The sequence below is a fragment of the Trinickia sp. genome, assembly GCF_051961175.1.
In the GTDB taxonomy this organism is placed as follows: Bacteria; Pseudomonadota; Gammaproteobacteria; order Burkholderiales; family Burkholderiaceae; genus Trinickia.
This window is the reverse complement of sequence record NZ_JBQCDN010000224.1, coordinates 1-53,380: the sequence shown is the minus strand read 5'-3', so window position 1 is coordinate 53,380 and position 53,380 is coordinate 1. Positions and strand designations below refer to the sequence as shown.

The 53,380-nt window shown below is 63.5% G+C and carries 49 protein-coding genes; 28 read left to right on the top strand and 21 right to left on the bottom strand.

What is annotated here, in order from left to right; genetic code table 11:
* The 3 genes from kdpB to ACTHL0_RS13610 form a co-directional block, all read left to right on the top strand.
* Nucleotides 1-1,977, top strand: a 1,977-nt coding sequence (kdpB, locus tag ACTHL0_RS13620; RefSeq protein WP_440567276.1) for a potassium-transporting ATPase subunit KdpB, incomplete at its 5' end; no start/stop codon positions are given.
* Between the two features lie 104 nt (nucleotides 1,978-2,081).
* Nucleotides 2,082-2,663, top strand: a complete 582-nt coding sequence (gene kdpC, locus ACTHL0_RS13615) for a potassium-transporting ATPase subunit KdpC (RefSeq protein ID WP_440567275.1) — start codon at nucleotides 2,082-2,084, stop codon at nucleotides 2,661-2,663.
* A 90-nt stretch (nucleotides 2,664-2,753) separates the two neighbouring features.
* Nucleotides 2,754-5,552 carry a DUF4118 domain-containing protein gene (locus ACTHL0_RS13610; protein WP_440567274.1) on the top strand — a complete coding sequence of 933 codons (2,799 nt, stop codon included), beginning with the start codon at nucleotides 2,754-2,756 and terminating at the stop codon, nucleotides 5,550-5,552.
* Between the two features lie 116 nt (nucleotides 5,553-5,668).
* On the opposite strand, the gene ACTHL0_RS13605 is transcribed toward ACTHL0_RS13610, so the two are convergent.
* The 4 genes from ACTHL0_RS13605 to ACTHL0_RS13590 all read right to left on the bottom strand — a co-directional run bounded on the left by ACTHL0_RS13605 (nucleotide 5,669) and on the right by ACTHL0_RS13590 (nucleotide 9,035).
* Complete coding sequence (locus tag ACTHL0_RS13605) at nucleotides 5,669-5,953, bottom strand: hypothetical protein (protein ID WP_440567273.1); 285 nt, start codon at nucleotides 5,951-5,953, stop codon at nucleotides 5,669-5,671.
* 101 nt (nucleotides 5,954-6,054) lie between these two features.
* Entirely contained in the window at nucleotides 6,055-6,564 is a 510-nt protein-coding gene (locus ACTHL0_RS13600) for an ureidoglycolate lyase (protein WP_440567272.1), read from the bottom strand.
* 23 nt (nucleotides 6,565-6,587) lie between these two features.
* Nucleotides 6,588-7,604: an allantoicase gene (gene alc, locus ACTHL0_RS13595; protein ID WP_440567271.1), complete on the bottom strand. Its 1,017-nt coding sequence runs from the start codon at nucleotides 7,602-7,604 to the stop codon at nucleotides 6,588-6,590.
* A gap of 105 nt (nucleotides 7,605-7,709) precedes the next feature.
* Nucleotides 7,710-9,035, bottom strand: coding sequence for a C4-dicarboxylate transporter DctA (locus ACTHL0_RS13590; protein ID WP_440567270.1), 1,326 nt, complete (start codon nucleotides 9,033-9,035; stop codon nucleotides 7,710-7,712).
* A 213-nt stretch (nucleotides 9,036-9,248) separates the two neighbouring features.
* Between ACTHL0_RS13590 and ACTHL0_RS13585 the strand changes: the two genes are divergently transcribed.
* Nucleotides 9,249-9,941: a FadR/GntR family transcriptional regulator gene (locus ACTHL0_RS13585; protein ID WP_440567269.1), complete on the top strand. Its 693-nt coding sequence runs from the start codon at nucleotides 9,249-9,251 to the stop codon at nucleotides 9,939-9,941.
* Nucleotides 9,942-10,123: 182 nt separating this feature from the next.
* Nucleotides 10,124-10,378, top strand: a complete 255-nt coding sequence (locus ACTHL0_RS13580) for a type II toxin-antitoxin system Phd/YefM family antitoxin (protein WP_440567268.1) — start codon at nucleotides 10,124-10,126, stop codon at nucleotides 10,376-10,378.
* A 173-nt stretch (nucleotides 10,379-10,551) separates the two neighbouring features.
* On the opposite strand, the gene ACTHL0_RS13575 is transcribed toward ACTHL0_RS13580, so the two are convergent.
* Complete coding sequence (locus ACTHL0_RS13575; protein WP_440567267.1) at nucleotides 10,552-11,451, bottom strand: LuxR family transcriptional regulator; 900 nt, start codon at nucleotides 11,449-11,451, stop codon at nucleotides 10,552-10,554.
* Nucleotides 11,452-11,584: 133 nt separating this feature from the next.
* Between ACTHL0_RS13575 and ACTHL0_RS13570 the strand changes: the two genes are divergently transcribed.
* Nucleotides 11,585-12,376 (top strand): autoinducer binding domain-containing protein, encoded by a 792-nt coding sequence (locus ACTHL0_RS13570; RefSeq protein ID WP_440567266.1) that lies wholly within the window; start codon nucleotides 11,585-11,587, stop codon nucleotides 12,374-12,376.
* Between the two features lie 27 nt (nucleotides 12,377-12,403).
* On the opposite strand, the gene ACTHL0_RS13565 is transcribed toward ACTHL0_RS13570, so the two are convergent.
* Nucleotides 12,404-13,345 carry an autoinducer binding domain-containing protein gene (locus ACTHL0_RS13565; protein WP_440567265.1) on the bottom strand — a complete coding sequence of 314 codons (942 nt, stop codon included), beginning with the start codon at nucleotides 13,343-13,345 and terminating at the stop codon, nucleotides 12,404-12,406.
* Between the two features lie 350 nt (nucleotides 13,346-13,695).
* The gene (locus ACTHL0_RS13560) at nucleotides 13,696-14,574 is read right to left on the bottom strand and encodes a helix-turn-helix transcriptional regulator (RefSeq protein ID WP_440567264.1); all 879 of its coding nucleotides are present in this window, start codon (nucleotides 14,572-14,574) and stop codon (nucleotides 13,696-13,698) included.
* A 275-nt stretch (nucleotides 14,575-14,849) separates the two neighbouring features.
* On the opposite strand from ACTHL0_RS13560, the gene ACTHL0_RS13555 reads away from it, so the two are divergent.
* The 4 genes from ACTHL0_RS13555 to ACTHL0_RS13540 all read left to right on the top strand — a co-directional run bounded on the left by ACTHL0_RS13555 (nucleotide 14,850) and on the right by ACTHL0_RS13540 (nucleotide 21,772).
* Nucleotides 14,850-18,365, top strand: coding sequence for an autotransporter (locus tag ACTHL0_RS13555; RefSeq protein WP_440567263.1), 3,516 nt, complete (start codon nucleotides 14,850-14,852; stop codon nucleotides 18,363-18,365).
* Between the two features lie 429 nt (nucleotides 18,366-18,794).
* Nucleotides 18,795-19,259 (top strand): lytic transglycosylase domain-containing protein, encoded by a 465-nt coding sequence (locus ACTHL0_RS13550; RefSeq protein ID WP_440567277.1) that lies wholly within the window; start codon nucleotides 18,795-18,797, stop codon nucleotides 19,257-19,259.
* A gap of 268 nt (nucleotides 19,260-19,527) precedes the next feature.
* Complete coding sequence (locus tag ACTHL0_RS13545; protein WP_440567262.1) at nucleotides 19,528-21,522, top strand: winged helix-turn-helix domain-containing protein; 1,995 nt, start codon at nucleotides 19,528-19,530, stop codon at nucleotides 21,520-21,522.
* Between the two features lie 85 nt (nucleotides 21,523-21,607).
* Nucleotides 21,608-21,772, top strand: a complete 165-nt coding sequence (locus tag ACTHL0_RS13540; protein ID WP_440567261.1) for a hypothetical protein — start codon at nucleotides 21,608-21,610, stop codon at nucleotides 21,770-21,772.
* A gap of 612 nt (nucleotides 21,773-22,384) precedes the next feature.
* On the opposite strand, the gene ACTHL0_RS13535 is transcribed toward ACTHL0_RS13540, so the two are convergent.
* Nucleotides 22,385-23,011 carry a GNAT family N-acetyltransferase gene (locus tag ACTHL0_RS13535; protein WP_440567260.1) on the bottom strand — a complete coding sequence of 209 codons (627 nt, stop codon included), beginning with the start codon at nucleotides 23,009-23,011 and terminating at the stop codon, nucleotides 22,385-22,387.
* A 207-nt stretch (nucleotides 23,012-23,218) separates the two neighbouring features.
* Between ACTHL0_RS13535 and ACTHL0_RS13530 the strand changes: the two genes are divergently transcribed.
* The gene (locus ACTHL0_RS13530; RefSeq protein ID WP_440567259.1) at nucleotides 23,219-23,842 is read left to right on the top strand and encodes a hypothetical protein; all 624 of its coding nucleotides are present in this window, start codon (nucleotides 23,219-23,221) and stop codon (nucleotides 23,840-23,842) included.
* Between the two features lie 82 nt (nucleotides 23,843-23,924).
* Here the strand turns inward: ACTHL0_RS13530 and ACTHL0_RS13525 are convergent, their stop codons facing one another.
* The 11 genes from ACTHL0_RS13525 to sctU all read right to left on the bottom strand — a co-directional run bounded on the left by ACTHL0_RS13525 (nucleotide 23,925) and on the right by sctU (nucleotide 33,334).
* Nucleotides 23,925-24,398 (bottom strand): CesT family type III secretion system chaperone, encoded by a 474-nt coding sequence (locus ACTHL0_RS13525; RefSeq protein WP_440567258.1) that lies wholly within the window; start codon nucleotides 24,396-24,398, stop codon nucleotides 23,925-23,927.
* Nucleotides 24,399-24,534: 136 nt separating this feature from the next.
* Entirely contained in the window at nucleotides 24,535-24,726 is a 192-nt protein-coding gene (locus tag ACTHL0_RS13520) for a hypothetical protein (RefSeq protein ID WP_440567257.1), read from the bottom strand.
* Between the two features lie 108 nt (nucleotides 24,727-24,834).
* Nucleotides 24,835-25,077, bottom strand: a complete 243-nt coding sequence (locus tag ACTHL0_RS13515) for a type III secretion protein (RefSeq protein WP_440567256.1) — start codon at nucleotides 25,075-25,077, stop codon at nucleotides 24,835-24,837.
* Between the two features lie 18 nt (nucleotides 25,078-25,095).
* The gene (locus tag ACTHL0_RS13510) at nucleotides 25,096-26,226 is read right to left on the bottom strand and encodes a secretion protein (protein WP_440567255.1); all 1,131 of its coding nucleotides are present in this window, start codon (nucleotides 26,224-26,226) and stop codon (nucleotides 25,096-25,098) included.
* A gap of 135 nt (nucleotides 26,227-26,361) precedes the next feature.
* A complete protein-coding gene (locus ACTHL0_RS13505) occupies nucleotides 26,362-27,177 on the bottom strand; it encodes a hypothetical protein (RefSeq protein WP_440567254.1) in 816 nt (271 codons plus the stop codon).
* Nucleotides 27,174-27,437, bottom strand: coding sequence for a type III secretion system export apparatus subunit SctS (gene sctS / locus ACTHL0_RS13500; RefSeq protein ID WP_440567253.1), 264 nt, complete (start codon nucleotides 27,435-27,437; stop codon nucleotides 27,174-27,176). The genes ACTHL0_RS13505 and sctS overlap by 4 nt, the downstream gene beginning before the upstream one ends.
* A gap of 55 nt (nucleotides 27,438-27,492) precedes the next feature.
* Entirely contained in the window at nucleotides 27,493-28,143 is a 651-nt protein-coding gene (gene sctR, locus ACTHL0_RS13495) for a type III secretion system export apparatus subunit SctR (protein ID WP_440567252.1), read from the bottom strand.
* Nucleotides 28,127-29,401, bottom strand: a complete 1,275-nt coding sequence (gene sctQ / locus ACTHL0_RS13490; RefSeq protein ID WP_440567251.1) for a type III secretion system cytoplasmic ring protein SctQ — start codon at nucleotides 29,399-29,401, stop codon at nucleotides 28,127-28,129. The genes sctR and sctQ overlap by 17 nt, the downstream gene beginning before the upstream one ends.
* 59 nt (nucleotides 29,402-29,460) lie before the next feature.
* Nucleotides 29,461-30,102 (bottom strand): type III secretion system protein SctP, encoded by a 642-nt coding sequence (gene sctP, locus ACTHL0_RS13485; protein ID WP_440567250.1) that lies wholly within the window; start codon nucleotides 30,100-30,102, stop codon nucleotides 29,461-29,463.
* A gap of 31 nt (nucleotides 30,103-30,133) precedes the next feature.
* Nucleotides 30,134-32,218, bottom strand: a complete 2,085-nt coding sequence (gene sctV / locus ACTHL0_RS13480) for a type III secretion system export apparatus subunit SctV (RefSeq protein ID WP_440567249.1) — start codon at nucleotides 32,216-32,218, stop codon at nucleotides 30,134-30,136.
* A 30-nt stretch (nucleotides 32,219-32,248) separates the two neighbouring features.
* Complete coding sequence (sctU, locus tag ACTHL0_RS13475; protein ID WP_440567248.1) at nucleotides 32,249-33,334, bottom strand: type III secretion system export apparatus subunit SctU; 1,086 nt, start codon at nucleotides 33,332-33,334, stop codon at nucleotides 32,249-32,251.
* Between the two features lie 461 nt (nucleotides 33,335-33,795).
* On the opposite strand from sctU, the gene ACTHL0_RS13470 reads away from it, so the two are divergent.
* From ACTHL0_RS13470 to sctC, 12 genes are all read left to right on the top strand, one after another.
* Nucleotides 33,796-34,380, top strand: a complete 585-nt coding sequence (locus ACTHL0_RS13470) for an HrpB1 family type III secretion system apparatus protein (protein ID WP_440567247.1) — start codon at nucleotides 33,796-33,798, stop codon at nucleotides 34,378-34,380.
* 38 nt (nucleotides 34,381-34,418) lie between these two features.
* On the top strand, nucleotides 34,419-34,802 hold the full coding sequence (locus tag ACTHL0_RS13465; protein ID WP_440567246.1) for a type III secretion protein HrpB2: 384 nt from the start codon (nucleotides 34,419-34,421) through the stop codon (nucleotides 34,800-34,802).
* Between the two features lie 3 nt (nucleotides 34,803-34,805).
* Nucleotides 34,806-35,621 carry a type III secretion system inner membrane ring lipoprotein SctJ gene (gene sctJ / locus ACTHL0_RS13460; RefSeq protein WP_440567245.1) on the top strand — a complete coding sequence of 272 codons (816 nt, stop codon included), beginning with the start codon at nucleotides 34,806-34,808 and terminating at the stop codon, nucleotides 35,619-35,621.
* A complete protein-coding gene (locus ACTHL0_RS13455; RefSeq protein WP_440567244.1) occupies nucleotides 35,621-36,334 on the top strand; it encodes a type III secretion protein HrpB4 in 714 nt (237 codons plus the stop codon). The genes sctJ and ACTHL0_RS13455 overlap by 1 nt, the downstream gene beginning before the upstream one ends.
* Nucleotides 36,319-37,092, top strand: a complete 774-nt coding sequence (sctL, locus tag ACTHL0_RS13450; protein WP_440567243.1) for a type III secretion system stator protein SctL — start codon at nucleotides 36,319-36,321, stop codon at nucleotides 37,090-37,092. The genes ACTHL0_RS13455 and sctL overlap by 16 nt, the downstream gene beginning before the upstream one ends.
* Nucleotides 37,093-37,110: 18 nt before the next feature.
* A complete protein-coding gene (gene sctN / locus ACTHL0_RS13445) occupies nucleotides 37,111-38,499 on the top strand; it encodes a type III secretion system ATPase SctN (protein WP_440567242.1) in 1,389 nt (462 codons plus the stop codon).
* A gap of 8 nt (nucleotides 38,500-38,507) precedes the next feature.
* Entirely contained in the window at nucleotides 38,508-39,026 is a 519-nt protein-coding gene (locus ACTHL0_RS13440; RefSeq protein WP_440567241.1) for a type III secretion protein SctO, read from the top strand.
* Between the two features lie 7 nt (nucleotides 39,027-39,033).
* The gene (gene sctT, locus ACTHL0_RS13435; RefSeq protein ID WP_440567240.1) at nucleotides 39,034-39,849 is read left to right on the top strand and encodes a type III secretion system export apparatus subunit SctT; all 816 of its coding nucleotides are present in this window, start codon (nucleotides 39,034-39,036) and stop codon (nucleotides 39,847-39,849) included.
* Nucleotides 39,850-40,035: 186 nt separating this feature from the next.
* Nucleotides 40,036-42,024 (top strand): hypothetical protein, encoded by a 1,989-nt coding sequence (locus tag ACTHL0_RS13430; protein ID WP_440567239.1) that lies wholly within the window; start codon nucleotides 40,036-40,038, stop codon nucleotides 42,022-42,024.
* A 13-nt stretch (nucleotides 42,025-42,037) separates the two neighbouring features.
* Nucleotides 42,038-42,337, top strand: a complete 300-nt coding sequence (locus tag ACTHL0_RS13425; protein WP_440567238.1) for a hypothetical protein — start codon at nucleotides 42,038-42,040, stop codon at nucleotides 42,335-42,337.
* Between the two features lie 164 nt (nucleotides 42,338-42,501).
* Entirely contained in the window at nucleotides 42,502-43,956 is a 1,455-nt protein-coding gene (locus ACTHL0_RS13420; protein WP_440567237.1) for a helix-turn-helix transcriptional regulator, read from the top strand.
* An 86-nt stretch (nucleotides 43,957-44,042) separates the two neighbouring features.
* Entirely contained in the window at nucleotides 44,043-45,887 is a 1,845-nt protein-coding gene (gene sctC / locus ACTHL0_RS13415) for a type III secretion system outer membrane ring subunit SctC (protein ID WP_440567236.1), read from the top strand.
* Nucleotides 45,888-45,918: 31 nt separating this feature from the next.
* On the opposite strand, the gene ACTHL0_RS13410 is transcribed toward sctC, so the two are convergent.
* The gene (locus tag ACTHL0_RS13410) at nucleotides 45,919-46,908 is read right to left on the bottom strand and encodes a winged helix-turn-helix domain-containing protein (RefSeq protein ID WP_440567235.1); all 990 of its coding nucleotides are present in this window, start codon (nucleotides 46,906-46,908) and stop codon (nucleotides 45,919-45,921) included.
* Nucleotides 46,909-47,301: 393 nt separating this feature from the next.
* Between ACTHL0_RS13410 and ACTHL0_RS13405 the strand changes: the two genes are divergently transcribed.
* Together ACTHL0_RS13405 and menD are read left to right on the top strand one after the other, a co-directional pair.
* Complete coding sequence (locus ACTHL0_RS13405) at nucleotides 47,302-48,402, top strand: aromatic ring-hydroxylating dioxygenase subunit alpha (RefSeq protein ID WP_440567234.1); 1,101 nt, start codon at nucleotides 47,302-47,304, stop codon at nucleotides 48,400-48,402.
* A complete protein-coding gene (menD, locus tag ACTHL0_RS13400; protein ID WP_440567233.1) occupies nucleotides 48,399-50,261 on the top strand; it encodes a 2-succinyl-5-enolpyruvyl-6-hydroxy-3-cyclohexene-1-carboxylic-acid synthase in 1,863 nt (620 codons plus the stop codon). Before ACTHL0_RS13405 ends, menD begins: the two co-directional genes overlap by 4 nt.
* Here the strand turns inward: menD and ACTHL0_RS13395 are convergent.
* Nucleotides 50,230-50,871, bottom strand: a complete 642-nt coding sequence (locus tag ACTHL0_RS13395; RefSeq protein WP_440567232.1) for a DUF3455 domain-containing protein — start codon at nucleotides 50,869-50,871, stop codon at nucleotides 50,230-50,232. The two genes, menD and ACTHL0_RS13395, sit on opposite strands and share 32 nt — an antisense overlap.
* Before the next feature lie 414 nt (nucleotides 50,872-51,285).
* On the opposite strand from ACTHL0_RS13395, the gene ACTHL0_RS13390 reads away from it, so the two are divergent.
* The 3 genes from ACTHL0_RS13390 to ACTHL0_RS13380 all read left to right on the top strand — a co-directional run.
* A complete protein-coding gene (locus ACTHL0_RS13390) occupies nucleotides 51,286-51,564 on the top strand; it encodes a hypothetical protein (protein WP_440567231.1) in 279 nt (92 codons plus the stop codon).
* 43 nt (nucleotides 51,565-51,607) lie between these two features.
* Nucleotides 51,608-52,555 carry a CHAP domain-containing protein gene (locus ACTHL0_RS13385; protein ID WP_440567230.1) on the top strand — a complete coding sequence of 316 codons (948 nt, stop codon included), beginning with the start codon at nucleotides 51,608-51,610 and terminating at the stop codon, nucleotides 52,553-52,555.
* 35 nt (nucleotides 52,556-52,590) lie between these two features.
* The coding region (locus tag ACTHL0_RS13380) for a hypothetical protein (protein WP_440567229.1) at nucleotides 52,591-53,380 on the top strand (790 nt) is incomplete at its 3' end.

Below are 53,380 nucleotides of genomic sequence, written 5' to 3'. Positions count from 1 at the left end.
GTGATGTTCTGCGTCTATGTCGGCAGCATCTTGACGACGATCCTCTGGATCGCCGCGCTCTCGGGCCAGGCCGAGGCGCCGGCGGGATTCATTCTCGCCATCGCGCTGTGGCTCTGGTTCACGGTGCTGTTCGCCAACTTCGCCGAAGCGCTCGCGGAAGGGCGTTCGAAGGCGCAGGCCGCGTCGCTGCGCAGCGCGAAGCACAACGTCATGGCCAAGAAGCTGAACGAGCCGCATCCGAAGGCGCCGGTTTTGATCGTCACGTCCACCGATCTGCGTAAAGGCGATGTCGTGATCGTGGAAACGGGCGATACGATTCCGGCCGATGGCGAGGTCATCGAAGGCGTCGCGTCGGTCGACGAATCGGCGATCACGGGCGAATCGGCGCCGGTCATTCGCGAGTCGGGCGGCGATTTTTCGTCGGTCACCGGCGGCACGCGCGTGCTCTCGGATTGGATCGTGGTGCGCGTGAGCGTGAATCCCGGCGAGGCGTTTCTCGATCGCATGATTGCGATGGTGGAAGGCGCCAAACGGCAAAAGACGCCGAACGAAATCGCGCTCACGATCCTGCTCGTTGCACTGACGCTCGTACTGCTGTTCGCGACCGCCACGCTGCTGCCGTTCTCGATCTTCTCGGTGGCGGCCGCTCATGCTGGCCACGTCGTGACGATCACGGCGCTGGTCGCGCTGCTCGTCTGCCTGATCCCGACGACGATCGGCGGCCTGCTCTCGGCCATCGGCGTGGCCGGCATGAGCCGGATGATGCAGGCGAACGTCATTGCGACGTCGGGCCGCGCGGTGGAAGCGGCCGGCGACGTCGACGTCCTGTTGCTCGACAAAACCGGGACGATTACGCTCGGCAATCGGCAGGCGTCGTCGTTCGCACCGGCGCCCGGCGTGTCGGAGGAGGCATTGGCCGACGCCGCGCAACTGTCCTCGCTGGCCGACGAAACGCCGGAGGGCCGCAGCATCGTCGTGCTCGCGAAGCAGCGCTTCAACATTCGCGAACGCGATATGCATGCGCTCAACGCCGTCTTCCTGAGCTTTACCGCGCAAACGCGTATGAGCGGGGTCGATCTGCCCAACCGCGAGATCCGCAAGGGCGCATCGAGTGCGGTGAAGCAATATGTCGAAGAGAACGGCGGCCGTTACCCGCAAGAAGTCATCAATGCGGTGGACGATGTCGCGCGCCGCGGCAGCACGCCGCTCGTCGTGGCGGAAAAGGCGAACGGCGTAGCCCGCATTCTGGGCGTAATCGAGTTGAAAGACATCGTCAAGGGCGGCATCAAGGAGCGCTTCGCCGAATTGCGCAAGATGGGCATCAAGACGGTCATGATCACCGGCGATAACCGATTGACCGCCGCCGCGATTGCAGCCGAAGCGGGAGTGGACGATTTCCTGGCCGAAGCGACGCCCGAGGCGAAGCTGAAGATGATCCGTTCGCACCAGGCCGAAGGGCGCCTCGTGGCCATGACAGGCGACGGCACCAACGACGCCCCGGCGCTCGCGCAGGCCGACGTGGCGGTGGCGATGAACACGGGCACGCAGGCGGCGAAAGAGGCCGGCAACATGGTCGATCTCGACTCGAACCCGACGAAGCTGATCGAAATCGTCGAAATCGGCAAACAAATGCTGATGACGCGCGGCTCGCTGACGACCTTCTCGATCGCCAACGATGTGGCCAAGTACTTCGCCATCATTCCAGCGGCGTTCGCGACGACGTATCCGCAACTGCGCGTGCTCGACATCATGCATTTGAGTTCGCCCGCATCGGCCATCATGTCGGCGGTGGTCTTCAACGCACTGATTATCGTGTTCTTGATCCCGCTTGCGTTGAAGGGCGTGAAGTATCGCGCACTCGGGGCCGCTTCGCTATTGCGCCGCAATCTGCTCGTCTACGGCCTCGGCGGCCTCTTGCTGCCGTTTCCGTTCATCAAGTTGATCGACATGCTGCTCGCGGCGACGGGCTGGGCATAACGCGCGCCACGCGATCGATATGACGAACCCGGTCGGCGAATCGAAAGAGGGATGTCGCTTGACGCGGGCCGTTTCGGAACCTGTTTTGTTTGCATCGATTGATCATGAAAAATCTGTTGAGACCCATGGTGGTGCTGTTTGCCGCATTGACGGTGGTCACGGGCATTGTTTATCCGGTCGTTGTGACGGCGATCGGGCAGGCCGTTTTTCCACACCGGGCGAACGGCAGCCTGATCGAAAAAGACGGTAAGACGATCGGCTCCGAGCTGATCGGGCAGCAATTCGACGCGCCCGGTTATTTCTGGGGCCGTTTATCGGCCACATTGCCGAATCCATATAACGCGCAGAGTTCGGGCGGCTCGAACTTCGGTCCGACGAATCCCGCGCTCGCCGACGAAGTGAAAGGCCGATTGAGCGCGCTGCGCCATGTTGATCCTGGCAATACGCTGCCAGTGCCGGTCGATCTCGTGACTTCGTCGGGCAGCGGCCTGGATCCCGAGATTTCGCCGGCGGCGGCCGCCTACCAGGCCGCACGTGTGGCGAAGGCGCGCGGCTTGAGTGTTGACCAGGTTCGCGCGCTGATCGCGCGCAACACCTTGGGGCGGCAATGGGGGGTACTGGGCGAGCCGCGTGTGAACGTGCTCAAGCTTAATCTCGCGTTGGATCAACTGAAGCAGCTAGACTGAATACAGTGAAGCGTGTTGTAGTGCGGCACGCAGCGAGCGTCAGGCTCGCCAATGATCACGCAACACCTTTGACCACGATGAAGACGCTCTATGGAACGACCGGATCCCGACGCGCTACTCGATAAGATTCAGCGCGAGGAGGAAAAGCGCCACCGCGGCCGGTTGAAGGTTTTCTTTGGGTCATCGGCCGGTGTCGGCAAGACGTTCGCGATGCTGCAGGCCGCCCGGCGCCGGCTGGAGGAAGGTGCCGATGTCGTCGTCGGCGTGATCGAAACGCATGGCCGCAAGGAAACCCTCGCGTTGCTCGACGGGCTCGAGGTACTGGCGCCTGCTCGCATCGAATACCGCGGGCGTCAACTGGCCGAGTTCGATCTCGATGCGGCGCTGGCGCGCAAGCCCGGTCTGATGCTCGTCGACGAATTGGCGCATTCGAACGTCCAAGGCTCGCGTCATCTGAAACGCTGGCAGGACGTTCACGAGTTGCTGGATGCAGGGATCGACATCTATACCACCGTCAACGTCCAGCATCTGGAAAGCTTGAACGATGTCGTCGGGCACATAACCGGTATTCGGGTGTGGGAGACGGTGCCCGATCGCGTGTTCGATCGGGCCGACGAGGTGACACTCGTCGATTTGCCTGCCGAGGAATTGCTCGATCGCCTGCGCGAGGGAAAAGTCTATCTGCCGCATCAAGCGGAAAACGCCGTTCGCAATTTCTTCCGCAAGGGCAACCTCATTGCATTGCGCGAACTCGCGTTGCGGCGCACGGCCGATCGTGTCGATGCGCAGATGCGTGAGTATCGCGCCGATCAATCGATCGAGCGCATTTGGCAGGCGCGCGAACGGATCATCGTCTGCGTGGGCGCCGGCCCGGAAAGCACGACGCTCGTGCGCGCGGCGGCCCGCCTCGCATCGAGCCTGAAGGCCGATTGGCTCGCCGTCTATGTCGAGACGCCGGCGTTGCAGCGGTTGCCCGATGCGATTCGCAAACGCACGCTCGATGCCCTGAAGCTGGCGTCCGAACTCGGCGCTGAAACGGTCACGCTACAAGGGCAGGATGCCGCACAAACACTGATCGCCTATGCGCGCATGCGCAATGTGTCCAAACTCGTCGTAGGGGCGACACCGACGTCGGGCTGGCTGGGATGGCTGCGGCGCTCGACGGGCGAGCGCCTGATTCGCGCCGCGCGCGATATCGATGTGACGCTCGTCAATTCCGGCACGGTGCGCGAGACGGCCGAACGCGGCGAAGCCGTCACGCGCTTCGCCGGTATCGGTGCCGGCAGCGGCCGCTCCCCATTCGTTTCGTACACCTACGCATTCGGCATGTGTGCGGCGATTACGATCGTCGAAAGCTATTTCGTCGATCATATCTCGCTCGCGAATCTGGTCATGCTGTATCTGCTCGGCACGATCTTCACGGCTGCGAAGCTGGGACGTGGCCCGGGCGTGATGTTCTCGTTTCTCGGCGTGGCGGCCTTCGATTTCTTTTTTGTGCCGCCGCGAATGTCGTTCACGGTATCCGACACGCAGTATCTGCTGACGTTCGGCGTCATGCTGATGACGTCGCTGACGATCAGCCATCTGACGGCGAGCCTGCGTCGCCAGGCGCGCGTCGCCACCCTGCGCGAACGCCGGACCGGTGCGATGTTCGCCATGGCACGCGAGCTCGGCGCCGCGTTGACGACGGCGCAAATCATCGAGATCGGCACGCGCCATGTGGCCGAAGTGTTTCAGGCGCGTGTCGCGATTTTGCTTCCCGATAGCGCGGAGAAGGTCCGGCAGAAGATCGAGAATCCCGACGAGGCGTTGACGCTCGATGCGTCGGCCGTCGACACGGACATCGCGCAATGGGTGTACGACCAGCAGAAGCACGCAGGCCATGGCACCGATACGCTGCCGGCGGCCCCCGCGCTGTATTTGCCGCTGAAAGCCCCCATGCGGACGCGCGGGGTGATCGCGATCTTCTCGTCGCGCATGGAGGAGTTCGAGATTCCGGAGCAGCGGCGCATGATCGATACGTTGGCGTCGCAGATCGCGCTGGCGCTGGAGCGTGTCCACTACGTCGAGATTGCGCAGGATGCGCTCGTCAGCATGGAATCGGAGCGGCTGCGCAATTCGCTGCTGTCGGCGATTTCGCACGATCTGCGCACGCCGCTGACGTCGATCGTGGGCTTCGCCTCGATGCTGGCGGAGGCGCCTGGCAGCGGGCCGATGGGCGAACGCGAGCAGGCGCTGGCGGATGCCATCCACGATGAGGCGTTGCGCATGACCGGGCTCGTGACGAACCTGCTCGATATGGCACGGCTTCAGGAGGGCAGCATGCGGCTCAATCGGCAATGGTCGTCGATCGAGGAGGTGGTGGGGGCGGCGTTGTCCTCTTGCCGCCGGATGCTCGCCGGCCGGACCATCGAAGCGCACGTGCCGGCCGATTTGCCGCTCGTGCAGCTCGATGCGGTGCTGGTGGAGCGGCTCTTCGCGAACCTGTTCGAGAATGCGTCGAAGTACACGCCGGCGCGCTCGCCGATCACGATTGCGGCGTCCACGCTCGAAACGGGCTCGGAGCGCTTCGTCAAAGTCGAAGTGCGGGACAGCGGGCCGGGCTTGCCGGCCGGGATGGAGTCGCGCTTGTTCGAGAAGTTCACGCGTGGCGAGAGGGAATCGGCGAAGCCCGGCATCGGATTGGGGCTCGCGATTTGCCGCGCGATCGTCGAGGCGCACGGTGGCCAGATCGGGGCAGACAACCGCCGCGATGCCGGTGGCGCAGTGATTGGCGCGACGTTCTGGTTCACGATTCCGGCGAACGAAACGCCGGCGATCGAGGCCGAGCCGATCGAGGGTATTGACGCTCCAGACGAACCGATTCGGCCCAGCCCCAGCGCATCGTGACGGGCGGAAGCGGAAACGGAAGCGGAAGCGGAAACGGAAGCGGAAGCGGAAGCGGAAGCGGAAGCGGAAGCGGAAGCGGAAGCGGAAGCGGAAGCGGAAGCGGAAACCGGTATCGGTTATCGGCTCGTCGGTGTGCTTTGCGGGGCCTGCTCGTAGCCTTCGGCTTCGCGCTGCTCGCGTCGCTCCTCGTTGGCGCGCCGCGCTCTCAGGCGCTGCCGCGAGAGGACGGCGATCACCTCGCCCGTGCTGGCGCCTGCGGGCACTTCGTTGCGGATGACGTTCGCCACCATCGGCAGGCCGGAGCGATGCCGGCGCAGCGCCTTGGCGATCGCGGTCCGGCACGCTTGCCCATGGCATTCCCATTCGTCACGGATTTTTCCGCAATAACGGCACTTGTCCATGCCGCTCATTCTACCGGCAATCGCGGCGACGCTCACGGGGCGCAATGGGCGGCGGGGAAGGGGGCAGGCGCGGGGCCAAGGCAATGGCGCCCGCCTCGGGCCTACGTCACGGCCAATTCGTCGAAGCTCAGGCGGTACGGTTGCGACAGTTCGATTTCGTCGCAGTTCGGCAGATTGCCGCCGCGATCGATCACGAGAAAATCGGCGACAGCATCGAGTGCGATCAGCGGATGATGCCAGACGCCGCGTGCATAGTTCACCCCGACGCGGCCGTCGACGGCGAACGCGCGCATGCGTCGCTCGTCGAACGGGCCCGCCGGTGCGACGACGACGAGATAGCGGCCATCCGACAACGGAATGAAAGCCTGGCTGCCGTGCGGGTGGCGCTCCATCATCGCGACTTCGAACGGCAGCGCTCGCGGTTGCCCGCGAAACACGTTGACCAGCGTGCGCCCGTCCGCTTCGCCGAGGTCGATCTTCGCCAGATCGTGAAAGCGCTCGGTCGTACCGCCATTGATGGAAAAGTGACGGGCGCCGTCGAGCGAAATGACATCGCCGAACGGTGCGAACGCAGCACGGGTGAGCGGCTCGAGGGCAAGCGTGAGGCTCATGTGTTCTCCTTACGCCTTAGGCCTTAAGCCGGCTCGCCCCAGAGGCGAAGCCGCGAGACGCCGCCGTCGGGGAAGATGTTGAAGCGCACATGCGTGACCGCGCCGAGCGCCGCAATCTCGCGCTCGTAGAAGTGCTGGTTGTCCATCTGCAGCGATTGCTCGGGAAGCAGGACGGGCCAGAACATCGCTTGCGTGACGAGCGATTCATCCGTCCCGCCCGTGACGTAGGCCGCCTGCACCGAGCAGCGATCGGGGTAGTTCCCTTTGAAGAACGCGGTGTCGACTTCGATCTTGCGGATCACGCCCGGCCGCGCGAGCGCGATGATTGCCCAATCGTTGCCCGGCTCGCGGCGTCGGCGCGTTTCCCATCCGTCGCCCATGTTCACGCCGCGGCCCGGCAGCAGCATGTTGGCCGCCAATCCGAAATGCTGATTGTTCGCACAGACGACATAGGCACCGTTGACGGCGGCCGCGAGATCGAGACCTTGGCCGTCTGCTGCCGAGGCGAGCGAGTCTTCCAGCGCGGGCCGCCCATAGATGCGCAGCCTGGCCACGCCGCCGTCGGGGAACAGCGTAATGCGGATATGCGTGAACGTATCGGCGTGATTCACACCGATGTAGTGATGCTGATTTCCCTGTAGCGCCGTGGGCGGCACGAGGGTGTGCCAGCGGGCGTCGTCGGGCGGCAGATCGCTTGTACTCGCGCAGCCTTCGATCGAAGCGGCGGGCGGGTAGTTACCGGTGAAATGGCTGGTGTCGATGTCGACGCCTTCGATCGTGCCGCGCCGAGCCAGCTTGACGATGCAATGGTCCTGGCCCGTCGTACGTTTGCGGCGCGTCTCCCAACCGTCCATCCATTTGCCGTGATCGTCGTACTTGCCGGGGATGAACACCGCCGGTTGCGGATCGAGCATGCGTTCTTTGGGTGCGAAGAATTCGTCGCTGGCGGCGACCGCCTTGGCGCCGAGCCGCGGATCCGCCAGGTTCAGGCAGCGGCGCGTGAAATCGGGAGCGTTGGGGTCTAGCGTCGGAATGGCCATGGTGATTTGCGAGTCATCGGAGGGTGAGGTCGAAAGAGGCGGGGCAGCCTCTTTCGACGATCGGTAGGGCGGTGGGGCCGTGCCGGGACGTGTAGCGCGCTTCGGTCAAACGGCGGGCGCGCCGTGAGCGGGCGTGTCGAGTGCGGGGATCGCGGCTTCCTGCACGAAGCGCAGATCGGGGTCTTGATCGAGTACGCGGTGTGCGCGGGCACGATCGATGTCGCGCTCCCATGAGGCGACGACTACCGTCGCCACGCAGTTGCCGATCAGGTTGGTCACGGCGCGCGCGATGCCGACGAACCAATCGACGGGAAGAATCAGCACGAGGCCGAGCACGGGGATAGCGGGGATCGCCGAAAGCGTGGCCGCGAGAATCACGATCGCAGAGCCGGGGATGCCGTGCGCACCCTTGGACGTCACGAGCGAGACCAACACGACGACGATCAAGTCGTGCATCGACAGCGGCGTGTTCGTGGCCTGTGCGATGAACAGCACGGCGAGCGTCAGATAGATCGAGAAGCCGTCGAGGTTGAACGAATAGCCCGTGGGAATGACGAGGCCGACCGTCGAATCCTTGACCCCCATCCATTCGAGCTTGCGCATGACTTGGGGCAGAACCGCATCCGACGAAGCCGTGCCGAGCACGATCAAGAGTTCTTCGCGCAGGTAGCGTACGAGCTTGAAGACGTTGAAGCCGGCGAGCTTCATCACCACGCCGAGCACGATGACAACGAACGCCGCGCAGCTCGCGTAGAAGACGAGCACGAGCAAGCCCAGTTGCTCGAGCGAGGCGACGCCATAGGTGCCCGTGGTGAACGCGATTGCACCGAGCACGCCCAGCGGCGCGAGTTTGATGATGAAGCCCATGATGCGGAAGAACACCTGGGCCAGTTCGTCGATCAGCGAGCTCACGCGTTTGGCCTTCTCGCCGAGCAGCGACAACGCGGAGCCGAACAGCACGGCAAACACGAGCACTTGCAGGATGTCGCCTCTCGCGAACGCGTCGAAGGCCGTGCTGGGGATGATTTTCAAGAGGAAGGCCGCGACGTCCTTGAGGCTCTTGGCGTGCTCGGTATACGTGGTCAGGGCTTGCGCGTCGAGCGAGTGAACGTCGACGTTCATACCGGTACCGGGCTTGAATACCAGCGCGAGTACGGCGCCGATCATGAGCGCGATCGACGTCATGACTTCGAAGTAGACGATGGCTTTGCCGCCCACGCGGCCCACCTTCTTCAAGTTGCCGGCGCTGGCGATGCCGCTTACCACCACGCAGAACACGATCGGCCCGATCACCATCGTGATCAACTTGAGGAAGCCGTCTCCGAACGGCCGCAGCGACTGCGCGAAATGAGGGAACACGGCGCCGATCGCGATGCCGGCCACGAGCGCGATCATGACGCGGCCGAACAGCGAATTGATGAATCTGAGCACGGCTTTCTCCAAGGATGGTAGCGGGCGGTAATCATCTGGTCTAACTGGTAAGACCGGACGACTTATGGCGAAGATTAGGAAGCCGATATAGTTGCGTCAAGCATAACGGCGGTAGTGGTATACCCGTCGTTTGTGACAGGACGACGTTCGGCTGCGGGCGGCACGGCGGTCGCGCGCTAGAATACTGGTCCGACCAGCGATTTTCCAGGCACGATGAAAGGCACGACCCAGACGGTGACGGAAGCGGCGACCGAGACGATTCGTGAACGAATCGAGCGCGGAGAATATCCGGTGGGCAGCGCGCTGCCCGCGCAGCGTCAGCTCTCGGAGGAGTTGGATATCAGCCGCGCGGCACTGCGCGAAGCGCTCTCCACGCTCGAAGCGCTCGGGTTATTGACGATCCGGGCGGGCAAGGGCGTGTACGTGCAAAGCGCGCGGGCCGAGGCGGGACCGGCCTGGAGGTTCGCGGAGCAGTCGTCGCTGCCCGATACCTATCAAGTGCGCTATGCGCTGGAAGGGTTCGCGGCTCGCATGGCGGCGCTGGCGATGACCGACGAGGTGATTGGCTCGCTCGAGGAAAACATGGCGCAGCTGCACGCGGCGTTGACGGAAGGCGATCTCGACACCGCTGCCCGTCTCGATTTCGCGTTTCATATGCAGATCGTCGCCGTGGCGGGCAATGGCGCGATCGAAGCGATCTTGCGCAGCAGCAGTGAAATCATGAAAGAGAGCCAGCGCTTGCCGTTTTACCGGCGGGAATTGCTGCAGTCGACCTATCGCGAGCACCGGGCGATTCTCGATGCGCTGAAGGCGCGCGACTGTGAAGCAGCGGGGCGCAGCATCGAGGCGCATATCACGGCTGCGGCGCAGCGGGCGGGTGTCCATTTCCCGGCGCCGACACGCTAACGTCCGCGGCTCGCCCGCAGTGCGGGCCGTGACTTCGTCTGAAAATTGCCGATCATCGCCCGTTGCCCGCGCCGATGGAGCGATCCTTGCGCGGAGAAGTCCTTCACCGGCGGAGCACTGAATTCGGACTACGATCGGTCTTGTCAGTGTGAAGCGAGGCCATCACGAAATTTTCGACGCAAGTGAAACCCATCAGCTACCTCAAGAGCCATGCTGCCGAGATTGTGAAAGCGATCACGGAAAGCCGCGAGCCGATGCTCATCACTCAAAATGGAGAGGCCAAGCCAGTCGTTATGGATGTGCGCTCATACGAAGACTACGAGCAGACGCTCGCGTTGTTAAAGCTTCTGACGCTGGGTAACCGTGAGATCGAACAGGGCCAATTCCGCGCTGCCGCCGATGTATTTGCAGACTTGGATAAGGAAGACGATCGGTGACCGTCAACTACCAGCAAATGCGGGAGTGCGAGGCGGCAGACCAATAAATCGGGCGCGGTTGGACATTGCATCCACCGCCGATTTTTTTGCCGATGGGCCGGGGCCTTCGCTCCTCGCGGGCAAGGCGCGACGCTAGACCCCCGCCTCGGCTCAGCCTGAGCCTCAAAGCACCCTCAAATCAACTCGAGCTTCGACGTCAGGTAGGTCAGCTCGGTGCGATTCGCCACGCCGAAGCGTTTGCGCAGCTTGCGCAGGTGATAGTCGACGTTATGCGCGCTGGTGTCGAGGCGGCGCCCGATTTCCTTGTCGGAGGCGCCTTCGGCGATGCCGAGCAGCAATTCGCGTTCGAACGTGGTGAGGCCGTCCGTCGTGCGTTCGCGGGCCGCGGCCGTCAATTGCTGCGAAGCGATCGTATGGACCGACATGCCGATCGTGAGTGCTTGTTCGAGCGTCGTCGAGGTGATCCAATCGCGCGTGCGGCGCTGAGCCGTAAAGCTCATGAACGCGTGCATGCGCGTGCCCGGTATCGACATCGCGAACATGAGCCCGCTGCGCATGCCGTCGTCGCGCATCATCTTGATGAAACCGTCGAGCCCTTCTTGCGCGGCATCGGTGCGGACCACACTGGGCGGCTGGGCATGCAGCTGCTGCAGATCCCATACGAGCGGCAAACTGCCCTGACGGGCCGCGGCCGTGCGCGGGTCGACATCGTGATAACGCTCGCGGACGTAATCGCCGCGATAGGTGCCGGGAATGAACGCCTCGTGCAAAAACAGCCGATCGACACGGTCGCGGGTGAATTCGAGCGCAAAGTACGCAAAGGTCGAAAATCCGATCAGATGCAACAAGCCATTGACCATGCGGCTGCGCTCGCGCGCGCTCTGCGCGGCCGCGAGCGTCGTGGCGATGCCGAGACGCGGCGCGTGACGCTGCGTCAGGCTCAACTGCCGCGGATCGTTGCACCAGACGACCTCGATCGTCCGGCCGCGGCCCGCGGTTGCCGGGTCGGTACCGCACGAATGCGAAAGCGGAGCAAGTGCTGAATCGTCCTTGCGCAATGCAGGGTAGTGCATCGGTATGCCTCCGATCGAGGATTTTGACGTTACGTCGTATGACCCGTAGTTTGATTCGTCTATGTTCGGGCGCGTAACATCGCGTAATAATAAACGCAAAAAAACGATACCGGTGGGTGGGGTCTTTTCGCTGATGACATCAGATGACGAATTTCCGGCGCTCGTATGGTTTTCGCAAGGTGATGCGCTTGCTTATCTCGGCCGGGTCGATGCGACGCGGCAGGCCGAGCGGCACGCGTGCGAGCTGCGCGGATGCCGCGAGCGCCTGCAGCAGGCAGGCTTTTCCACGTTCTCATACATGGCATTGGAAACCATTGGGCGGCGCATTTTGCGTGCCTATGCCATGCGCGAGATGGGAAGCGTCGCGTTTACAACCACGTATCTTAAGAGCCGGCTGTATGAAACGGATCCGCGGCTTGCAGTATTGCGCGAAAGCGGGCTTCCCGTCACTTGGAATCTCGATGAATTGGAAGCGCGATCGAATTTGGCCGAACCGCGTGTACGCAGCCTTTTGTCGACATTACGTGCACACGCCATGCACAGCGGGCTCATTCTCGGTCTGTCGGCACCGCGCGCCGATTTACGCGTCGCCGTCACGCTGACGTCCGAGGCGGGCGATACGGGCTGGATCGACGATCGTGTCATGGGAACGGTGTTGGCGGCGAGCCTCACGATTGGCCGGATCGTGCAGCCCTATGTCGAAGAGTGTGCGCGCAAGGCGCGTGTCGTTACGCTGACCGATGAACAGGCGGCCGTGCTCGAGCGGCTCGTGAAAGGGCTGTCCGATCACGAGATCGCCGCTGAGATCGTCTCGTCGGCGCACCGCATCACGCAGCACGTCAAGACGCTGCAGAGAATGTTCAACGTCGAAAACCGCGCCCAACTCGCGTATCTCGCCGCACGTTGGGGGTGGAGCCGGTCGTAGGCTTCCCGTCGCCGATCTTGGGCGAGCCTATGAACCGGCGCCGTGGTGTGCACCGGGCGCATCCAGCATACGTCCCGCGATGTAGGCGAGTTGGACGCGATTGGTGGCGTGATAGAGCTTTTTAAGTTGGCGCAGAGAGTAGTCGACGTTGTGATGCGAGGTGCCGAGCCGCTCGGCGATGTCCTTGTCGTTTAGCCCGAGCGTGATGAACTCGAGAATCGAGCGTTGAATCTGGCTGAGTTCGGCCGTACGAGCAGGCCGGTTGATCTGCGGCGCGCGCAGGCGGATGAACTCGTGCAAGCCCACGGCAAGCGCATAGGCATGGCCGATCGACATGTCGGGCACTCGGGCCTTGGACGGCTGCGAATTGGAGAAAATCGCGACGCAGGTATCGAGCGCATCGGATGTGCCGAGACCGAAGGAGACGCCCGACTGCATGCCGGCATCGCGCGAGGCCGCGACGAAGCGTTCGACGCGGGCCGCGGCGGCCGTGCGCTGTGCGGCGGGCGTGCCCATTGCGCCGCCGGCGAGGACGTTCGAGCCGACGCCGGCGATCGACGGACTCGATGCGATCGACGACAAATCCCACAACATGGGCCATTCGTGCCTGCACGAGTAGGCGAGGCGCGCGTCGATCTCGTAAAAGCGTTCGCGCACATAGCGCGGTGCCCATCCGATGGGAGAAAACGCGTTGAAATAAGCGATTCGATTGATCGTGTCGCCGATGCGCGAAATGCGCATGTAGCACAGCGAATCGAAGCCGGCCGCGCGCAGTGCTGGGCGCAGGAGCGCCTGCCTTTCCTGCGCGCCGTTCGCTCTCGCCAGTTCCTGTGCGATCCCGGCGAGCCGCTGCCCGTTCGGTGCGTCGTCATCGTCGGGCACCGCTGGCGCGCTATCCAGATCGGCGTCGCCCAGGACTTCGAAGCTTAAGGCGTCGGTATCCGTATCGCTGCTGCCATACTGACTCATGTTGCTCGCTCCGGGAAAGAGGCGCCCCGCACGCCGAAGTATGAGGGCACAGTATCCCAGCGGCGGCCGCTTTCGTGCGAAAAGCGAATCAGTAGTCGCCCTACGGATTTGCGCGCACGCAAGAGGGGGGACTACGAAACCACGTCATGCCCGCCCGCGGCCGCCACCGAGAGCAAGCGCTCTCGGTAAGACCTGCGTCCATGCGATGCGACGAACCGGTAAGAATGCACCTTACAGTCGGTTGACTAGGGCGTGCGCGGCGGGCCTATTTTCGCGTGCGATGCATCAATGGGCGGGGGCACGCCGAAGCCGAGGTACGGCGTTGCTGCGCCTTGAGCCGGTGCAGCGCGTCAGACAACGAACAGACGCCCCGCGAGGTACGCGAGCTGAACACGATTGAGGACGCCATATTTTTTGCGGATCTGCCGCATGTGGTAGTCGACATTACTGCGCGACATGTTCAACTGCTGCGCGATTGCCCGATCGCTGAGGCCGCTCGCCGTGAAGTTAAGGATCCGCCGTTGCAGATCGGAGAGCGTCGGCGTTGATGCCGTCGAAGCCATTTGGCCGGCCAGGAAGGCGTGAACGCCCAAGCCCAGCGCATACGCTTGTCCAATCACGCGGTCATCGATCCATTCGCTCGTTGCATTGACGGAGCTGAAGATCATCACGCTGTGCTCGAGACTGTTCGGATCGACGAGCCCGAATGCGATGCCGCTGCGAATGCCGCTGCCGTCCGCGTCCTCCAGAAAGCGATGCATACGTTCGCTCGTTTCGCCCGTCTCGATGGCGCTTTCGGTGCGGAGCGTCTCGTGGTCCCATACGAGCGGCCAATCGTGGCGGCATGCAAAAGCCATGCGAGGGTCGAGGTCGAAGTAACGCTGATCGACGTAACGCTGCGCCCAGCCGGGCGGTGAGCATAAATCGAAGTAGCGTGCGCGGTTGACCATCTGGCCGAGGCGGGTGAGCCGGCAGTAGCAGAACCAATCGAAGCCGATCGTGCGCAGCGCGCCTTGGAGCAATTGTTTGCGCTCGTGCGGCGAAGGAGCGTTTGCGAGATCGGTCGCGATTTCGGAGGTCCGGTCGCTACCGTGCGTGTCACCGGCGCGGCCGGCGTTCTGACCGACGACGAATTGACAGTCAGCGGCTTCGATAAATTCGATTGCGTGTCGTGCTTCCCGCTCGCTCTTTGCTTTCGGCACGCCGTTGCGTGCCTCGACGTTCAACATGCACCCCTCCATCGTGTCTCCGCCGCTACGGATGTTCGAGCGACGTTTCATGGATTTCGACTATAGCCGCGCAGCGATAGGAAACGGCCTGTGCTTTTCAGTAGTGGGGTGGGCTGATGGCGCAAAGGATTCGCGACTGACTACGAATCCCGCGATCGACGAGACAGCGCGACTTCGTGCCGTTAACCATCGCTTCGCGCGGTGGGAGAGGCATTGAAGCGGCGTGTCACATTCGGCCGGCATAGTGCAGCCCGGTGCCACAACGTCGTGCTCCCATGTCTGAGTTCAACCGGCTCAAAGTCCTTTCGTTGCGACACGCTCGAAAAGAACAGCCTGATGCGCAAGCGGCGGGTGCACCCAACGGCGCAACACCCGGTGCGGCGGGCGCGGGCTCGCCTGCTCCCGAACCGGGCGCGCCGCGGCCCCTGGTTCCACTCGGCGCGCTCGGCAAACTGAGGGCGACGCTATCGCACGCGGGCCACGCGCTCGGCGCACGCAGAGTCGATTTCGCGACGGCGCTTTATCAGCACACCAAACACGGTCGCAAAACGGGATCGACCCGCTTCGTTCAAGGGAGCCGCCAACATCGGCCGGATGCTTCCGGCGCGCAGGCGGGTGGGGAGCAGACGCCGGTCCATGCGGCCCAACTGGTGTCGGAAATCATCGGCCTCGGCGTCGCCAGCGCGCCTGCTGCGCCTGCCGCGCCTGCCGCGCCTGCCGCGCCTACCGCTCCTACCGCTCCTACCGCTCCTACCGCTCCTACCGCTCCTACCGCTCCTACCGCTTCCACCGCTTCCACCGCTTCCACCGCACCACAGGGGGAGTATCGGGCATTGATCGCCGCCACACCGATCGATACGATCACGAGCCCGCCTGCGCTGCGCGTCTATGTGCGGCAACTCTTCGAACATCCGTCGCCATACGGCGCCCATGCCAGCGTGCTGGCTCGCAGCCTGTACGATCTGGCGGCGCAGAGCCCGTTGCCACCGAAGACAGAAGCGGCTGCGGCGATGCGCGGCGCGCTTCTCGCGCTCGCCCTGCGGCAAGCCGGCGCCACGGACGTTGCGGGCGCGCAGTTGGCGCTGGAGCGAATCGTATCGCTCGACTTCGATGCACCGCATACGCGCGTATCCACGAGCGATGCCGACCGCGAAGCGTGGCACGCCGTGCGCCTGCTCGCGCGTTCGACGGAAGGCTTCGGGATCCTCGACGGCTTGCGCACGGCAACGGGCGAGCCATTCAAAGACGATGTGCACCGTTCGACGTTCAAGACGTTGCTGGCCACGGCCGATGTCCTTGCGCCGCTGCCAAGATCGTTGGACGAAGTGGTGTCGCACGACGGTGCGCCGGGTGCGGTGGCATCGCGTATCAAGCTCGGGCCTGTCCCGCTGACGTCTGGCGAACGGGGGCCGCAGGCGTTGGCCCGGCGCGCGTTCGACGCCGCTTCCGCCAGGCTGGAGCATGGCCGCGATGCATTGACGGCGGATCAGAAGGGCGCGCTGTTCGCGTGGCAGCAGTCGTTCACCGAAGACGGACGCAACACGGATCTATCGAAGGTTCGCGAGCGTCTGAACAAGTTCGCGCTAAAGACGATTCCGCGTGTCGGCGAAAGCCGATGGAAGACGCTGCTGCCGCGCCTCACCCGAGGCCAGCAGAGCTCGCCGCTCTCGGCGTTGCGGCTCGGCACGCAGGGCGCGACGCGCAAGACGGCGAAGCAGGAGCAGGAGGTTTATCGGCAGGGGCTGCGCGATAGCCTCTCGACGCTCGAGCAGAGCCCGGCGATGCAACCCATAGCGGTGCTCGGGCATGCACGGCCCAAGCACTCGCTCATTGAATTGGCGGCGCTGCACGTCTGGCTGGAAAGCGGGGGGTTTCCGCACGACCGCATGGACGAGCAAGCCATTGTTGCCGTCGCACGGCGCGCGCAACAGATGTGCGCGGATTTGACCGCAGCGAATGGGGCTCAGGAAGCGACGCTTGCGGATTTAAGAAAAGCGACGGCGCGCTGGGCCGCGATGACGCCGCGGCAGCTCGCCAGGACGAAGCCATTCAGGTCGGCTGCCAAGCGCGCGTATACGCCCGAGCGTCTCGCACTCTGGGGCAAGGTCGCGCGCGTGCCCGACGATTCGCCGTTCTGGGTGACGCTGGACGCGTTGCGATCGTTGGCTCGGCCAACGGGCCCGACGCTCCCGCCCAAGTCCTCTATCCCGGCGGCGATCGAGGAACTGACCGGTCCGCTGGGTTCCACACTGGAAACCGAACGCATCGACGATGTGCGCGCACTGCTCAAGGAACTCGTGGAAACCTTGCCGTCCAGCGCCCGTTTGCGATTGGCCGATGGCGGCCGCCAAGGTTTCAGCACGAGCGGGCTCAACGCGATGACCCACGTCCACGGCATGCCGATTTCTCCTCGGCTCAATGTGCGCGCCGCGCGCACCCGCGAAACCGTGGTGGAGTTCAGCCACGGCACGCACGGCTTCGAGATGTTCGTCGGCCGGGCAAAGACCTCCCAACGGCAAGCGGGCGCGGGCGTGCTGGTGGGCTATGACGTCGAAACGGCGTTGACCAATTTGCGTGTGGGGCTGGCGACCAACGTCACGCTTCACGCGAAGGAGTGGGTCGAGGCATCGGGTGTCACAGTGCGTGTGCCTCACCGTGTCAAAGCCGATGGCAGCGGATTCGATGACAAGGCGACGCGGGCGCATTTCTGGGCCGTCGTGGACCATTTCCTGGCCGAAGCCGCGACACCGCACGGCGACGGCGCGAATGGCACGTTCAATCGCCTCGCGGAGCTTTGTCTCGATCATCCCGATGTGTCGATCAGTTGGACCGACACGCGCGCGGCCACCTCGAAGCGAGGCGTCACCGTCGATACAACCGCGAGCGCAAAACTGCTCGGCTTCGGCCCGCAATCGGCGCGCAACCCGACAACCGGCAAGACGGCGAAGCTGTTTGGTATCAGCTCCGGGCCGTCGGTTGGTATGGGGTGGGAGAAGTCGAAGCAAGACGGCGCATCCTCCGAGCGAACCGGCCGTCATCGGATCGAGCAACGTTATATCGGAGGCGGGCACCTCACGCAGTTGCGCGGCGGCGTCGCGCCGGGCTTCTCGCATTCGCTCGATGCGAACGGACGCAGCAGCGTGGGGCTCCTGTCGCTCGATGCGCTGGTCGCGACGCTTGGCCTCGGCGAGAGCGGCAGCACCGCCAAACTCACGTTGTCGATCGAAAACGACAAGCTGAACTATCGAGCATGCACGCTCGAGCGCGAGGAGCTCAATTCCAGGCGGTATGCGGAAACGATCGACGGCGCGCGTGCCGCCCTGGTTCAGACGCTCGTGGCCAATAGGGAAAGTGAAGCGCAAACGCGGGGCGCGCCTGGCATGTCGGCCGCACTGGTCGATCCGGCGGCGGCAGCCGGTGCGCGCATCGACGAATACGTGGAGACGGTACGCCGCAATCGTCAATTCAATCATGCGTATAAATATAGCTTTCGATTGCTTCGCGATCCGGCTGCGTCGATCGATCTGCTGACGGCGCTCGCGCGGCAAACCGGCAACGATCCGGATGTGGAAGCCTTCGTCGAGGCGCGGCGCGGCAAAATTCTCGCGGACCCCAGGGCATGGGTGCCGCGCAAGCTGTCGATCAGAGAGCGCAACGGCGCGACGCGCAGCCCGGGTCTGAGTGTCGGGCTCTCGCTCAACGTTCGAACGAGTGCGACGGGAGATCACGATTTCGCCAACTTGAGCGTGCCGTTCCCCGTGCTGGAATCGATCGACGAGGAGGGATATTAGCTTTGCCGGCGCACGGCGCACGGCGCACGGCGCACGGCGCACGGCGCACGGCGCACGGCACACGGCACACGGCACACGGCACACGGCACACGGCACACGGCACACGGCACACGGCACACGGCACACGGCAGGCGGCGCACAGGGTGCCGGAACGGCGAAGGGCGGCGAAGGATGTCGGGGGGCACGTCGATTTCGTTTCTGTCACTCGGTCTTCGCTCTCGGCGGCGCCCTCGCCGTGTGACAGCCGCACAATGCGTCATCCCAACACTGTCAGTGATGACGCCCGCGGCGTCCACGCAGATTTCAATGAGCTTGTCATCTTCTCTATCGGGCGAGGACGCCTCTCGCAGCCCAGGATCGGTTGCGCCCGCGCGGTGTGCGAGATCGATTTCGCGCGGCGGACTCGTCGGTCTGATCGGTCTCTGTGCGATGGGCGCTGCGCCATCCGCGTATGCCAATTGCTTCGACGATGCCGCGGCGTACCAGCATGTCAATCCGCTGATCCTGCGTGCGATCGCATGGCAGGAGTCGCGCAATCGCCCCGATGCGAAGCATGTCAATGCGAACGGTTCAGTCGATTACGGCGTCATGCAGATCAACACGGTTCATTTACCGACGCTGGCGCAATACGGCATCGGCAGGGAGGCGCTGATGTCGCCCTGCAAAAATATCTATATTGCGGCCTGGCAACTGCGCCGGCAAATTAACCGATACGGCAATACCTGGGCGGCCGTCGGCGCCTACCATTCAGCGACTCCAGCGCTACGCGACGAATATGCGCGCCAGATTGCCGCGATTTTGCGGCGTTGGGGGATGCTCGCGCCAGACCGATCAGGGACGGCGACCAGCGCACGCGCCTCCTCCCGGGCCGTCAGCTCGATCGCAACGGAGTAAACGGCGCGGGATCGTAAGCGCATTCGACGGCCCCCTTCAATCGAGCTGAACCCCCGCCGGCCGGCGCATCGGCTCGCTTCCCTTGATCCATGGCGGGGTTCCGACCCGGTGCCCGCGCGTTAACTGTCGCGCGCCCACGTCGCGGGGCGTAAATCACGCCGTCCGAAACCGGTCGAAGCTTCGCAAAACTACGAATAGTTGCGCATTCGGCCGCGCCGTTCGCGGGGACAATGTATACCCGTCCCCTCGGAGATCTATGGTGGCGTCGGTGGAACCTATAGGACCCGTCATTGTTTTCGGCCGCTATCGGCTGACGCAAGACCCGCTCAGGCTGACCGGGGATGGCGTCGCGGTGGCCGTCGGCGCACGCGCGCTCGCGCTCTTGTTTGCGCTTGTCGAAGCCGGCGGACGCCCGGTACCGTTCGCCGAACTCGCGAACCGGATCTGGGGGCGACCGGACATCGAGGTCAACTCCGTGCAGGCGCAAGTATCGGCGCTGCGTCGCGCGCTGGGTACGGACCGGGACTTGATTGCGACGATGGCGGGATACGGCTATCGCTTCACCGGTACGGTCGAAATGCGGGAAGCGCGAGGAGCGGCGACGGGCGCGAGCGAGCCGGCACCCGCATACTCACTCAGTGCCGCGCTCCATGTCCCTCACCCTTGCGCGGCCCACATGCCGCTCCATTGCACGCCGTTCGTCGGCCGCTACGCGGAGCTTTCCGAACTGCTCGGGCTGATGTCGATGTCGCGCGTCATTACGTTGGTCGGCGCGCCGGGTTTAGGAAAGACGCGTCTCGCACATGAAGTCGCGCGGCGCGTGGCGACGCATTTTCCGGACGGCATCGGCTCGGTCACGCTCTCGCCGCACATACCGCCCGACGACCTCATTCGCACGCTGGCATTGGCGCTCGGGATCGAGCCGGCACACGGCTGGGGCACGGCTGAACAATTCGGGGTGGCGATCGGTGCGCGCCGCTTGCTGTTGATCGTCGACTGCTGCCAGCCGTTGAGAGGGGCGCTCGGCGATTTGATCAACACATTGACGATGACCGCGCCCGGGTTGCGAGTGATGGTCACCGGGACGGAACCGCTGCTGATCCAGCATGAGGAGGTCGTCGAAGTCGGTCCGCTCGGCATGCCAGATCGCATCGACATAAAAGTTGAAGAGGCTCTGACGTTCGACGCATTTCGCTTGCTGTTTACGCGCCTTGCTATCCTTCAGAACCGGGATCAACGTCAAGTGCGCCAGCACGCGCCGGCGGACATCAACTTGTTCGCGATGTTCGACCTCGGCCGGCTGCTACCGGACGCCGTCGCGACGGCCGCATCGGTGACGCGTCGCCTTGGCGGCACGCCGCTCGCCATCGAGCTGGCGGCATCGGCGATCATGCGGCGCATGCGAGAGGGTGTGCCGTTCGAAGCGGCGTTGCGGGCGTTCGCAACAAGGCTCGAAAGTATGTCGCGCCGCGCGGGCAGGGTGGGCATTTCGCTGGCGCCCGGGGCCGCAATCGCATTGATGCTCGAATTGCACCATGACGCGTTCGATAGTGCGACGCGGGCGCAACTGCGCCGGCTCGGGATCTTCGGCGGCGAGTTCTCGCGCAGTGCGGCGATCGAGATGTTGACGCAGTTTGCGCCGTCGCGGGATGAAGGCGGATTGGACACGCAGCAGATCGATGCGCGATGCGAGGCGCGTCTCGATGATCTGCTCGGCGCGGGCCTGATCGAGCAGTTCGAGTGCGAGCAGGCTGCCGTGCTTCGGCTCCCCGGCGCGGTCAAGCTGTTTGCGATCGACGCGCTCGCGCAGACGAACGAGATGGGACGGGCCGCGGCGGCGCAAGCCCGGTCGCTCGCCGCGCGGCTGCAAACGAACGTTGCGCACGGTGCCGGGCTGACTAACGATAGGCGCGAAGACAGACGCGAGCCCAAGGCGCTCGAACTCGAGCTCGACGCGCTTCGAGCGGCGCTCAAATGGGCCGTATTCAATGACCGGTTCGAAATCGCGGTTACGTTGGTCGAGGCTTCGGCTCCGCTGTGGCGCCGACTGTCGCTGGTGCATGAGCATGTACGCGAGGTTCGTCTCGTGCTGACGCGCCTGACCGCGAGTGCCCGGCCCTGCGCGCGCGAGGAAATGCGGTTGTGGAAATCGCTCGAGTGCTTGCCCGAGACGTGGGCCGTGAGTCGCGCATGGGGGGCGCGGCCCCCCAAAGAGGGGATCGCGCAATCCCGTCTGAAAGCGAGCGACCACGCGGAAGCGTAGGAGATTCGATCGCCGCCTGCGGTTTTCGTCCGCGCGGCTGGACTGACGGGGGAAACCGGAGAGCGCCGATCACGACTTCACCAAGATGGCTGCTGCCACCCTTGGTATGGATTGGGCTGCTGCCACCCTTGATATGGATTGGGCTGCCGCCATCCTTGATATGGGTTGGGCTGCTGCCATCCTTGATATGGATTGGGTTGCCGCCATCCTTGATATGGATTGGGCTGCTGCCACCCTTGATACGGATTGATCCCACCGTACGCAAGGTTGTAATGGTGCGCGCGCCGCATGTACGAGTAAGCCGCGACACCGATCAGCAGCGGGAAGAACCCGACCGTGGTCATCGCCGCCGTGCCGAGTACACCGATGGCGAGGGCCGCGGCGCCGTGCCCCAGCGCCGTTAGCGCACCGCCGGGCCCTTGCATGCCTGGTGCGCCATACCGTATCGCGCCGGAGTTCGGTCGAGCGAACGCGGAATAGGGAGGACCGTAGTTCGCGTCGCGACGTGGCGAGCCTGAATCACGCGGCGAAGATGCCATGTTCGGCTCGGCAGCCTCTGTCCCGCGCGACTTGAACTGGGCCCGGGGTGGGTCGTCCGCCGTTCTCGATCGACGGGAACCCAGGAGGTTGCCGAGCTTATGAAGCGGGCCGTCGCCTGTGGGACCGAGCGGATGGGGGCGGGCCGCGCTCTGACGCGCGGGGCCGCCCGGAGACGCTACGGCTGCCCCGGTGGAAGCGGGCGCCGGTCCGGAAACCGGTCTGGACGTCGAAGTGGGCATCGATGTGGTCCTCTAGAGAGTGGGCCGGCCGGACCATTCGCCAACCCTCGAAGGCTCGGCGCCGCCCGCGGTTCATGTCCGGCTTATGTCCGGCTTTCGTCGGGCTCGACGCTGAAATGCCGGTCCATCCAATCTAACGTGTCCGCCACGTGAGGCGGCTTCAAAGGGCGAGTCATGGCGTACAGGTAGCTGTCGCCGGCGGCAAGCCCGAGGTTCGGTCGAGCCTCGTAGTTCGTCAGCTTCGCTTCGAGCGTGAACCCGAGACGTTCCATGACGCTATGCGCGTTGCCGTCTACCGCACAGCAGGCAAACACACGATAGATCTGCGGCTGGGCGATGAGCCATCGCAGGAATTTGCGCAGCGCATCCAGACTGGCCCGTCGCCGCCGTGCGCCGCCGCGACGGCTGATGACGAAGCAGAACTCGGCACGAGGCGGCCAAGGCTGCAACTCGATCAGTCCCACGAGCCGGCCCGATGCTTTGTCTTCGAGCACCCAGCGGGGCAGGGCACCGCTCTCCCAGTCCTTTTGTGCGATATCGATGAATGCAAGCGTGTCGTCAAGACTCGTGTGCCGAAGATAAGTGAGATGGCGCACCGTGTCCGGATCGCTGAACATTTCGTCGTAGAGCGCTTGAGCGTCGCGAGGTTCGGGGGGCCGCAGCAGCAGTTCGTTGGATTCGATCAGCTCGGGCGCGCGAAACACGGACATCGAGCACTCCATACACGGTTGGTCGGGCGAACTTGCATTTTGTCGTGTGCTCGACATCATCGAGCGCCGTGGTGCGAACTTGCGCGTGTCGACGCGAACGCGACGCCGCGATTGCGCTTCGCAAACACGCCTCGCAAAGCTATCTGCCGGACGATGCGATCGACGCGGCAACCGAGGCCGTGTCCGGGGGACGAACGCGAAGTTCGTATGGTCGACATCAACTTCGCATGTCGCTCGTGCGAGGGAGACGTTTCGTCGTACCGTGCCATCACGTCCAGTGTTATTGACGCCCGTTCGCCGATCCTCACCGACACGTTCAACGCGATGAGCACTCAACCTACCAGACTCACCGCCCCGCGCGGGCCCGTCTCACCCACGCCCGTGGGGCAGACCGGTACGCCGGCTCCGCTTGTTCCGGGCGGTGCGACGCAACGTGCATTGACCGGTCCGATGATCGGACTGCGCGCGATGGGGGCGCCGTCGAAAAAGTGGGGGAGCGGCTCGTTCGGCATACGTAAAACCGCTGCCGATGTCACGCAGAAGGCGAATAGATCCGTTGAGCCGTTGAACGATCTGCAGGCGATTCCGACAGGCTATGCTTTGCCGCCTGGCGTAGGTCGTCCTTCGGCGCCGAATGAGGCGCAGGTGCCGCAACCGCAAAATCGGCCGCCACAGATGCCGGTTCCGCCCGATCGGCCGATGCAGCATCCGATGCTGGCCTATGGCCAGTCGACGTTGCAGCACCTATGGCACTCGTTGACGAAAATCGGCGAAAACATGGCGTCGCTCATCCAGGCTATCGCAAGGGCGATGGGGAACTTGCATCACTGATGCCCGGTTCGGTACGCGGGCCGCGCAACCCGTTTATCCCCGCGTACCGGACGCTATCGCGCCCGAATCGACCCCTGCCGAATCACGCTCGAATCCAGATAAACTCCCCCGAAACGAGACCTTCGAACATTTCGTCGGTCGATTCGATGATGTTTTGCCGCCAATAGCGGCCGTGCTCGGCATAATGCGCAAGCAGATCGGCTAACACGCCGCCGTCGACATCGTGTGTCATCGGCACACGCAGCACGAGTACGATGCCGCCCGTATCCGTGTCGAGCCCGAGTTGTGCCTGATCCTGCGCATAAATCACCAGATTCGCCTCGAGCATCAATCGAAATACGGTCAGCGTGCGTCCCGCCGTCACCGCGCCGTAATGAAAATTCGCGTACATCGCGTTCAGATCGTTATCGAAGTAATCGAGCCGGACGTCGAAGCCTTCCACTTCGATCTGACGAGTTTGCAGCACGTGGTCGACGTCGGGCAGACCTACCGTGTCGCACAGATCGCGGATGAGTTGCGTATAACGTTCCGAACCGTCTGAGTCTGAGGGGGTCACGGCACTCCGAACAAGAAAGAGGAACCGGCGGCGTGTGGGAAAAAATCGGCCGGCACGCGCGAAGCGGATGCCGGCCGACATCGAGACACGAGCGCGCACGCGTAGCGCACACGCATCGCACGACTGATCGATTCGGTCAGTGCGCCGCGCCCGAAACTTGGGACACTTTATTGCCGATGGACGTGGCCAACTTAGCCACGGCATCGGCCGCGCTCACCTTCAAACTGTTGTTGGCTGAATCCGTCTGAAACTTCATGCTGGCCGCCGTCATGATCCCTTGTTCGGCATCCGCCGTGGCCATTGCACCGAGTGAAGTGAGACTACCCATATGCCCTCCTTGGTCAGAAGTTAAAAAGTTGCCTGATGAAACATCGACACGGACGACTCCGTGCTGGACCCGCTCGATACCCGTGTCCCGCGCTGCAGGTGGCCCGCGTTACGGTGCTGCCCGCTTTTCCTGCAAATGCGAAACGATCCGCCCGGCGGCCAGCAGGCCGCGATACAGCTTCGCGAGATTGTCGCGATCGACCTCGGTTTCGCCCGCCACCGCACTGATATTGCGTGCGCTTGCTTCGAGCGCCTCCCGAATCGCAGCGAGGCGTACGCTCCCAGCGGGGTCCGCCAGCGTGCCCTTCAAATTCTTGAAGTCGGTGGCGCAAGCTTCAAATGGTTCATACATGTCCATCATCTCCGGTATTCACTTCGGCAAGGGCAGGAAAGTCGACGCAACGGCAGGCGGCGCAGGCGGGGCGCCGGCGGGTTGTGCCGCGGCGCTCGCGGCCGCCGCGGTCGCCGCCACGCCGGATGCAGGCGCGTCGGCTGGCTCTGGTTCGACATAGATATGCTTGACCCCGTCCGGCGTTTCCGCGTAGTTGACATCGTCGGACGATATCAATTCGGAGAACGACGGCGGCGGTGGCGCGGCGTCGTTCGATTGCGTGAGCTGCAGACGCAACTGCTTCACGTTCGAACTCAAGTCGTGGCGAATACGCGCGACGGCTGCTTCGACGTCGGCCGGATTGGCCACCTTGCCGGTAATGCTGAACGTACCGTGGCCGGCATACGCCACATGCACGCCTTGCGTGCCGAGCGCGTCTTCGATATCGCTCGCGTCGTTCTGCGCGATATCGTATTGACGGCGTATTGCCGTCGACGACAAGCGCGTCAACGCCTTGCGCACGTTGGCGTCGTCCTCCGCCGTGGGCACCATGCCGCTGACGACCACGTTGACGCCTTGCGGCTGGGCGTGCAATTCGTTCATATGCGCTTGCTCGAGTGCGATATTCACGCGCTGCGCGAGGTCGCCCGGATCGCGCGGCAGCGCCGCACGGCTCACGACCGTCGTGATCAACACAGAACCGATGACGACCACGGCACCGAGCATCGTGCACCCCAATACCGCACCGACGAGCTTGCGCTGGCGCGAGCGCTCGGCTTCGTGGCGGGCCTCGTGCGGCTTGACGAGCAACGTCGACAAAAGGTCAAGGTCGCTGGGCCAGAGGGTGTCGTCGGCACCGACGCAAAGCACCGTATCGTCGAAGCGCATTGGCACGAAATCGATCAGCAGCACGGTACCGGGATCGATCGTGTCGGCGCCGCCATCTGACGACACAGGCTCCGTGCCACCCGTCGCGAGCGCTTGCGGCTCGGGAATCAGACGCTGTGCGCTGACGATGCCCGTTTCGTCCACCATCAACAGCACGTCCGCACCGCTCCAGTCGGAAATGCGAATGTCGGCGTCGTCGTCGGAGCCTATCCGATGCGCGCCAGCACTCAGGTGCAATTCCACCCCTGCATGCACACCGGTCAGAATGCGCAGTAATTTCATCGTGTGGCGATTGAGTTGATCGAATGACGCAAGCGGCCGTTGACGCTACTCTAGCCGTTGCGCAACGCCACGTGACCCACCACGCGAAGACCGCAACGGACAGGCGAAAGTGCGCCGCGCCGCCCCGATGCAGGCTCACGGAGAACGCGCGCCGCGCGCGAGCGTTGCACCGCGCAGCAACGTCAAAACGTTGTGCGATTCATGCTCCCTCGTCGTTGTACGGGGCCTTTCGGCGATGAGAAGAATCAGCGGCAGCAGCAGATTGAAAGGGTCGTTTCTGCCCCGAGGGCCTTTGCTCGCGTCGACCAGCCTTTGCCGCAGCGTGCCCATGCCTTCCGGGCTGTGGAGCGATTGACACATTCGAGCGGCATCGAGTCGATCGAGTTGAAGTTCGGCCGCGCCGACGACGCGTGACGCGCTGCGATCGTTTCGCAGCACCAGGAGTGCTTCGCAAAAGGCAGCGCGCACCGCATCGGCATACTCGGGATCGGTCGTTCGTGCGGAAGGAAGCGGCAGTGCACCGCCCGCGCGTGGACGCACAGGCGCCGCCGCGACCCGGCGGATGCCGGGCAGCTTCGCGCGCTTCTCCTCGTGCCCGCCCTGTCCGCCGTGAGAATGACCACCCTCTCCGCCAGAATCTGCACCGCCTTCGCCTCGGCCGCCGACGACGGCATGCTTTTTATCGTCGGCCGGCCCATGACCGTGCTCCGCTTCCTGCCATTCGCCGCCCCTCGTTTTTCGCGGCTGGGGTAGTTTGGCGCGCCGCGTGCGCGCCTGCGGCGAGCCCGGACCGGCTTGGGGCGGGTGATCGGGCGGGTGGGCGAAGCGCGTACCGCCATAGAGCACCGCCTGCCGTCGCACTTCATCATGTGCCTCGGTGGTGCGTTGCGCCTCATGGGTCGCGTGCAGCGTCGCGGCCGCAGGCGGTAATGCCGGGCGGGTGGGGCTCATTGCGGAATCGCTGTTCGCATCACTTCATTGGCGAAATGCAGGATGGCCGCCGCTGAAATCGGCGCGGCGATCGCGATCGCGATCATCACCGCAACGAGTTTGACACCGTGCGAGAGCGTCTGATCCTGCATGGACGTAATCGCCTGAAGGAACGAAACCGCGAGCCCGGCGACGGACGCGACGATCACGATCGGCAGCGACATGTACAAGCAGAGCAACATGCCTTGCGTGGTGAAGCGAATGAGCGTATCGATATCCATGGTTCAGTTTTCAGCATCCAACGCAATGGCGGTCCCGAGGTCGACGGCACGCACGCTAACGGTAGGTCGTCACGAGACCATGGATCAACGTCGACCAGCCGTCCATGACGACGAACAGCAGTAGCTTGAACGGTATCGCGACGTTGGTCGGCGTGACCTGATTGAGCCCCATCGCCAGCAGGACGTTGGCGATGATCAGATCGATCACGATGAACGCGATATAAAGCAGGAAGCCGATCTTGAAGGCGTCCGTCAGTTCGCTCAGCGTGAAGGCCGGCGCCAGCACGATCATGTCGTTTTCGTGCAGATCGCGAGCCTCGTCTTTCGGCCATACGACGCTGGCGGAGCGGATGAAGAAGCGCTTCTCGCGTTCATGCGCATGCTTTTCGAGAAATTTTCGGAACGGTTCGCGCGCGGCCCCGAACACCTGAATCAACGCCTGCGTCGGTTGACCGTCGATTTGCTGCCCTTCCAACGATTGCGCAGCCTGCATGCCGATGGGCGCCATGATGTACAGCGAAACGAGGATAGCGATCCCGTTCAGCACCATATTGGGCGGCACCTGTTGCACGCCCAGCGCGTTGCGCAGTAACCCGAGTACGACCACAATTTTCGCGTACGACGTCACGACCATTGCCACGAACGGGATCAGGCTGATCGCCAGGACGACGAGCAGCAGGCCGGTAACGTTACTGAACTGGACCATCGGTGTGCGCCATTCTGAGGATTCGGATGCCGAGATGTTCGCCGACGGTGACCAGTTCGCCATAGCCGATCGTCTGGCCATGCGTGACGAGCTTCAACTGCGCTTCCGCAACAGGCGTGGAGAGTTCGAGCACGTAGCCGGGACGCAACGCATAGAGCTGCGACAACGGCAAAGCGACGGTGTCGACTTCGAACTGGACGGGCAGATCCAACTCGCCAATGTCGATCGGGCTCTCCGCTTGATCGGGGGCGAGTGAATCGCCGGGGTGGGCTGCGTCGAATTTATCGTTCATTGTCGGCTCTTTCACAATGAGAAGCGTGTGCTTGTCGATCGTCACGGGCGCGTGCAGCCGGGTCAGGCCGGGCGTCCCCCATGCGGCGGTGGCACTGGCGGCGGCGTGCTCGGCCGCGCCGGTGACAACGGGCGAGAGCGTGCTTGCGAGTGCGCGCAGCAATACGTCGCCCGGCGCCAGCGCACGCAGCGTCTCGATCGGAAGACGCTTGGCGCCCAGTACGATTCGCCCGGGGATGAGATTGTCCGCGAGCAGACGCGGTCCCGTTGGCAAGGAATCGGTCGTATGCCGTGCCGCTTGCACGACGTGTGTGGCTTGCGAGGCATGCAACGCTTCGAGCAAGGGCAGCAGCGCGGGGTCGATGTCGATCACGGCAGCATGCGCCCGCCCGTCGAGTGTCAAGGACAGTTCGATTCCAGGAAAGCCGGCTCGTGCGGCTTGCCCGCGCGCATCGCGCACCAGTCGAACCACGCGCAGATCGGTCAGCCCCAACACCTTGAGGCGCTCGAGCAGCGGCTCGAGCATGACGCCCGCCACCGCCATGCGCAACGCGCGCTCGGCGTCGGCGGGCGCCGTGGCCGCGCCGCGCGCGGGCCATGCTGCGATGTCGAGCGCGGGATAGGCTGCCAGGTCGAACATCACGAAGAGGCGACCGGCTGGATGAGCGAGCTCGAGTACGCCGGGCTGCTCGAAGGGCGCAAGCGGCGCGGCGTCCGCCTCGCGCACGGACGCTCGCCACGCGGCGATGCCCGGCAGGCGTCGCACGATGGAATCGGTGGGTGCATGGCAGACGAGCCGCGCCATGCGCGCGACGACGGGAGAAACAGCCCGCAACGGCAACCTCGCGACGCGTGTTGCGCTGCTGGGTTCCTGGTTGGCTTGATTCCGGCCGGGACCGATCGAAGGGGGCGCTTGCCTATCGATGTGTTCGACACCCGTTGGCATTTCGGCGATCGGATAATCCATGCGGTTGTGATCGAAGTGGGGCGGCTCTCATACACTGCGTGGGGCGACGGCAATCTCACTCACCACACCATCAGTTCGATGTCGCGCGGCGTCGACCACGCTCTCAGGAGCGAGTCGATTTCGTGCTTGAGCATGGCGCTGTGATGCAAGAGTAAGGTCTTCACTTCTATGCTGGACGTATCGAAACGAAGCGAAAGCTGGAAGGGCGAAAGCGACAAATATAAAGTCGTGTCGGGCAGGACCGCCTTGTCGAGCGGCATCTGAACGTCCCAATTGCCCGCGCTGCCGACGGCGGGGTCGGCGCAGAAGGTGGCCACTTCGTTCGCAAGCGAGCTCGCCAGTTCGAGGAAGTGGCCCTGCGTGCGAAAGAGCGCATCGACAACCGGGACGGATGCGCTCGACACCTGTTGAACCACGGCTTCGCGCTGAATCGCCGCGGCATGAGCGTCGGCCCGCGCCGCTTCATCGCAGTAAGGGCGCCGGCTCGATTCCTCGCGCCAGTGAAAGGCCTGGACGCTCTCGCGGGCGGCATCGCCCGCCGCCGCTTCCTGCTCCGCGCCGGATGGTGCGATCGGCGCGCGCCCGGAGCGGGCCCGCCGCGCCAGCGCCGAATAATCGAAACGGCGCGTGCGTGCATCGTCTTCACGTGGCTGTCCCGCGAGTTCGCCGGGGATAACGCGCCGTACGCGGGATCCGGTCATGACGGTCGTTGGGCAGGTGGGGAGAGGCGGCTCAGATCGTCACCCGGCCAAGCGGCTGCAGGTCCACGTGCTCGCCGAGTTCCTGGTAGGAATAGACCGACAGCCAGCCGAGCCGCGTCTCGATCATCCGCCTGACGTACCGGCGAATATCCATCGACGTGACGAGCGCGACGCCTTCGCGCGGCGCCTCGCCGACGAACGACTGGATCTGGTCAATCAGGTAGCCGGCTTCCTCCGGCGGCAAGGCGAGGTAGTTGCCGGTCGGTGTCTGCTTGATGCATTGGCGGATGTGCTGTTCGACGGGAAGGTCCAGCATGACGGCCGGCAACTGTCGCGTGCCGCGGGTGGCGCGATGCGCGAGCAACCGTGCGATGTCGGCGCGCACGTACTCCGTCAGCATCAGCATGTCTTTCTCCTTGGCGCCCCAGACGATCAAGCTCTCCATGATGTTGCGTATGTTGCGGATCGGGATCTGCTCTTCGAGCAGGCGGCGCAGCACGTCGGCGATCCGCTGCGGGGGCAGGACCTTCTGTACTTCGGTCACGAGGCCCGGGTATTCGGCGTTTTGTTGATCCAGGATCCACTGCACTTCCTGAATGCCCAAAAAGAGCGACGCGTGCCGGCGCAACATGGCCACCGATGCATGCGCGATGACCTGTTCGGGGCGCCATGCCGGCACTTTGGGCGGCACCGATTTTTCGTCGATCCACCAGGTGGGGCCCGGGCCGCCGTCGAGGCCGCCCCGTTGCTCGCAGCGTGCGGTCAACGCCGCGATTTCTGCCTGAAGCGCCTCGTCCGCGCCCAATGCGTCGGCATCCGGCAACATCACTTTCGCGGGCGGCATTTCGATCGAGCAATACGGCACGTCGTGCATCAGCAGTTCGCACGTCGAGGGTGGCAATGCATCGTTCGTCCAGATCGTGATGCCCGGGAACGGCAGCCCGAGATATTCCTGCAGGCGTGCACGCTCTGCGCCGAACGATTTATCCAATGCTTGAGACGATAGGCGGCCCACGAGATCGGGGGAGATTCGCACGCCGACCGGACAGGCAAAGTGCGGCGCGCGGGTCAGGATGGCGGGCACGTCCACCTTCGAGCCCGCGCGCTGCATCGCGGTAACGGCCTCGCTCGCATGGGTCTCGGCTTCGGGTTCGCGTTTGCCGAGGCGGTAGCCGCAAAACGCCAACGTGGCGGCCAACAGCAGGAACAGCCCGCTAGGGAAGCCGGGCACCGCCGCGAATCCCAACAGCAGCAGGCTGGCAAAGTAAAGCGCACGGGCGCTGGTGGTGAGCTGGCGGCCGATTTCATCGCCGAGCGACAGCGGCTTCGATTCGCCTTCGTCTCCCACGCGCGTAATCATCACGCCGGCCGCAACGGACAGCAGCAGCGACGGAATCTGCGACACCATCGCGTCGCCGACGGAAAGAATGGAAAACCGGTTGGCTGCATCGCCGGCGGTCATGTCGTGATACGCGACGCCCACCGCGATACCGGCCACGATGTTGATGGCCGTGATGATGAGGCCAGCGATCGCATCGCCCTTGACGAACTTCATGGCGCCGTCCATGCCACCATGCAACTGGCTTTCGATCGCGAGCCTCGCACGTTTGCGGCGCGCTTCTTCGGGCGTGAGCAAGTTCGAGCGCAAATCGGCATCGATGCTCATCTGTTTACCGGGCAACGCATCGAGCGTGAAGCGTGCGCCGACCTCGGCCACCCGCTCCGAGCCTTTCGCGATGACGATGAATTGCACCGTGGTGATGATCACGAACACGACGAGGCCCACCACGAGATTGCCGCCCACGACGAGCTCGCCGAAGCTCTCGATGATATGGCCCGCGTCCGCGTGCAGCAGGATCGACTTCGTCGAAGCGATGTTGAGCGATAGCCGATAGAGCGTGGTGAACAGCAGCAGCGATGGAAAGACGGATAGCGAAATGACGTTCGGCACGTACATCGTGATCATCAGCAGGGTGACGCTGATCGTGATGTTGAGCGCGAGCAGGACGTCGATCACGGCCGGCGGCAGCGGCAAAATCATCAGCGAGATGATCGCCACGACAAGTAGCGCGATGCCGACCTCCCCGAGCGCGGGGACTTTCAGTGACTTGATCATCTGGATCCTCTCAAGGTGCCCGCTGGGGTGTCATGCTGCGGAAGCGGCGTTGTTCGCCGTGCGCAGCCGCTCTTTCGCGCCGATCGATTCGACCCAGCGCAGAATGGCCGCCACCGTCTCGAACAGCTCCTCGGGAATCGGATCGTCGACGCCTACCTTGTAGAGCGCTCGCGCCACGGGTGGATTGCCGATGATCGGAACGTTCGCGTCCTTCGCGAAGTGCCGCAATTGCGCCGCGGTCTCGTCCATGCCCTTCGCAATGACGAGTGGTAGCGGGTGTTCGTCGGGTGCATAGCGGATCGCGACGGCGTAGTGCGTCGGATTGACGATCAATGCGTTGGCGAAACCCACGCGCAGGCGAGGGGGATCCTCCGTGGCGAATTGGCGCGCGAGCTTTTTGCGCTCGCTTTTGATTAACGGATCGCCTTCCTGCTCTTTGTATTCGCGTTTGACTTCGTCCTTCGACATGCGCAGCTTGCGCATGAACAGGACCTGCTGAAGCTTAAGATCGATCCCGCCGATCACCGCAAAAGCCACCGTCGCAATACAAGAGAGCCTGACGAGCATGTCCCAGAACATCTTCGATAGTTGGGGCAGCGGTTGATAGAGCGACCCGATGACAAGCGGCAACATCCATTTGACCGCCAACCACATCGTGAATCCGATGACGGCCGCCTTGACGAGCATCTTCGCCAATTCGATCAGCGTGCGCGATGAAAATATTTGCTTGATGCCGGAAATCGGGCTGGCATTGGCGAGATCGGGCACGACCGGCTTCATGCTGATTTGAAACCCGACTTGCGGAATCAGTGCGGCGATCGAGGCCGCGGCTGCGGCTGCGACGCAAGGCACGATGACGATCAGCGCTCGCGTTCCGAGACTGGCCGTCCTGGCGAGCAAATGCGGCAGCGAGTGATCGCCGGCAACGAATTCGAGCGCAGTCGTGACAATCGCGCGCATGGCGCCGGCGAACGCGCCGGCCGCAAGCGTCAGCGTGGCGAGTGCGGCGGCCATCGTGACGGCATCGGTCAGATCGGTGCTTTTCGATACTTCGCCATCTTCGCGTGCGTCCCGAAGCCGCTTTTCTGTGGGCTCTTCGGTTTTTTCTTCACTCATCGGCTATCTCTGCTGACTGCGTGAGACGGAGCGGCGCGTCGCGTCGGGCGTGGATCCTCCGATCCTCCATAACGGGTGACAGTAGCGGGAACGGGCGTGGCCGACGCGATGGGACGCGAACCGGCCGATGCCGGCGCGAAGTCCGTAGCGTCGTTACGAAGCTGCGTAGGTGCGTAGATGAGTAGATGAGTAGATGAGTAGATGAGTAGATGCTTGCGGTGGCAAATGTGGGGCTTCGCGGTGGAGCGCGTGATGTACCCATGCACCCATGCATCCACTGCGCATGATGCGTGCGATCGACGCAGGCCGACTTCGCGTGACCAGCGCATTCTTCGTGATCGGGACGCCGGATGAGGCGGCCCCATAGGTATCGTTGGTTTGTCGTCGACAACCGGATCGGGAGTGGCCGCACTGCGCGACTTCCTTTTCGACCGGCATCCACTTTGCAGGAGTTTCGCGCCATGAGCGTCACATCGCCCGATTACCTGGACTGCAGTCAGGACATTGTCACCGGCTTGATCGAAACCGTCTCCGTGGCGCTTACCAGCAAGTTTCCGGCCGTGGAGGGCGACCCGTTCGATATCGAATTGGTGCTCGACGCGGTGCGCGTCCTGCGCCCGAAGCTGGCCGAGCTGGAGGCGTTCACCGGCCTGTTGCACATGCTGCACGGCAGGTGGGACGACGCGGTCCGTGTCTTCTCATGGGTGATTGCCAATGCACCGCAATTCTCCTACGCGAAAGCGCTGCTCGCGTTCTGTCTGGCCGTCAAGGGCGATCCGGGCTGGCGGCTCAGTGCGACGGAGGCGATCGAGCAAGACCCGAACCGGGACACGCTTCAGTTGGTGCGCGTGCTCGAAGCGCGCGAGGATTTGCGGGCAGCGGTTCGCGTGTATCGGAACGGCGGGAAGTTCGAACTTCCGCCGTCGATTGCGGCATTGAACGAAGAATCGCAAGCGGCGGCTGCCGGATCCGACACGCCGGCGGAATCGATGTCCGGGGCGCACCTGGCAGAGGCCATGCCGCAGCAGAGCTACCTGCGCATTTGATTGGATCCCGGTCTCATTTCATCTTTCGGAGGTCGCTCATGAGCATCGTCATTACCCCTGAGCAGCTGAAGACTGCTTTGCAGCGCACCGCGCAGCCGGCAACCGATCCCTCCACGCAACAGCTTGGCGACAAGTTCAAATCCATGATGCAAAACCCGCACATGGAAGCGCCCCACGACAAAAGCAGCGGCATGAACGTCGTGTCGAAGCTCGCGGCGGCACAGGATGCGGAGCTGCAGCAATCGGTGAACGACGCGCTTTCGCTCACGCAGAACGCGGCAGGCATGTCGATGCAAGAGATGACGGCTGCCGGCACGAAGGTCGTGCTCGAAATTGCCGGTACGCAGCTCGACATGCAAGCGAAGATGGGCGTCATGAATTCGTCGAGATCGTCGCTCGACACCTTGATGAAGAATCAATAGACCATGCGCCACTCCGGACCGGGCAGCGTGTCGTCCGCGACGCGCACAGGCATCCTGTGCGTGACATTCGTTTTGCTGGCGGTGTTGGCCGGGTGTAACAAGGAGCTGTACGGCAACCTGTCGGAGGCCGACGCCAACGAGATGGTCGTTGCCTTGCTGGAGCAAGGTGTCGATGCATCCAAGACGACATCGGACAACGGCAAGACCTGGGCGCTCGATGTGGATCAGAGTCAGGTGCTGCGTGCGATGCAGGTATTGCGTGCGCGCGGGCTGCCGCACAGCAAGTACGACGATCTCGGCATGCTGTTCAAGAAGGACGGTCTCGTGTCCACGCCGACTGAGGAGCGCGTCCGGTTTATCTATGGTCTGGAGCAGGAGATTTCGGCGACGTTGTCGAAGATCGATGGCGTGGTGGTGGCGCGCGTGCAAATCGTGTTGCCGAACAACGATCCGCTCGCCCAGCAGATCAAACCCTCGTCGGCCTCCGTATTCATCAAGTACCGTCCCGATTCCGATGTGAATGCGCTGCTGCCGCAAATCAAGACGCTCGTCATGCACAGCGTGGAAGGGCTCACCTACGAAGCCGTGAGCGTCACCGCCGTGCCCGCGGAAGCGGTCGATGTGTCGAAGGTGCCTGAAACGTCCTCGCCGTTGCGCGTGGTGGCCATCGCCGGTGCGGTGTTCCTCGCCTGCGCGGCGGGGCTGTTCCTGTGGACGAAACGGGGTATTTCCGCCAAGGCCGAAAAGGACTCGCTCGTTTCCAGGCTTAAAGCGCTGCTGGCACGCATCCAGAACGGCAAGTCTTCCTCGGCGATTTGATGGGCGCCCCGACGACGTTTCCGTTCGCGCGGATGGCGGCCGCATTCGCCGCCTACGAGCGCAATGTCCGCGATGCGGCGCACTGGGCGCATCCGTCTTGGCTGGCCACAGCGTTGGCGGTGACGGAAGACGATCTCGGGCCGTTGCGGGCTGCGCTTGCGAGCGCGGAGCCTGGCCATGTGGATGCGCTCTCGCGTTCGCTCGTTGGCATGGCCGGTGTCCAGCCGCACCCGTTCGACGCGTTGCGCGCGCCGAGCCTGGCCGTTCTCGACGCGTTGCCGCCTGAATGGGGGCTTCGCGTTCTGCGGATGCGCGCGCTGATGCGCCGCCGCGCCGACGTGCGGCGCCTGATCGATAAACGAAGCCGTACGCGGTTGTCGGAATGGATCGGCATACCGGTCGATCGCTTGACCGGCGGTGTGCACGATGCGACGAACGCGGCTGGCAGCGCGCGTTTGACGGGACGTTCGTCTCCGCCTGCGTTGGATACGCTCGATGCGCAAGCGCTTGCCTGCGAGGGATGCGCGCTGATCATGCGCGATATGCCGGCCGGCGCCGCGCCGTTTTCGCTATTGCGCCTTGCATTGCCGCGTGAAATGCGCGTGCCGTCATGGCTTCAAGACAGCCCCGGCGAACTCGATACGGGCGGCACCGCGGGCCTCGTTGCACGATTGCCAGAATGGATTCCGGAGTGGGCATGGTTATTTGGTTGAGGTCGGATCGAGCCTTGCCGGATGCGCGGGCTGGAGCATACGGTGATGTCATTCCGCGTGACGCGTTCGGCGCATTGGTCGAAATCGACGAAGGCTATGCGCAACTCGCCGCGGATCGCGACGTTATCCTGGCGCAGGCGCGTCAGGAAGCGCAGGCCATCATCGATGCGGCGCACCGGGAGGCACAGCAGATCGTCGAACAGGCGCGATGTGAATATGACTGCGCGGCACAGCGCGGCTATCAAGCGGGTGAGAAACAGGCGCTGGCGGATTGGCTTGATCGACTCGCCGATGTCGGCGACGAGCAGCGCAAGATCCAGACCAAGTTGCGCGAGCGTCTGGCCGAGATCGTGACGCTCGCGGTGGAACAGATCGTCCGCGTGCAGCAAGCGGATACGCTCTTCGAGCGGGCATTGTCGACGATCGATCATATCGTCGAAGGGGCAACGTATTTACGCGTTGCAGTGAGCCCGATCGATTACGACAAGGCCTGTATTGCCTTCGAACGTCTGTCGGCCAGATGGCGGGAACTCGGTCGCCCGTTTCCGCTTTCGGTCGTGGCGGACAAACGGCTCGAAGCGGGCAGCTGCATCTGCGAATCGGATTTCGGTTCCATCGACGCGAGCCTCGCGACGCAATTGCGCGCGATGCGTTCCGCGGTGGCACGCGCGCTCAAGCATTCGCTGCGCGAACTGCATGAGATCGCCGATGTGGCCGCTGCCGCCGCTGCGGCGGGTGCCGATACGGCGGCGCAATGACGACGATCGGATAGCGGAATGAATGCGCCACACGACGATCTCGCGGCATTCGCCGTCGCCCCGGGCAGAGGGAGGATCCCGGGCGTGGAAGACCTGGCCGACGCGATCGAACGCGAACTGTTATCGGCGAGCAACGTTGCGCGCAGCGGCAAAGTGCTCGAGGTCATCGGCACGCTTGTCAAAGTCGGTGGACTCGACGTCAGCCTCGGCGAGCTATGCGAGCTGAGGTCTGCGAACGGCACGCTGCTGCAGCATGCCGAGGTGATCGGCTTTACGCGCGATGTCGCGCTGCTGTCGCCGTTTTCCCGGCTGGCCGATATCTCGCGGTCGACTCAGGTGATCGGGTTGGGGCGATCGTTATCCGTGCCGGTAGGGGATGCGTTGCTGGGCAGGGTGATCGACGCGCTCGGGCGGCCGATCGACGGCAGGGGGCCGATCGAAACCGACGACGAGCGGCCTGTCTTCGCCGACTCGCCCGATCCGATGAGCCGCCGTTTGATCGATGCGCCGTTGCCGACGGGTGTGCGTATCGTGGACGGCATGATGACGCTGGCGGAAGGGCAGCGGATGGGCATCTTCGCGCCCGCGGGTGTCGGCAAGAGCACGTTGCTCGGCATGTTCGCGCGCGGGACGCCGTGCGACGTCACGGTGATCGCGCTGATCGGCGAACGCGGCCGGGAAGTGCGCGAGTTCGTCGAACTGATTCTCGGGGCCAAAGGCATGGCGCGGTCGGTCGTCGTATGCGCGACGTCGGATCGATCGTCGATCGAGCGCGCCAAGGCGGTCTATGTTGCCACGGCGATCGCCGAGCATTTTCGCGATCGCGGCAAGCGCGTGCTGCTTATGATGGATTCGCTGACTCGCTTCGCGCGCGCCCAGCGCGAGATCGGTCTGGCGGCCGGCGAACCGCCGGCGCGGCGCGGCTTTCCACCGTCGATCTTCGCGGAGCTGCCGCGCTTGCTCGAGCGCACCGGCATGGGGGCGCGCGGTTCGATCACGGCGCTGTATACGGTCCTCGCGGAAGACGAATCCGGCAGCGATCCGATCGCGGAGGAGGTGAGGGGGATTCTCGATGGACACATGATCCTGTCGCGCGAGATCGCGGCGAAGAATCAGTATCCGGCCATCGACGTGCTGGCCAGTCTTTCGCGTGTCATGCCGCAGGTGACGTCGCGCGATCACGTGCGCGCCGCTGCGCGGGTGCGGGAACTGCTGGCCAAGCATCGTGACGTCGAAATGCTGTTGCAGATTGGCGAATACAAGCCGGGCGGCGATGCTGCCGCGGACGAAGCCGTGAGCAAAATCGACTCGATTCGTGCGTTTTTCTCTCAAGGGACCGACGAATTCGCCGCGCCGGAAGAGACGATAGCGCGGCTGCTCGGGTTGGCCGGCAGCCGGGGCCGCTAACGATGCGGGTGACCGATCGGCCCACCGCCGCGCTCCGGCGGAGCGTTGAGCGCCGCACGAAGATGGAGGAGACGTTGCGCGTGCGGTTGGCAACCGAGCGCGAGGCGTGCACCCGGCTTGAAGCGGAGCGCGATGCCAGGCGCGAGGCGATGCGCGTGGAGCATGACCTGTTGCAGGCGTGCCATGAACGCATTGCGCGAATGATGTGCGATGGCCACGCGTTTTCGCCCGCGGATCTGAACGCCAGCATGCGTTACGCGGAGATCGTCGAACAGCGGTTGCGCCAGTGCGAAGGCGAACTCGCGGCGGCCGAGGACACCCTGCGCGCCAAAGAAAGCGAAGTCGCCGCCACGATACGTGCGATCGCCAGCAACCGTGGGCGTATCGATGTCTGCAACGCGCGCATCGACGAGATCGGACGCGCACGCGCCAACGCGGCGAACGACATCGCGGACGAGGAGGCGGAAGAGGCGGTGCTGGCGCGCATGCGCGCAGCGGGGCCATTGATCGTCCGACCCAAGAGATGAATAAAAAATGCAAGATGCGCTGACGACGTTATCGCAACTCGGTATTACGCTGACGCAGGCGTTCACGGTGCTCGGACTCTGTTCGATGCGGCTTTACGTGATGCTGTTCATCTTTCCACCGACGTCCGACAGCGTGTTGCAGGGCGTCGTGCGCAACGGCATCGTGTTGTTGTTCGGTTCGTTCATCGCTTATGGCCAGCCTGCTTCGTTGATGACGTCGCTGTCGAATCTGGCACTGGTGGAGATCGTCGTCAGAGAGGCGGTGATCGGCCTGGTGCTCGGCTTCGCTGCCTCGACGGTATTTTGGGTGGCGGAGGCGGCGGGGATCTACGTCGACGATCTGACCGGTTACAACAACGCGCAGATGGTCAACCCCTTGCATCAAGACCATTCGACACCGACCGGTACGTTACTGGCGCAGGTGGCGGGGGTGGCGTTCTGGGCGCTTGGCGGCATGATGTTTCTGCTCGGCGTGCTGTACGAGTCCTATGAATGGTGGCCGCTGACGTCGAATACGCCAGTGGCGGCGAACGTGCTCGAAAGCTTCGTGCTGCACCAGACCGATACCCTCATGCAGACCACGGCAAAACTCGCCGCGCCAATGTTGTTCATTCTCGTACTGGTCGATTTCGCGTTCGGATTCATTTCGAAGTCCGCGGAGAAGCTGGATTTGATCAGCTTGGCGCAACCGGTCAAAGGGGCGTTGACGGTGCTGATGCTGGCGCTTTTCGTGGGTATTTTTATCAGCCAGGTGAGAGATCAGCTGGTATTGACGGGCCTTGGCGCGCAAGTGAAATCGATGGCCCATGCCGTTAAAAAATAGCGCCGCCGCTGCGCCGGTGAAGGCGTTCTTTCGGTGCCTCGCGCACCAGTTCGCGCGGTTCCTTCTTCGCGGCGCGATCGCATGGCATCGTTCACGCTCATGCCATTCCGATCGTGCCGAAGCAGCCGCTGCGCTGCCTTCGTCCTTTGGCAGATGGCGAACATTCACTTTGGAGGAGAGGGCGGCATGCGCACCTCAGGACCCAATCATTCGCCTTCCGCGGGAGGGGGGCGTCCCGTGCATGGAAAGGGGGCGGCCGGCGACGGTACGCCAGCCGACGCTGCCGCCGATGGCGTGGCCGGCGACGCCACCGAGCGGCCAGGATCGACTGAACTGCACGGCTTGCGTGGTGTATCCGGGCGTGCCGCCGGCCGACGTTTTTCCGCCCGGGCGGGGCGTACCCCAAGCGTATCGGAACCGGCCGGTGGCAGGGATGCATCGACGACAGGCGTTTCGGCGGGCGGGGCGGCGGGCGAGTTGTTCGATATCCTCGGCGCGGAGCTTTCCCGCCTCGGGTACCCCGTGTCCAGTCACGACGACGTCAAGCGACTGCTGACGCTCGATGCGCCATTGCCGGACAGTGCCGTCGGGGTGCTGCGCAGCAGAGTACTGGAAGATCCGGCGTTGAGCGGCGAAGCCGGCGCGAAGCTGCGCCACTATTCGGCCGAGGCGCTGGCCAAGGGCGCGAGTAGTCCGGAAGACAGGCTCTTGCGGCTCGAAATGCTGATGTTGGCGGCGCCGGAAGCGACTCGTACGCCGCTCATGCGTGCGATACGGGCCGACCTGCGTGACCGGTCCGAACTCATCCGATCGCGCCTGGCCGAGCGGGAAGTCTTCATTCCGCAGGTCACGATCGGCGGCGGGCCGCAAGGGCAGACGATCGCCCATTGCGCGCACGAGTTCGGGGTCGCGGCGGGTAATCTGGTGGTCGACGCGTCCAGTTGCGGCGACGGCAACTTCGGCTCTGTCCGCATGCACTTGCTGAACAGCGAAACGCGCGGGGGCTATGCGGGCAGTACTCACGCGGCGTTCGACGATCCCATGCGCTCGCAAAATCCGCTGCACGGCAGTCCCGTTCAGGTCGAGGATCTGAATACCGATCCCTATCCGACGGCCGGCGATATCGGCGACGCGTCTGCGATCGGCCTGTATGCGGCATCGAGAAAGGGAACGCCGGTGCTCGTCAATACGGTCGTGACCCATATCGAAGAGGTCAAAAACAAGCAAGGAAGGTATCGCGTGACGATGCGGGACAACGCATCGGGACAAACGGTGCATGTGCTGACCGATTACGTCGTCGATGCGACCGGATTGGGGCGGCCGAGCGTTCCGTTGAGGGATACGGCATCGAAGGCGTATATTGACCGGCAAACCGAGCGGCTGACAGCGTTGAGGGAACGCGCGTTGCCCGGCCAGATCGTGATGCACAGCGAAGACATGCTGCGTGCCACGGTCGATGCGCCGGACGAGCACATTCTGGACATCGTGCGCGCGTCGGACGGCGACATTACGATCGTCGGCTGGGGCGATTCGTCGAAGACGCCGCTGCTGCGCATTCGCGAGGTGGCGGAGCGGGCCGGGCTGTCGATGCGCGAGTTGCTTGGCGAGCGCAAAATCGTGTGGATCGGACCGAAGAATCGTGAGGACATCGATAACGGACTGTGGGGCCCATACTCGGATCTCAAACCGTATTTTGACGAGGGCCTGGTGCAGGTGCAGCCCGGCCGGCTCGAAACGATCTCTCCGGCGGAAGGCGGGAATCAGTCTTCGCTGACGGTTCGCAAGCGGGACGGCAGCGTGGACACGCTTTCGAGCGGACGCGTGATACTGGCGATGGGCATGAAATCCGGCAGCGCGAGTTTTCTCGGTACGCTGGCTCCCGGGCTGGCGCCGGAGATGAAAGTGCCGGTGCATGGCGACGATCCGGCATTCGACGAAAGCGCGCTCTGCACGCGTTTGCATGTCGACGGGAAAGCGCACGACATATTCTTTGTCGGGATGTCTTCCGGACTGCAGCGTCCCGGCCATACCTCGTACCTGGAGTTTTTCGGCTGGAAGACGCGGCAGTTCCTCGCGCAGCATCTGATCCCGAAGGTGAAGCAGCATGATTTCAGCAAACTGGTAAAACTGGCGCCGATGGAGCCGGACGCTTCGGCCGATGGCACAGCGAGTTGAACGTTAAAGGGCAATGATGACCAATACCTATTACCTGCGCGACGGTACACCGACGGACGTGGAAACCTGGCGAGCTTTGCAGGGCGATGCCGGCTATGCGCAGATCGAGAAAACCACACTACCGAACGGCCGCTGGATTTCAACGATCTGGCTGGGTGTCCAGCATCAGAGCGTGCCTTCGCCCGGTACGCCCGAGTTGTTCGAGACGGTGGTGTTCGACGTCGACTCGCAACAACCCCTCGCGAGCGTGCGGCATGCCACGGAAGCGGATGCGCGCGCAGCTCATCGTCGATTGGTCGAAGAATGGGCATGAGGCCAGCCTCTTAATCCTCAACTCTCCTCAACTTCGCCGCGGTAATCAGATTTGTTGAGGGATATTCAAATCGCGTTTCGCTAAATTAGGATAGCGCGATCGGTTGCACCTTGTGAGTGGCACTAGCGGTCGCGCGCCTTGGCACATTCACGAGGAGTTGCGCGATGTTTTCGGCCCCGTATTTCTCGCTTGCCTCAGCACTCACGGTGCGATGCCTGCCCGACGGTTTTCTCGACAAGCTGCGCGAGGGTCATTTCGGTGCGGCACGCACACAGGCCAGCCGTTGGGCCGAAGACGGCCATCGAAGCGACGACCTGCCATGGCTGCTGCAGCTGCGGGCGGACATGGAGATGATGACCGGCATTGGCGATGAATTGGAGGAACAGTATCGGCGCGCACAGAAAGCGATTCGATCGCCGCGCCATGCCATTCGTGCCGCATCGTGCCGCAACGCGGGCTGGCAGGCATTCTTTCGTCATCGCCTCACGACGTCGCTCTCGTGTTTTGCGCGGGTGATCGACGAAAAGGAAATCGATCTTTCACAGCAACTCGAAGCGCGCTTGGGCATCGTTTGCACGCTGCACCAGCTCGGCCGATCGGGCGATGCGTCCGATGCGCTCGCAGAACTCGCGGAGTTGGTCGAAACATCGAGCGATGGCAATGTGCATCACTGGCGCGAGCTGCTCGCGACGCTGCGGCTGGATCTCGCGGTACGGCGCGAATTGCTCGCTTGCGAGCCGCTGGGCGATCACGTGTACTGGCGATCCGGTATGGCGGACGCGCGCGGATCGAGCCTTGCCGGTGCCGGCGATAGCACCGATCTTTACGAGGCGCAGGCCGCGCGCGTCGAAACGCCGCTCCTGCGTGAGCGGATCGTGTACCTGCATCACCTGCGCGAACTCGCGCGCGGCGATCGTACGGCGATCGAGGGCGTGATTGCGCATTTGAACTGGGCACAGCGCGCCGGGTTGCAAGAGTACGTTTATACGACCCGGCTCGAAGTCGTGCTCGCGACACTTGCGCTGGATGCCCCGCAACTCGCCGAGACGCTGCTGGAGCCGTTGCATCGTGCTGACTACGCCGGCGCCACCGGCCGGCGCCAGCTCGAATACTTGTACTGCGTCGCCAAGCTGCGCCAGGCTCAGGGGCGCACGCGCGAATCGATGCAGTACTACAGCCGCTATGCGTTGATTACCACACAGTGTTTGCGCGACGACGCATTGGCGATTGCGCCGTTCGTGAACCGCGCACCACGCAACACCCCGCAGTTGGACGACGTCGGCGCGCGGCTTCCGGCGAAATACCGGCGCGCGTACCGGTATCTGCAAGAGAATCTGGATCGCCGCGATCTGTCGGTGCGCGAAGTGGCCGCCGAGGTTGGCGTGACCGAGCGGGCGTTGCAAACCGCATTCAAAAACTTTCTAGGCCTGTCGCCGACCGAACTCATTCGACGGCAGCGCATGGAGCGCATTCGAGCGGAACTGCTGAACGACCCCTCCGTGAGCGATCGCAACGTACTGCACACGGCGAACAAATGGGGCGTGCATAACCGTTCGACGCTCGTCAGCTGTTATCGCAGGCAGTTTCAAGAAGCACCTTCCGAAACGCTGGAACGATAAGCCCGGCACTCCGGCATACGCGCTGGCCGGTTCATTTGCAACGCCGCGGCGTCGGTGTCGCGGTTCATTTTTCGATCGGGGAAATAATGAAGCACAAATGGCTCATCTGCGCAGCCTGGGTGGCGGCGTGCCTTTCGTTGGCCGGAATGGCAACCGTTGCCGATGCGGCGCCGATCAACTGGCACGGCAATAGGGTGCATGTTGTGGCGGACGGGCAGGATCTGAAGGAGGTATTGCGTGACTTTACCGCCGGCCAGGGCGTACCCGCGACGATCTCCAGCGACGTGCATGGAACGGTGACGGGGCATTTCGACATGTCGCCCCAGCGGTTTCTCGATACGCTCTCGTCGACGTTCGGGCTGGTCTGGTTCTATGACGGCGTTGTGCTGTCGATCAGCGATGTCAATAGCGTCACGCGTCAGGTCATCAAACTCGATCATGCCAGCACGGACGATCTGAGCAGCGCGCTGACGCAGCTTCATCTCGACAGTACACGTTTCCCCATCGTCTACGACGCGGGCCAGAGCACGGCGCTCGTGAGCGGGCCGGCGCCTTATGTGCAACTTGTGTCGGATGTCGCCAGGCGGCTCGATCAAAACGCCGGGCAGCGCTCGGGCTCCGTCATTCGCGTGTTTCAACTGCACCACGCGTGGGCGGCGGATCATAAAGTCGAGATCGACGGCAAGAACGTTAGCGTGCCGGGCGTCGCAAGCGTACTGTCGGGCATGTACCATCCGGCGGACAAAAGCGGTGCCGCGCCCGGAAACGGCAGCGGCTTCGACTATCGCGGCGCCACGGCGCCTGCCATGCAGCGCGTCATGCCGATGCAGGATGTCAGCGGCGGCACGGCCGGGAACGGTCTCGACGGCAACGTCAACGCGCCGTTGCCCCACGCGATGCCGAGCACGAGCACCGTCGGCCCGGGCCTGTCCGGGCTGCTGAGCGGCATGGGGGCCGGGGGCAGCGCGTCGTCCGGCATGCCGATGCTATCGAGCCTTTCGGGCAGTCTTTACGGTGCCGACAGCGGCGGCACGGCCGGCGTCGACCTGTCAGGGGGCGGTGCGCCATCGCTGCCTGTGATCGAAGCCGATCCGCGTACGAACTCCGTGCTGATTCGCGATGTGCCGCAACGCGAGGGGCAATATCAGGCGCTGATCGATAAGCTCGACGTGAAGCCGAAATTGATCGAAATCGAAGCGCACATCATCGAGATCGACGATAACGCGCTCAAGCAGCTCGGCGTCGACTGGCGCGCCCATAACAGCCACGTCGATTTGCAGACCGGCACAGGCACCACCCAGCAAAACGGCTACAACGGCAACATTCAGCCGACGTTCGGCACGCAGACGCTGGCGGACGGCACGACCGTCATCGATACGACGCCGGTGGGTGCTTCCCTTACCGCGGTGTTGGGCAACGCGGGCCGCTATCTGCTGGCGCGTATCGATGCGCTACAGCAGAGCAATCTGGCACGCATCGATGCAAGTCCGAAAGTCGCGACGCTGGATAACGTCGAGGCGGTGATGGACAACCAGACGCGCTTTTTCGTCCGCGTGTCGGGCTACACATCCGCCGATCTATACAGCGTGTCCGCAGGTGTCTCGCTGCGCGTGCTCCCGCTCGTCGTCGAGGAAAACGGCCGGATGGAGATCAAGCTCAACGTCCACGTGGAGGACGGCTCGCTGACCGGCCAGAATGTCGACAACATCCCCATCATCACGACGAGCACGATCAACACCGAAGCGTTTGTGGGGCAGGGCGAAAGTCTGTTGATCGGCGGCTACCGGCTCGACAGCGCGACGAACGGCGAAACCGGCGTGCCTGGGTTGTCGAAGATTCCGCTGATCGGCGCGCTGTTCCGCACGCGAAACGATCAGCACAGCCATATGGAGCGTCTATTCCTGTTGTCGCCGCGCATCATCGAGTTCTGACACTTCCGATGAAGGGCGCGCGGCGCCCGGTTCAACTATCGCGCCGGTACGGCGAACGCAAGACATCGGGCCATGTGTGACACATGGCCTTCGTCGTGCCGGCGCTGCGTACGGCGCGGACGGCGGCCGCGGCCGGATCGGGCCAGGAGGGTGCGTTGCGAGCGGTCGCACTATCAGCGGGATGGATCTCCGTACAGGCCGCGTGCGCGGGTGGGTGTACGGCGCGCAAGCTTGCGGGCACGTGCGCCGCCTGTTCAGGGCGCGGCGTCGGGGGCGAGACATGGGCTGGCTCGAGCACCAACGGCGGGACCGCCGGTTCCACGTCCTTCACTTCCGCCATTTCGACGCGATAACCATGGGCATACATGGTGCGCAAATGGATACCGTGCTGGCCATTTAGATAGAGTTTTTTGCGCAACTTATAGATATGCTGCTCGAGCGTACGTCCCACGATATCTTCCGAACTGCTCCATACCGCGCCCGCAATCTGACGGCGGCTTGCATATTCTCCGGGACGCGAAAAGAGCAGCCACGCGATCGCGAATTCACGCGTGGTGAGCCGGATGGATTCGCCCGCGACGGATACGGTGCATGTACGCCTGTCGAGTCGATACGCGCCGTATGCGAGGCAGTTGTCGGCATCGGTGGTCTGCGCAGGCTGAAAGCGTCGCAACGCGACATGAACACGCAATGCCAACTCGCGCGGATCGATGGGCGAGAGCACGATGTCGTCGGCGCCCGCGTCGACCAATTGCGTGATGCTGCCGAGATCATCGGGTGCACCCACCACAATGAGCGGGGCGCGGCGATCGGCATAGCAGGCACGCCGGGCCAAAACCGGAAGGGTCGGGTCGATGCCCGCGGCAGCATCGACAAGGATGGCACCGTAATCGTCGCGATACACCGCGCGCGCAAGCGCGACATGGTCGTCAAACCGGCTGCACTGTGTGCCCTCCGCTTCGAGGCATTGGCAGATTAACTTGAACAAGTCGGTGTTCGTGGTCATTACGGCGAGCATCATTTGTCCTCCAGGTGAACCCGCGTCGCCGGACGGACTCGCGCGCGAAGAGCACTGTCACTCGGCGATCGAGTTCGGAGCGAACGACCGCATAGTAGGAGGGGCGCCCCTATCATGTTTGTAACCGTTTGTAGCACTCGGCCCTACGCGTGAAATCGGTAAAGTCATGCCCCGTGCGGCAACGAAACGAGTATTTATTTCGTTCAGCTTTTTGTTAGCTTTGCAATTGAGAGTGCGAAACCGACGAAAGGTAATTTACGGAATTCCGTAGGAAAGCCGATCTGAGAATTGTTGAACGTGTTCGTACACGGCCTCCGTATCATCGTCTCCACATTTTTCAACCATGCGGTAGCACCGCTTTTTCGATAGGCGCGGTAGTCGACGCGGAATTACTTTATGGCGTTTCTTTACAATGCTTGGTACGTGGCCGCATTCAGTAAAGAGGTCACCGCCCAGTCGCCGTTTTCTCGCATGCTGCTGGATCGGCCCGTCGTGCTGTATCGCGACGGGAGCGGCGCGGCGGTCGCACTCGATGACCGCTGCCCGCATCGTTTTGCTCCGCTCTCGCGCGGGCGTGTCGTTGACGGCGCGCTCGAGTGTCCGTATCACGGGTTGCGCTTCGCGTCGACGGGAAAGTGCATTTTCAATCCGCACGGCGACGGCAGAATACCCTCCGCGGCAGGGGTACGGCGATACCCCACCCGTGAGCGTTACGGTGCCATCTGGATTTGGCCCGGCAACCCGGAACTGGCCGATGCGGTGCCGCTGCGGGAATTCGGTTTTCTGGAGCCCGAGCAATACTTCACCGGTGAAGGCTATTTGCTCACCGGCGCGAATTATCAATTGAGCGCTGACAATCTGCTCGATCTCAGCCACTTCCAGTACCTGCATCCGAACACGCTCGGCAGCGACACCCTGGCTCGAGGCACACTGCAATCCTCGGACGACGGAGAGAAGGTATGGGTATGTCGCCAGGCCAGCGCGGAGTTGCTTCAGCCGTTCGTCGCCCAGGGATTCGGCGTGAGCCCCGGCAAGCGGGCTGACCGCGAGCTGCATGTGCGCTGGGAGCCGCCGGGTCTGTTGACCGTGATGGTTCGCGTGCGCGAAACGGACGCACCGCCCGAAACGACTCGCGTCGGGATGTCCGCGCATTGGCTGACGCCCGAGACCGAATCCAGCACCCACTACTTCTTTGCGCTCGGCCTGCCGCGCGAAATGGGCGAGGAAGGCCGGACGCTTGTCCAATCGTCGGTCGAAGGCTTGATGGCACCATTCCGCGACGAGGACCTGCCGATGCTCGAGGCGCAGCAGCGGGCCATCGGCACGCGCGATTTCTGGGCGATGGCCCCGGTGATGCTGTCGATCGATGCAGGCGCGATCCGCTCGCGACGGATCATGGAACGCCTGATTGCGAGCGATGGCGCAGCGTTCGATACGGATTTATCCGGCGTATTGCGAGGTGTCGCGGGACGCCCCGATAGAGAGGTGGGGCCATGAGCGATACCGCTCAGCTTCTGCGCAAGGAACGCGGGGACTGTGCCGAGGCGCCGCCGCTCTCGCTGAACGAGGTCTGGCTACGCTGCATCGTGAGCGCGGTGTGCGAGTTCGGTATCAGACGCGTGGTGCTGTCCGGCGGCGCGCGCGCGTCGCTGCTTTGCATTCTCTTCGACGCCGATCCACGCGTGGTTCAGCGTGTGAACACGGTCGATGAGCGCAGCGGTGCGTTCGTCGCACTGGGAATGGCGAAGGCGACCCGCGAACCTGTGGCCATCGTCACCACGTCGGGCTCCGCGGTGGGTAACCTGGTGCCCGCGCTGATCGAAGCCGACGCGTGCAATATTCCGCTCGTCGTGCTCAGTTGCGACCGGCCGCGCCATCTGCGTGGCGCGGGATTCGGCCAGATGTGCGACCACATCGGGGCATGCCGGGCCTTCGTGCGCCAGCAGATCGACTTGCCCGATCCGATCGACGATCCCGCGGCGATCGCAACGTTGAAGGCGGATGTGGCGTACCACGTGGCGGGATGCGTGAGCGGGCCGGTACACGTGAACGTGCCGCTCGAGGGCGTATTCGATTCGAGCGAGCCGTCGCCAGTCAGCGTGCCGACGCGCGAAGCGGCGGCGCTGCAGGAAGGGCCATCGATGCACTGGGATTCGCCGGCGCGGCGCAGCCAAGACTTTGCTGAAGCGCCGAAGCAGATCGTCGCGCGCGTGTTGAGACGCGGTGCCGGCGGTAGCGGGTACCTGCGGGGGCTGATCGTGGCCGGCCCGGACCCGGAAGTCGCGCCCGAGACGATCGTGCAACTGGCGCGCACAAGCGGATTTCCGATTCTTGCCGATGCCGCGAGCGGCGTGCGTGCCGGCCTGTCCGAACATTCGCTCGATGGGGCCCTGGTCATCAATGGTTTCGACGTCATGGCGCAGGGCGCACCGCTCGCGCAATGGCCGCCCGAATTGATCATTCGCTTTGGTCTCGCACCTGTCTCCCCGGCCGTACTGGCGTATCTCTGTGCGCATCCGGCGCCGACGATCAAGATTTCGCGCGGGGCTTGCAAGCGCGACTATCTCCATCCGACGCTCGATCCGCGCGACGTGTTGATCGGCCCGTCCCCTGACGACATTGCCGCACTGGGCGATGCGTTGATCGAGCAGGTGGCGGGCACGCGCCGCGATGCGGTGGCAGCGTCCTGCGCGAGCCGCGAGTGGCGCGATACCTGGGCATCGCTCGCCGAACACGGGCGCTCGGTTCGACACGCGGTGGTGCAAGCGCTACCGTGGGGCGAGGTAGCGGCCGCCCACGAGATATTCGCGGCGCGCGGCTTCTCGTTCGTTCACATCGGCAACTCGCTGCCGGTGCGGCATGCCGATATCCACTATGACAATCGCGAAGAACTGCAAACGTGCTACGTGAGTCGTGGCGTTTCGGGAATCGACGGCACCTTGTCGACGTTTTGCGGCGAGGTGTTAGGGCGCGGCGACACCGGGCTGCTCGTCATTGGAGATCAGGCGTTTTTGCACGATCTGCCTGCGCTGAGCAATGCACAGCGATTGACCACGCCGGCTTGCATTTGCGTCATCCACAATCGTGGCGGCGCGATCTTCGATTTTTTGCCGGTATCGGCCGCGCCCGGCTTTGAGCGGGCGATCCGCAATCCGTATCGGATCGATTTCGGCGCGCTTGCACGCGGATTCGGGCTCAACTATCTACACGCGCAGGACCGGCCGTCGCTCCGGCTAGCGCTTGAAGCGAGCCTCGAACACGAGGGCGTGACCATCGTCGAAGTCGATGTACCGGCTCATTCGGCGCTCGAACAGTTGGGCGTGCTCACGAGTGCGCTTCGTGCGCAAAGTCGATGAGCGGAACCGATGACGCACTGCCGGCGCCGCTTTGAGCGGCCCGATAGAAAAGGTAAGTGGCGGTATACGGCACGAGCAGCGATTGTCCCTGCTGCATGCAGGTGGGGATCGGCGGCAGTCCCCCCGTGGTCATGACACGCTGTACCGACGTGACCGTCCCGAAGCGGCCACGCGCTTTGTCCGTGTCGGCACTCGCCCGCTTGACGAGACGTTCCCATGTCAAGGCGCCCGCGGTCACGATCTCCTCTCCGGCCACCGAGCCGACGAATTGGCTGCCGTCGTAGGCAATGAAGTAGTGTCCGGGCGCGACTGTGCCGACACTGCGCCGTGCCTGATCGACCAGTGTCGCCTCCGAACCCGTCGGGGTCCAGGACAACATCTTGCCATCGCTACGGCAGTCGTATGTCATCTCGCCTACCGCGTTCAGTACGTCCTGCAGGACTTCTTGCGGGGTCGCCCGGAGCGAGGCGGGCAGTGTGTCGTTGGAAGGAGGAACCCGCTGTTGTGCCGAAGGAGCGGTCGCGCAGCCGGCGCAGGCGCTCGCGAGCACCATGATCGGTACCGCTCGATTCGCCAGGCGAGCGAATGGGGAGAGGATGCGTAGTTTCATGATCAGCCGGGCGTAAGTGGGGACACGTCACATGGGATCGTGACACACGCACTCGCACCTGTCAGGCCCGGCATTCGCGTGACTGCGTGTGTCTTCGCGCATGGCATGGCGTTCGTCCTTGAAGGCGCATACCGTTATTTCGGAATGACGCCGATAGGCTGGTGCCCTAGTGCCCTGGTGCGCTATTGCCCTATTGCGGCGCTTGATTTCGTTTCTCCATGCACCGGTGCGTGGGTCGCAGCGCTTGTCTTCGCGGTTGGCATCATATTGGATCATTCGTGGCCTGGGGCCGTGTCCGTGTTGCATAACAGCCGCGACAGACTACGACGGAGCACAAGGGATCACAAGGGAGCAAGGGACCACCGGAGACGAGGCCCGGCAACGGGGCTCCTTAACTACAGCGAGGAAAATTTCATGTCATTCGGAGACTTTGTCAGCGGTGCGTTGAACGTCGTCGGCGACGTGACCGGTACCTCACAGATCATTGGCGGCGCCGAGTCGTTGCTGGGCATTGGCGGATCGGACAGCAACGCGAACTCGAGTGCGCTGAACGGCGCCCTCAATAGTGCGCTGCTCTCGATGACGATGAGTATGTCGTCGGCGATGGGCGGTGCGCAAAGCGGATTCGCTTCTGCGCTCAAGAAGCAGAACGACAACAGCGATAGCGACAGCGGCAGCGACGACAGCGCTTAGAACGCGGCTGTCTACGCGCGGCTGCGTCCCGGCGTTTCGGAGATTGCGTTCCCATGAATACCGGTGCGCAGCCGGTGCCGCGCTTTCTCGTCATTCACTGCAAGCAAGCTGTAAGCGCGGTCCGTTTTTGTGCCACGCCGACGGACTGCTGCGATTCATCGGGCGCCGGCAGGTTTATTTCATCCCAGGGAAAGCCATGTCAAACAGCGCAATTTCATATCTTCCCGCGACGTTCACCAAAACGACTGAAGTGTTTCAGGAAACACCCGCCGTCTTACAGGGCGACGGCGACTTTGCCCAATGGGAGAAGGAGTGGGAGGAGATCGATCCGCCCGCTAATTCAACCGGGAGTTCGAGCACGGGTTCCGCGGGGAGTTCGATGAGCAGCGGATTGATCAGTGCGTTGCTGCCGATCCTCTCCGCCTTGATCGGGTGGATGGAGCAGGCGATGTCGGGCGACTCGCAAGGCGGATCGAACGCAGAAGGCGAAAGCAACGGAAGCACCGGTAACAACAGTAACAACGGTAGCAACGTGGGGCACGGCGGTCCGCACGTTACTCTGGCCAACGGAAGCAACCCGGCGGACATCGCCGAAAAATTGAAAGGCAGGTCTGCGGACTCGATCGTGGCCAATCAGGACGTACGGATGGACCACGGTATTTCCAATCACGAGGACTGCGCAAATTTCGCGTCGGCGTGTCTCGTGAAATCCGGCGAGATTCCGCAGTCGCAGCATACGGACAGCGTGTCCACCCTCAAGAGCGAACTGCTGAACAAGGACGGTTGGCACGAGGTGAGTAAAGGACAAGCGAAGAAGGGCGATATCTGCATCGTCGGCGGCGACCAACACGTGGAAATCGTCGAAGGTGTCGATAAAAACGGCAATCCGATACTGGTCGGTTCGAACAACGTTCTGAGCGATGGATCGCAAGCAGTCTGCGAAGACCGTGGGACGGGTACCCAACGCAACATCGAAATCCTGTCCGCATAAACCGTTCGCCTGACACATTGGGAACAGGGAGAAATATGAGTTCGACGAGTCCGGTTTCGCGTTCCGGAGGCTCGGGAGATAGACCCGATCTACAAAAAGGCGGCGAATCGAGTGCTCGGCCAGACGGGACCCATGCCAGCCCGAGCCCGAGCAATGCGGCACTGGTGGGCATCACGCGCCAGCCGCGCCTGAGCCGTGCCGCGCTGGACGCGACGAGGACCGCCCTGCGTCCCGGCAACCGTACCGCGATCGAGACGCTCGGCAAGAAACTGCTCGATGTTGCCCACCGCCGGGACCCGGGCACGGGCGCGCTGGCCTCCGCGCGATCCGCGCCCGCCTTCGATCCCATGTTGGAGGAACGCGTGCGTACCCCGGGTGGATTGGAGCGTGTGATCGCCGATATCCACACCCACGATCGCGGCTACGATTTCCGCAGGCCGTTTACGTTCCGGCACCTTCAGGATCGCACGCCGAAAACGGCGCTTAACCTGCACGGCTCGATCCCGCAGTTTTGCGGAGAAGCGCACTACTCCAGCGTGAATGCGCCCAAGCTCATCATGCGTCACGCGGGGAAGATGGATCGCCGTGTCGGTCGCGACTACGCGCGCTTGTACACGGATTACCTGAAAGCAAAAAAGAACGGCGATGCCGGGAAGGCATCGGAACTTGCCATACGGCTTGCGCGCGCCGATATGTCGTTTACGGGGGTGGATCCGTCCAAACCCGGCACGGTCGCTTACATGAAGCAGACGATGCTCGACAACCCCGGCGTGTTCGTTGGGGTGGGCGAATGGACGGGTGACAAGGAGTTCGTGAGTACGTTGC

What these genes read in the sequence shown, in the direction of transcription:
- kdpC (WP_440567275.1), top strand. Translation starts at nt 2,082, where the DNA reads ATGAAAAATCTGTTGAGACCCATGGTGGTGCTGTTTGCCGCATTGACG.
- ACTHL0_RS13610 (WP_440567274.1), top strand. Translation starts at nt 2,754, where the DNA reads ATGGAACGACCGGATCCCGACGCGCTACTCGATAAGATTCAGCGCGAG.
- ACTHL0_RS13605 (WP_440567273.1), bottom strand. Translation starts at nt 5,953, where the DNA reads ATGGACAAGTGCCGTTATTGCGGAAAAATCCGTGACGAATGGGAATGC.
- ACTHL0_RS13600 (WP_440567272.1), bottom strand. Translation starts at nt 6,564, where the DNA reads ATGAGCCTCACGCTTGCCCTCGAGCCGCTCACCCGTGCTGCGTTCGCA.
- alc (WP_440567271.1), bottom strand. Translation starts at nt 7,604, where the DNA reads ATGGCCATTCCGACGCTAGACCCCAACGCTCCCGATTTCACGCGCCGC.
- ACTHL0_RS13585 (WP_440567269.1), top strand. Translation starts at nt 9,249, where the DNA reads ATGAAAGGCACGACCCAGACGGTGACGGAAGCGGCGACCGAGACGATT.
- ACTHL0_RS13575 (WP_440567267.1), bottom strand. Translation starts at nt 11,451, where the DNA reads ATGCACTACCCTGCATTGCGCAAGGACGATTCAGCACTTGCTCCGCTT.
- ACTHL0_RS13570 (WP_440567266.1), top strand. Translation starts at nt 11,585, where the DNA reads ATGACATCAGATGACGAATTTCCGGCGCTCGTATGGTTTTCGCAAGGT.
- ACTHL0_RS13565 (WP_440567265.1), bottom strand. Translation starts at nt 13,345, where the DNA reads ATGAGTCAGTATGGCAGCAGCGATACGGATACCGACGCCTTAAGCTTC.
- ACTHL0_RS13560 (WP_440567264.1), bottom strand. Translation starts at nt 14,574, where the DNA reads ATGTTGAACGTCGAGGCACGCAACGGCGTGCCGAAAGCAAAGAGCGAG.
- ACTHL0_RS13555 (WP_440567263.1), top strand. Translation starts at nt 14,850, where the DNA reads ATGTCTGAGTTCAACCGGCTCAAAGTCCTTTCGTTGCGACACGCTCGA.
- ACTHL0_RS13550 (WP_440567277.1), top strand. Translation starts at nt 18,795, where the DNA reads ATGGGCGCTGCGCCATCCGCGTATGCCAATTGCTTCGACGATGCCGCG.
- ACTHL0_RS13540 (WP_440567261.1), top strand. Translation starts at nt 21,608, where the DNA reads ATGGCTGCTGCCACCCTTGGTATGGATTGGGCTGCTGCCACCCTTGAT.
- ACTHL0_RS13535 (WP_440567260.1), bottom strand. Translation starts at nt 23,011, where the DNA reads ATGTCCGTGTTTCGCGCGCCCGAGCTGATCGAATCCAACGAACTGCTG.
- ACTHL0_RS13530 (WP_440567259.1), top strand. Translation starts at nt 23,219, where the DNA reads ATGGTCGACATCAACTTCGCATGTCGCTCGTGCGAGGGAGACGTTTCG.
- ACTHL0_RS13520 (WP_440567257.1), bottom strand. Translation starts at nt 24,726, where the DNA reads ATGGGTAGTCTCACTTCACTCGGTGCAATGGCCACGGCGGATGCCGAA.
- ACTHL0_RS13515 (WP_440567256.1), bottom strand. Translation starts at nt 25,077, where the DNA reads ATGTATGAACCATTTGAAGCTTGCGCCACCGACTTCAAGAATTTGAAG.
- ACTHL0_RS13510 (WP_440567255.1), bottom strand. Translation starts at nt 26,226, where the DNA reads ATGAAATTACTGCGCATTCTGACCGGTGTGCATGCAGGGGTGGAATTG.
- ACTHL0_RS13505 (WP_440567254.1), bottom strand. Translation starts at nt 27,177, where the DNA reads ATGAGCCCCACCCGCCCGGCATTACCGCCTGCGGCCGCGACGCTGCAC.
- sctS (WP_440567253.1), bottom strand. Translation starts at nt 27,437, where the DNA reads ATGGATATCGATACGCTCATTCGCTTCACCACGCAAGGCATGTTGCTC.
- sctR (WP_440567252.1), bottom strand. Translation starts at nt 28,143, where the DNA reads ATGGTCCAGTTCAGTAACGTTACCGGCCTGCTGCTCGTCGTCCTGGCG.
- sctQ (WP_440567251.1), bottom strand. Translation starts at nt 29,401, where the DNA reads ATGGATTATCCGATCGCCGAAATGCCAACGGGTGTCGAACACATCGAT.
- sctP (WP_440567250.1), bottom strand. Translation starts at nt 30,102, where the DNA reads ATGACCGGATCCCGCGTACGGCGCGTTATCCCCGGCGAACTCGCGGGA.
- sctV (WP_440567249.1), bottom strand. Translation starts at nt 32,218, where the DNA reads ATGATCAAGTCACTGAAAGTCCCCGCGCTCGGGGAGGTCGGCATCGCG.
- sctU (WP_440567248.1), bottom strand. Translation starts at nt 33,334, where the DNA reads ATGAGTGAAGAAAAAACCGAAGAGCCCACAGAAAAGCGGCTTCGGGAC.
- ACTHL0_RS13470 (WP_440567247.1), top strand. Translation starts at nt 33,796, where the DNA reads ATGAGCGTCACATCGCCCGATTACCTGGACTGCAGTCAGGACATTGTC.
- ACTHL0_RS13465 (WP_440567246.1), top strand. Translation starts at nt 34,419, where the DNA reads ATGAGCATCGTCATTACCCCTGAGCAGCTGAAGACTGCTTTGCAGCGC.
- sctJ (WP_440567245.1), top strand. Translation starts at nt 34,806, where the DNA reads ATGCGCCACTCCGGACCGGGCAGCGTGTCGTCCGCGACGCGCACAGGC.
- ACTHL0_RS13455 (WP_440567244.1), top strand. Translation starts at nt 35,621, where the DNA reads ATGGGCGCCCCGACGACGTTTCCGTTCGCGCGGATGGCGGCCGCATTC.
- sctL (WP_440567243.1), top strand. Translation starts at nt 36,319, where the DNA reads ATGGTTATTTGGTTGAGGTCGGATCGAGCCTTGCCGGATGCGCGGGCT.
- sctN (WP_440567242.1), top strand. Translation starts at nt 37,111, where the DNA reads ATGAATGCGCCACACGACGATCTCGCGGCATTCGCCGTCGCCCCGGGC.
- sctT (WP_440567240.1), top strand. Translation starts at nt 39,034, where the DNA reads ATGCAAGATGCGCTGACGACGTTATCGCAACTCGGTATTACGCTGACG.
- ACTHL0_RS13430 (WP_440567239.1), top strand. Translation starts at nt 40,036, where the DNA reads ATGCGCACCTCAGGACCCAATCATTCGCCTTCCGCGGGAGGGGGGCGT.
- ACTHL0_RS13425 (WP_440567238.1), top strand. Translation starts at nt 42,038, where the DNA reads ATGATGACCAATACCTATTACCTGCGCGACGGTACACCGACGGACGTG.
- ACTHL0_RS13420 (WP_440567237.1), top strand. Translation starts at nt 42,502, where the DNA reads ATGTTTTCGGCCCCGTATTTCTCGCTTGCCTCAGCACTCACGGTGCGA.
- sctC (WP_440567236.1), top strand. Translation starts at nt 44,043, where the DNA reads ATGAAGCACAAATGGCTCATCTGCGCAGCCTGGGTGGCGGCGTGCCTT.
- ACTHL0_RS13410 (WP_440567235.1), bottom strand. Translation starts at nt 46,908, where the DNA reads ATGATGCTCGCCGTAATGACCACGAACACCGACTTGTTCAAGTTAATC.
- ACTHL0_RS13405 (WP_440567234.1), top strand. Translation starts at nt 47,302, where the DNA reads ATGGCGTTTCTTTACAATGCTTGGTACGTGGCCGCATTCAGTAAAGAG.
- menD (WP_440567233.1), top strand. Translation starts at nt 48,399, where the DNA reads ATGAGCGATACCGCTCAGCTTCTGCGCAAGGAACGCGGGGACTGTGCC.
- ACTHL0_RS13395 (WP_440567232.1), bottom strand. Translation starts at nt 50,871, where the DNA reads ATGAAACTACGCATCCTCTCCCCATTCGCTCGCCTGGCGAATCGAGCG.
- ACTHL0_RS13390 (WP_440567231.1), top strand. Translation starts at nt 51,286, where the DNA reads ATGTCATTCGGAGACTTTGTCAGCGGTGCGTTGAACGTCGTCGGCGAC.